Source organism: Streptomyces sp. NPDC007189, from assembly GCF_040703635.1.
Lineage (GTDB): Bacteria > Actinomycetota > Actinomycetes > Streptomycetales > Streptomycetaceae > Streptomyces.
The window spans coordinates 114,472-163,587 of sequence record NZ_JBEYEY010000005.1; the positions used below are offsets into that span (position 1 = coordinate 114,472).

Consider the following 49,116-nt stretch of genomic DNA (forward strand, 5'->3'; position numbering starts at 1 on the left):
CGCGAGCCCGCCACCGTGAACACCACCGCGTCGGCCGCCGGGTCGACGGCCGTGAAGGAGATGACCTTCGCGCCCTCGGTGAGCTTGATGCCCGCGATACCGCCGGCCGGGCGGCCCTGCGGGCGCACGATCGACGCCTGGAAGCGCAGCAGTTGCGCGTCGTCGGTGATGAAGACGAGGTCCTCCTCGCCGGTGCGCAGCTCCACCGCGCCGACGATCCGGTCGCCCTCCTTGAGCGTGATGACCTCCAACTCGTCCTTGTTGGAGGGGTAGTCGGGCACCACGCGCTTGACGACGCCCTGCTCGGTGCCGAGCGCGATGCCCGGCGACGACTCATCCAGCGTGGTCAGGCAGACCACCGTCTCGTCGTCCTCCAGGGAGACGAACTCCGCCAGCGGCGCCCCTCCGGAGAGGTTCGGCGCCGTCGCGGTCTCCGGCAGCTGCGGCAGGTCGACCACGTTGATCCGCAGCAGCCGGCCCGCCGAGGTCACCGCGCCGATCTCGCCGCGCGCGGTCGCCGGCACCGCCGAGACGATCACGTCGTGCTTGACCCGCTTGGCGTCCGCCTGCTCCGGGAACGGCTCGGCGGTCGACGTACGGGCCAGCAGACCCGTCGAGGACAGCAGCACCCGGCACGGGTCGTCGGCCACCTGCAGCGGCACCGTGGCCGCCGTGGCGCCCGCGGACTCCAGCAGGACCGTACGCCGGTCGGTGCCGAACTTCTTCGCCACGGCGGCCAGTTCGGTCGAGACCAGCTTGCGCAGCTCCGTGTCCGAGTCCAGGATCCGGGTCAGCTCCGCGATCTCCGCGGTGAGCTTGTCCCGCTCCGCCTCCAGCTCGATGCGGTCGTACTTGGTGAGCCGGCGCAGCGGCGTGTCGAGGATGTACTGCGTCTGCACCTCGCTCAGCGAGAACCGCCGCATCAGGCGCTCCTTGGCCTGAGCGGAGTTCTCACTGGACCGGATCAGCCGGATGACCTCGTCGATGTCGACCAGCGCGGTCAGCAGGCCCTCGACCAGGTGCAGCCGGTCCCGCTTCTTGCCGCGGCGGAACTCGCTGCGGCGCCGGACCACGTCGAAGCGGTGGTCGAGGTAGACCTCCAGCAGCTCCTTCAGGCCCAGGGTGAGCGGCTGGCCGTCCACCAGGGCGACGTTGTTGATGCCGAAGGACTCCTCCATCGGGGTCAGCTTGTACAGCTGCTCCAGGATCGCCTCCGGCACGAAGCCGTTCTTGATCTCGATGACCAGGCGCAGGCCGTGCTCGCGGTCGGTGAGGTCCTTGACGTCGGCGATGCCCTGGACCTTCTTGCCGTTGACCAGGTCCTTGATCTTCGCGATGACCTTCTCGGGGCCGACCGCGAACGGCAGTTCCGTGATCACCAGGCCCTTGCGGCGGGCCGTCACCGGCTCGATGGAGACCGTCGCGCGCATCTTGAAGGTGCCGCGGCCCGTCGCGTACGCGTCCCGGATGCCGTCCAGGCCGACGATCCGGCCGCCGGTGGGCAGGTCCGGGCCCGGGACGTACTTCATCAGCGCGTCCAGGTCCGCGTTCGGGTGCTTGATCAGATGGCGGGCGGCGGCGATGACCTCGCGCAGATTGTGCGGCGGCATGTTCGTCGCCATGCCCACCGCGATGCCCGAGGAGCCGTTGACCAGCAGGTTCGGGAAGGCGGCGGGCAGCGCCACCGGCTCCTGCTCCTGGCCGTCGTAGTTCGGGGTGAAGTCGACCGTGTCCTCGTCGATCGACTCGGTCATCAGGCTCGTCGCCTCGGCCATCCGGCACTCGGTGTACCGCATGGCGGCCGGCGGGTCGTCATTGCCCAGCGAGCCGAAGTTGCCGTGGCCGTCGACGAGCGGCACGCGCATGGAGAACGGCTGGGCCATGCGCACCAGGGCGTCGTAGATCGACGCGTCGCCGTGCGGGTGCAGCTTGCCCATGACCTCGCCGACGACACGCGCGCACTTCACGTAGCCGCGGTCGGGGCGCAGGCCCATCTCGTTCATCTGGTACACGATCCGCCGGTGCACCGGCTTGAGGCCGTCACGGGCGTCCGGCAGGGCGCGCGAGTAGATGACCGAGTACGCGTACTCGAGGTAGGAGCCACGCATCTCGTCCACGACGTCGATGTCGAGGATCTTCTCCTCGTACGAGTCGTCGGGCGGCGGGGTCTTCGTACTGCGGCGGGCCATCGCTGCCGGCTCCTTGCTGCAAAGGATTGACGGTTCTGACGCGGACCATTGTGGACCGAGGCACTGACAACCCGTGCCACGACCCGTCCCGGCGGGCTTCCCACGGCCTGCGGGCGGGTCCGCAGCAGGCTACGGGATCCGCTGTGGGCGTACGTCCCGCCGGAACGTCGCCGAGGTCCCGCGCGCTTTGCATACAGTGGCAGGAACGGCAGGAAAACCGCGGTTTTCACAACCGCCTCCGCTCGCGAAGGGACGCACATGCCCATGGGTCACACGACCACAGCCGAGGCAGGCTCCGGGGGCCTGACAGCGACCGAGCACCGCCTGGCCAACGGTCTGCGCGTGGTGCTCTCCGAGGACCACCTGACCCCGGTGGCGGCGGTCTGCCTCTGGTACGACGTCGGCTCCCGCCACGAGGTCAAGGGACGCACCGGCCTGGCTCACCTCTTCGAGCACCTGATGTTCCAGGGCTCGGGGCAGGTCAAGGGCAACGGCCACTTCGAGCTCGTGCAGGGGGCCGGCGGCTCGCTCAACGGCACCACCAGCTTCGAGCGCACCAACTACTTCGAGACCATGCCCGCCCACCAGCTCGAGCTCGCCCTGTGGCTGGAGGCCGACCGCATGGGCTCCCTGCTGGCCGCCCTGGACGATGAGTCCATGGAGAACCAGCGGGACGTGGTCAAGAACGAGCGCCGTCAGCGCTACGACAACGTGCCCTACGGCACCGCCTTCGAGAAGCTGACCGCCCTGTCGTACCCGCAGGGCCACCCCTACCACCACACGCCGATCGGCTCCATGGCGGACCTGGACGCGGCCACCCTGGAGGACGCCCGCGAGTTCTTCCGCACCTACTACGCGCCGAACAACGCGGTGCTCTCCGTGGTCGGCGACATCGACCCCCAGCAGACCCTCGCCTGGATCGAGAAGTACTTCGGGTCAATCCCGTCCCACGACGGCAAGCCGGCCCCCCGCGACGGCTCCCTGCCGGACGTCATCGGCGAGCAGAAGCGCGAGGTCGTCGTCGAGGAGGTCCCGGCGCGCGCCCTGATGGCCGCCTACCGCCTCCCGCACGACGGCACGCGCGCGTGCGACGCCGCCGACCTCGCCCTGACCGTCCTCGGCGGCGGCGAGTCCTCCCGCCTCTACAACCGGCTGGTCCGCCGCGACCGTACGGCCGTCACCGCCGGCTTCGGCCTGCTGCGCCTGGCCGGTGCGCCCTCCATGGGCTGGCTGGACGTGAAGACCTCCGGTGACGTCGAGGTGCCGGTCATCGAGGCCGCCATCGACGAGGAGCTGGCCCGGTTCGCCGAGGAGGGCCCCACGCCCGAGGAAATGGAGCGCGCCCAGGCCCAGTTGGAGCGCGAGTGGCTGGACCGGCTCGGCACGGTCGCCGGCCGCGCCGACGAACTGTGCCGCTTCGCCGTCCTGTTCGGCGACCCGCAGCTCGCCCTCACCGCCGTCAAGCGCGTCCTGGAGGTGACCCCCCAGGAGGTCCAGGAGATCGCCAAGGCCCGCCTGCGCCCGGACAACCGCGCCGTCCTGGTGTACGAGCCGAAGGCCCCGGAGGAGGTCCCGGACGCCGGCGTCCCCGAGGACCCGGAGCAGGAAGCGACCGTAGAGGCCGGTAACGAGAACGAGGAGACGGCCAAGTGACCGAGCTCGCCACCATGGAGTTCCACCCCCAGCCGCAGCCCGGCGAGGCCAGGCCGTGGGCGTTCCCGGCCCCCGAGCGCTCGGCTCTGGACAACGGCCTGACGGTGCTGCGCTGCCACCGACCCGGCCAGCAGGTCGTCGCCGTCGAGGTGCTGCTGGACGCGCCCCTGGACGCCGAGCCGGCCGGCCTGGACGGCGTCGCCACGATCATGGCGCGGGCCTTCTCCGAGGGCACCGACAAGCACTCCGCCGAGGAGTTCGCCGCCGAGCTGGAGCGCGCGGGCGCCACCCTGGACGCGCACGCCGACCACCCCGGCGTCCGGCTCAGCCTGGAGGTCCCGGCCTCCCGCCTGCCCAAGGGCCTCGGCCTGCTCGCCGACGCCCTGCGCGCGCCCGCCTTCGCCGAGAGCGAGGTCGAGCGGCTGGTCCGCAACCGCCTGGACGAGATCCCGCACGAGCTGGCCAACCCCTCCCGCCGGGCCGCCAAGGAGCTGTCCAAGGAGCTGTTCCCGGCGGCCTCGCGCATGTCGCGCCCCCGCCAGGGCACCGAGGAGACCGTCGAGAAGATCGACGCCGGCGCCGTACGCGCCTTCTACGACCGGCATGTACGCCCCGGCACGGCCACCGCGGTCGTGGTCGGCGACCTCACCGGCGTCGACCTGGACGCGCTGCTCGCCGACACCCTCGGCGCCTGGACCGGCACTCCGGGCGAGCCGCGGCCCGTGCCGCCGGTGACCGCCGACGACACCGGGCGCGTGGTCATCGTGGACCGGCCCGGCGCCGTCCAGACGCAGCTGCTCATCGGCCGGATCGGGCCCGACCGGCACGACCGGGTGTGGCCCGCCCAGGTGCTCGGCACGTACTGCCTCGGCGGGACCCTCACCTCCCGCCTGGACCGCGTCCTGCGCGAGGAGAAGGGCTACACCTACGGGGTGCGCGCCTTCGGCCAGGTCCTCCGGTCCGCGCCGGACGGCACGGGCGCGTCGATGCTCGCCATCAGCGGCTCCGTGGACACCCCCAACACCGGCCCGGCGCTGGACGACCTGTGGAAGGTGCTGCGCACCCTCGCGGCGCAGGGTCTGACGGACGCCGAGCGGGACGTGGCGGTGCAGAACCTGGTCGGGGTGGCGCCGCTGAAGTACGAGACCGCGGCGGCCGTCGCGAGCACGCTGGCCGACCAGGTCGAGCAGCACCTGCCCGACGACTTCCAGGCGACGCTGTATCAGCGGCTCGCGGCGACGGGCACGGTGGAGGCCACGGCCGCCGTCGTGAACGCCTTCCCGGTGGACCGCCTGGTGACCGTTCTGGTCGGTGACGCGTCGCAGATCAAGGCGCCGGTGGAGGCGCTCGGCATCGGCGAAGTGAGCGTCGTGGCGGCCGAGTAGCGGCCACGCGCGCGTGGGGCTCCGACGGCCTGTGGACCGTCGGAGCCCCACGCTGTTCCACTCGCTTCCTCAGATGCCCGATTTGGGGCGGAGGTTGCCTGTCTGCCCTGTGGGATGCGCTACAAAGACCCGGATCCGTTTGGGATTCGAAAGCGGGTTTTCGTAGCGTCGTCCGGGCTGTCCGCCGGCAGTGCGCCGCACCCGCGGCACCGGACAGCCATCGCCGAGTCCCCGTACGGCGCGAGCCAGGGGAGCCGGGGACCCACGTCCCTGGGGTGAATCGGGCGCCCGCGCGAGCCGCGAGGGAGCCCGTAGGAGACCTTCCTGCTCCGAACCCGTCAGCTAACCCGGTAGGCGAGAGGGAAGGAAAGGACCAGCCACTCCATGGCGTTCATGTGCGCCTCCGGGAAGCACCGCAAGCCCGGCCGGGTCAAGCGCACCACCGCTCAGGCGGCCGGCATCGCTGCCCTCACCACCACCGGTGTCATCGGCGCCCTCGCCGCCTCCCCGGCGCTCGCCGCCGAGAACACCGTGGAGCAGACCGGCCTCACCCCGGTCCTCGCCGTCAGCGACGACGTGGCCGAGCACATCGACGCGCAGGCCGCCGCGCAGAAGCGGGCCGCCGAGCAGAAGGCGGCCGAGGAGGCCGCGGCCAGGAAGGCCAAGCAGGAGCGCGAGGCCCGGGAGCGCGCGGCGCGCGAGGCCGAGCGCAAGCGCCTGCTGAACACCTTCGTCGCCCCGATCGCGGACTCCTACGTCTCCACCGGCTACAAGGCCAGCAGCTCCCTGTGGTCGTCCGGCTCGCACACCGGCATCGACTTCCACGCGGCAAGCGGCACGCCCGTCCACGCGGTCGGCGCCGGCACCGTCGTCTCCACCGGCTGGGGCGGCGCGTACGGCAACCAGATCGTGATCAGGATGGCCGACGGCATGTACACCCAGTACGGCCACCTGTCGTCCATCGGCGTCTCCGTGGGTCAGCGCGTGGTCCCCGGCCAGCAGATCGGCCTGTCCGGCGCGACCGGCAACACCACCGGCCCGCACCTGCACTTCGAGGCCCGTACGACCCCGGACTACGGCTCCGACGTCGACCCCGTCGCCTACCTCCGCAAGCACGGCGTGAACGTCTGACACCGCGACGCGCGACGGACGAGGCCCCGGCTCACCGAGCCGGGGCTTTCGCCGTTTTCCCACCGGCTCCGCCCGGTGGCGCTGACCAAAAAATATCCATTGCTTCCGGCCTGCCGTCGGAAATTCCGGCTCCTTGGAATAGAGTCACGGAACAGGCGTCCATCGTCGGCGTTTCACGGGGATTAAGGCGGAGGTCGGTCATGCGTATTCCGGCGCATTCGGTGTGCACGGCGATCCGGGACGACATCATCGCCGGCGTCCACGAGCGCGGCGGCCGCCTCACCGAGGAAGTCCTGGCCCGCCGCTACGGCGTCTCGCGCGTCCCCGTCCGGGAGGCCCTGCGCACCCTGGAGGCCGAGGGGTTCGTGGTGACGCGCCGGCACGCGGGCGCGTGCGTGGCCGAGCCGACCGAGCAGGAGGCCGCCGACCTGCTGGAGATGCGGACGCTCCTGGAGCCGCTCGGCGCCGGGCGGGCCGCCCAGCGGCGCACCGAGGCCCATCTGAAGGTGCTGCGCGGCCTGGTCAGACTGGGCCAGGAGCGGGCCAGGAGGGGCACCAGCGAGGATCTGCGCTCGCTGGGCGGCTGGTTCCACGAGACGCTCGCCCAGGCCTGCGGCAGCCCCTCGCTGACCGCGATGCTCACCCAGCTGCGGCACAAGATCGCCTGGATGTACGCCGTGGAGGCGCCGGCCAGCCCGGTGGACGCCTGGGCGGAGCACGGCGCCATCGTCGACGCGGTGGCGCGCGGCGACGGCGAACGCGCGCGGGCGCTCACGGCGCTGCACACCGAGCGCACGACGGCCGCGCACCGGCTGCGCATTCCCAGGGCCGCCGAGCGTGTGAGGACTTCGCAACACGCCGTAAACATCTCGGGTCTGCGGCATTAACACGGACGCCGTATACAAAGAAGAGGAATTCGGTGGCGGTGTATTTCCGCTGCCCGAATTCAAGTGTGAGCGCAATGAGCCCGGAAAAGGGCGGAGCCGCGCCGCCCCTGGAAAGGGCGACGCGGCTTCCGGTTATCGGCGCGCTGGTGTTCAGACCGTCTCGGGCAGTTCCTCGAGGCCCTCGGAGACCAGCTTGGCCAGGCGGTCCAGGGCGGCGTCCGCGCCCTCGGCGTCGGAGGCCAGGATGATCTCCTCGCCGCCCTGGGCGCCCAGGCCCAGGACACCCAGCATGGAGGCCGCGTTGACGGGGGTGCCGTCAGCCTTGGCGATCGTCACCGGGACGCCTGCGGCCGCGGCGGCTCGGACGAAGATGGAGGCGGGGCGGGCGTGGAGGCCCTCGGCCCAGCCGACGTTGACGCGGCGCTCAGCCATGTGTTGCTGCCCTTCAGTCTTCAGGGTTGTCTAGACCAGTTTCCCATATCGTGAAGCATGCCCGGATCGGACCTGTGTCCTTCCCGGGCACTGTCGGACCGCGGCCTCGATCCGACGTGTCGTCCTCCACAGCCTGCCCCGCGCCGTTGTCGGACGCGAGCCGTACTCTGGGGCCCATGCAGACCTCGGCGGACCGGAAGGACCGGCACCAGTATCCCGCCCACTGGGAGGCGGACGTGGTGCTGCGCGACGGTGGCACCGCACGCATCAGGCCCATCACCGTTGATGACGCCGACCGCCTGGTCAGCTTCTACGAGCAGGTCTCGGACGAGTCGAAGTACTACCGCTTCTTCGCGCCGTACCCCAGGCTCTCCGCCAAGGACGTCCACCGCTTCACGCACCACGACTTTGTGGACCGGGTGGGACTCGCGGCCACGGTCGGCGGCGAGTTCATCGCCACCGTACGCTATGACCGCGTCGGCGCGGACGGCATGCCCGCCACCGCACCCGCCGACGAGGCCGAGGTCGCCTTCCTGGTGCAGGACGCCCACCAGGGCCGCGGGGTCGCCTCCGCCCTGCTGGAGCACATCGCCGCGGTCGCCCGCGAGCGCGGCATCCGCCGCTTCACCGCGGAGGTGCTGCCCGCCAACACCAAGATGATCAAGGTGTTCACGGACGCCGGCTACACCCAGAAGCGCAGCTTCGAAGACGGCGTGGTCCGCCTGGAGTTCGATCTCGAACCCACCGACCGCTCCCTCGCCGTGCAGCGCGCGCGTGAACAGCGCGCCGAGGCCCGCTCGGTACGGCGGCTGCTCAGGCCCGGCTCCGTGGCCGTCGTCGGCGTCGGCCGCGCCACCGGCGGGGTCGGCCGCAGCGTCCTCGGCAACATCAGGGACGCCGGCTACGGCGGCCGGCTGTACGCCGTGAACAAGGCCTTCCCCGAGGACCTCACCGACGTGGACGGGGTGCCGGCGTACCGGTGCGTGCGCGACATCGGCGACCACGTGGACCTCGCCGTGGTCGCCGTACCCGCCGAGCACGTGCCCGCCGTGGTCGCCGAGTGCGGTGAACACGGGGTGCAGGGGCTCGTCGTCCTCTCCGCCGGATACGCCGAGAGCGGGTCCGAGGGGCGCGAGCGGCAGCGGGCGCTCGTGCGGCAGGCGCGCGCGTACGGCATGCGGATCATCGGGCCCAACGCCTTCGGGATCATCAACACCGCGGCGGACGTCCGGCTGAACGCCTCCCTCGCCCCTCAGCTGCCGCGCCCCGGCCGCATCGGGATGTTCGCCCAGTCCGGCGCCATCGGCATCGCCCTGCTCTCCCGGCTGCACCGGCGCGGCGGCGGGGTCACGGGGGTCACCGGCGTGTCTACCTTCGTGTCCGCCGGCAACCGTGCGGACGTCTCCGGCAACGACGTCCTCCAGTACTGGTACGACGACCCCGAGACCGACGTCGTCCTCATGTACCTGGAGTCCATCGGCAACCCGCGCAAGTTCACCCGCCTCGCGCGGCGGACGGCGGCGGCGAAACCGCTCGTCGTGGTGCAGGGGGTCGGCTCCGCGCCCCAGGGCCACGCGGTACGGGCCACCCGGCTGCCGCCCGCCACCGTCGCCGCGCTGCTGCGGCAGGCCGGCGTGATCCGGGTCGACACGATCACCGAGCTGGTCGACACGGGACTGCTGCTCGCCCGGCAGCCGCTGCCGGCCGGGCCCCGGGTGGCGATCCTCGGCAACTCCGAGTCGCTGGGCGTGCTGACGTACGACCGGTGCCTGGCCGAGGGACTGCGGCCGTCGCGTCCGCTGGACCTGACGACCGGGGCGACGGCGGAGGACTTCCACGGGGCGCTGGCGCGGGCCTTGGCGGACGACACGAACGACGCAGTCGTCGTCACGGCGATCCCGGCGATCGGGGAGGCGTCGCCGGGGGACGCGGAGCTGGCGGAGGCGCTGCGGTCGGCTGCGGCGGCGGTGCCGGACAAGCCGGTGCTGGTGGTGCACGTGGAGCTGGGCGGGCTCGCGGAAGCGCTGTCGGCAGCGGCCAGTACGGCACCGCAGGCCGCCGAGCCGGCACCCGGCGCGGAGGGCGGTGCCCGCCCTCCGCATCGCCCTGCGGGCCGGCCGCCCACCGCGGTGCCGGAGACCGGCGCGCCCACCGCACCCGGCACCCCTGCGGAGGGCGCCCGTCTCATCCCCGCCTACCCCGCCGCCGAACGCGCCGTGCGGGCGTTGGCCGAGGCCGTCAAGTACGGACAGTGGCGGCGGGAGGCCATGGACCCCGGCAAGGTGCCCGAGTACGACGACATCGATGAGAAGGGGGCCGCGCGGCTGATCGACGAGCTGCTCGCGCGGGGCGAAGGGCTCACCGTCTCCGACGCGGAGACCTGCGAACTGCTCGGCAAGTACGGCATCCGGGTGCGGCGCGCCCTGCCCGCACCCACCCCCGACGCCGCCGCCGAAGCTGCCCGCACCCTCGGCTACCCGGTGGCCCTCAAGGCCACCGCCCCGCACCTCAGGCACCGCGCCGACCTCGGCGGGGTGCGCCTGGACCTCGCGGACGAGGAGCAACTGCGCCGGGCGTACGCCGAGTTGACCGAGCTGTTCGGGAAGCCGGAGGAGCTGCGGCCGGTGGTGCAGAGCATGGCACCGCGCGGCGTCGACACCGTCGTACGGGCCGTGATCGACCCGGCGGCCGGGGCCGTGCTCTCCTTCGGGCTCGCCGGAGCCGCCTCCCAGCTGCTCGGCGACATGGCGCACCGGCTGGTCCCGGTCACCGACCGGGAGGCGACCTCGCTGGTGCGCTCGATCCGCACGGCGCCGCTGCTCTTCGGCTGGCGCGGCTCCACGCCCGTCGACACCCCGGCGCTGGAGGAACTGCTGCTGCGGGTGTCCCGGCTGGTCGACGATCACCCGGAGGTGGTCGCCGTCACCCTGGAGCCGGTCGTCGTCGCCCCGCACGGCGCCGGCGTCCTCGGCGCCACGCTGCGGCTCGCGCCGCCGCCCGCCCGCGACGACCTCGGCCCGCGCACGATGCCGGCCTACTGAGCGGCAGAGGGGGGACCGCATGGAGATCGCCGGCCGCGAGCTGCCCGAGGGCAGTTGGTGGGACTGGGAGGTGACCGGCTGGGACGCGGGGGAGCTGCGGCTCGCCGCCGGGTACGACCTCACGTACCACCACGGCCTGGAGGTCGGCTTCGTCGCCCCGCTCTACGTGTCCTGCCCGTTCGCCTTCCAGGACCCCGTCTTCCGTGCGCCGACGGCCGAGGAGACGGCACGGCTCGTGCGCGCCCTCGGCGAGGCGCCGGCCCTCGTGGTCGCCTTCGAAGCGGACGCCGGCGGTCCCGAGCCCCTCTCCTGCCTGATCGCCGCCGAGCGGCTGGAGGTCCGCCGGCGAGGCGTTCGCAGGCCTCCACGCGCGCGTGCGCAGGCCGCCCCCGGTCCGCGCGACTGGCCCGGACCGCCCTTGCCCACGGATTAGGATGGACGCCATGGCCAAGACCAGTACGACGACCCAGGGGCTGCGCGCGGCGATCGAGCGCAGCGGCTACTACCCGGCCCTCGTGGCCGAGGCGGTGGAGGCCGCTGTGGGCGGCGAGCCCATCCGGTCGTACCTGGTCCACCAGGAGACCACCTTCGACCAGAACGAGGTGCGCCGGCACGTGACCGTGCTGGTCCTCACCGGCAACCGCTTCATCGTCAGCCACACCGACGAGCAGGCCGCCGACAGCACCTCCCCGACGCCGTACGCCACCACCTCCACCGAGTCGGTGAAGCTCGGCCGGATCTCCTCCGTCGTGGTCAGCCGCGTCGTCGCGAACCCGGAGCAGTACGCCCCTGGCACGCTGCCCCGCGAGGTCGTGCTGACCATCGGCTGGGGCGCGGTCAGCCGCATCGACCTGGAGCCCGCCGCCTGCGGCGACCCCAACTGCGACGCCGACCACGGCTACACCGGCAACTCCACGGCCGACGACCTCAGCCTGCGCGTCAGCGAGGCCGGGGACGGCCCGGAGACGGTGCGCGAGGCGCTGGCCTTCGCCCAGGCCATCTCGGAGGCGACCGCGGACATCACCCGCTGATGTCCCAGCTCTCCGCCTGGGACCACCCGGAACCGCTCGCCCTGGACACCGCGCCGCTGCCCGAGTACGGCAGCGGTTCCCTCGCCGATCTGCTGCCCACCGTGGCCGCCGGCATGGGCGTCCCCGGCATGACCGCCACGATTCCCGAACTGACCGCGGCCGACCGGGTCTGCGTCCTGCTGATAGACGGCCTCGGCTGGGAGCAGCTGCGGGCGCACGCCGACGAGGCGCCGTTCCTGACCTCGCTGCTCGGCACCTCGCGCGGCGGCACCGGCCGTCCGCTCACCGCCGGCTACCCGGCCACCACCGCGGTCTCCCTCGCCTCCGTCGGCACCGGTCTGCCCCCCGGCCTGCACGGCCTGCCCGGCTACGCCGTGCGCAACCCGGCCACCGGCGAGCTGATGAACCAGCTCCGTTGGCAGCCGTACACCGATCCGCGCGCCTGGCAGCCGTACCCCACCGTCTTCGAGCTTGCCCACCGGGCCGGGGTGCACGCCGCCCAGGTGACCTCGCCCATCTTCGAGCACACCCCGCTCACCAGGATCGCGCTCAGCGGCGGCAGCTTCCACGGCCGGCTCAGCGGCGAGGAGCGGATGGACCTCGCGGCGGAGCAACTGGCCGCCGGGGACCGCTCGCTGGTCTACACGTACTACTCCGAGCTGGACGGCGCCGGGCACCGCTACGGCGTCGCCTCCGACACCTGGCGCGGCCAGCTCATGTACGTCGACCGGCTCGCCCAGCGCCTCGCCGAGCAACTGCCGCCGCGCAGCGCGCTGTACGTCACCGCCGACCACGGCATGGTCGACGTCCCCTTCGACGACGAGCACCGCATCGACGTCGACACCGACTGGGAGCTGCGCGCCGGGGTCGCCCTGCTGGGCGGCGAGGGCCGGGCACGGCACGTGTACGCGGTGCCGGGCGCCGAGGACGACGTGCTGACCGTCTGGCGCGAGGTGCTCGGCGAGCAGTTCTGGGTGGCCTCGCGGGACGAGGCGATCGCGGCGGGCTGGTTCGGGCCGCGCGTCGACGACCGGGTGTACGCCCGGCTCGGGGACGTGGTCGCGGCCGCGCACGACGACGTCCTGATCATCGCGTCGGAACGGGAGCCGAAGGAGTCGGCGCTGGTCGGAAACCACGGCTCGATGACGCCCGCCGAGCAGCTGGTCCCGCTGCTCGAAGTACGCTCCTGACGCTCCCCTTGTAACCCCTGTAACCCCCGCGGCCCCTCGCCGATACTCGCCGAAAGGTGCTCGACTTCTCATGCCCGAGCTGGTGTTCTTCTCCGGAACGATGGACTGCGGGAAGTCGACGCTGGCTCTGCAGATCGAGCACAACCGCTCCGCGCGCGGCCTCGTCGGCATGATCTTCACCCGCAACGACCGCGCGGGCGAGGGCAAGCTGTCCTCCCGGCTCGGCCTGGTCACCGACGCGGTGGAGGTCGCCGACGACCAGGACCTGTACGCCTCTCTCGTGGACCACCTCTCGCAGGGCCGCCGGGCCGACTACGTGATCGCGGACGAGGCCCAGTTCCTCGCGCCGCAGCAGATCGACCAGCTCGCGCGCGTGGTGGACGATCTCGGCCTGGACGTGTACGCCTTCGGGATCACCACCGACTTCCGCTCCAAGCTCTTCCCCGGCTCGCAGCGGCTGGTGGAGCTGGCCGACCGCATCGAGGTGCTCCAGGTGGAGGCGCTGTGCTGGTGCGGCGCCCGCGCCACGCACAACGCCCGCACGATAGGCGGCGAGATGGTGGTCGAGGGCGCGCAGGTCGTCGTGGGCGACGTGGACCAGTCGACGGGCGAGGTCGGCTACGAGGTGCTGTGCCGCCGCCACCACCGCCGCCGCATGACGGCGGCGACGGCCCGCGCGGCGGCCCTGTCCCCGGACGTCCTACCGGTCTCCCCACGCTGAGCCCGGTCCCGCCCCGGGCCACCCCGCACCCGTCCGGGGCCGACGCCGCCCGGTCCCGGTCGTCTCCTGGCGTGCCCTGGACCGTGCGCGTCCGTCCCCGGGCAGATGGTGCCTGGGCCCGGTCGTCTTCCGGCCGCCCTGGGCCGCGTGCGTCGTCCGGGGCAGCTGTCGCCTGGGCCGTGCGTCTGCCGGGCCGCCCTTGGGTCGCGCGCGTCCGTCCCGGGCCGACGCCGCCCGGGCCGGTATGAGCCCTGGGCCGATTCAACCCAGCCGTAAAACGGCCAGAACTCCCGGCCGTAAAACAGCCAGAACCCCCGGCCGTGGGAACCGCCAGAACCCCCGGGCTATGGGAACCGCCCGAACCCGGCTGGCCCCGCGGAGCGGTCAGTGGGGGTTTTCGACTAGCGAGAACTCCGCGCCCTCCGGGTCCGCGACCGTGGCCACGCGGCCGTGGGGGCTGTCGTGCGGCTGCCGGACGATCCGGCCGCCCAGGTCGGCGACCTGCCGTACCGCCGCGTCCACGCCGGCCACCTCGAAGTACGTCTGCCAGTGCGATCCGCGGTCGCGGGGCAGCGCGTGGCCGACGCCGTGGAGACCGGCGACCGGGCGGCCGTCGAGGTGGAGCGTCACGTAGTCGAAGTCGGCCGAGACCACCGGCTCCTGCGCGTAACCGAACACGGTCGCGTAGAACTTGGCGACGCTCTCGGTTTCGAAGGTCACCAGCTCGTTCCACGCGGGCGTGCCCGGCACGCCCGTGATCGAGGTGCCGAGGTGCGCGGCGCACTGCCAGATCCCGAACACCGCCCCGGAGGGGTCGGCGGCGATGGCCATCCGCCCGGCCTCCGCGGCGTCCAGCGGCCCGACCGCCACCGTGCCCCCGCACTCCCGCACCGTGTCGGCCGTCAGATCCACGTCGTCCGAGGCGAGATACGGCGTCCAGGCGATCGGCAGCCGGCGGTCCGGCGGCAGCTGCCCCATGCCCGCCACCTCGTGGTCGTCCAGCAGCGCCCGCACATACGGGCCGAGCTGCTGCGGGCCCGGCCGGAACTCCCAGCCGAACAGCTCTCCGTAGAACTCCTCGGTGGCGGCCAGCCCGTGCGCCATCAGGCTCACCCAGCAGGGCGTGCCGGGCGCACGCCCCGCGTTCGGGCCGGCCGGCTCCCGTGCCTCGGTCATCGATCACTCTCTCCCCGGCCCCTCGCGGTGGCCGTGTCGCTTCCGCCCCCGCAAGGGGGTCCACGCCGGCGTCGGTCACGCCCGTGCCGGTGCCCGCATCCTCCCCGCCGGGGCGGGCCGTGGCGCGCCGCCGCTCGGCGACACCCCCGGGAGGATGCCCGGTCTGCCGTCCTCGCCGCTTCCTGACGATGGCCGGCGGGTGTCCGCCGGCTGTACAGCACGTGCTCGATCCCGTACGCCACGTGATCGAGCGTGTCCGGCCGAGCAGAGTAGCCGGACCTGGACGCCGCGGCCACCCCTGGCGTATGCATGGCGCCATGACAGCCATCATCACCGCAACCGATCTCGCGCATGAGCTGGCCGGAGACCGCCCTCCGGTGCTGCTGGACGTGCGCTGGCAGCTGAGCGTGGCGAAGGCGGCGGGCGCGCCGGCCTTCGACGGGCGCGCCGAGTACGCCGCCGGGCACATCCCGGGCGCGGTCTTCGTCGACCTGGACCGGGAGTTGGCCGGCGAGCCCGGCGGGAACGGCCGGCATCCGCTGCCGGACCTCGAGGAGTTCGGTGCCGCGATGCGCCGCGCGGGCGTCTCGGCCGGCCGCCCGGTCGTCGTGTACGACGGCGGCCAGGGCTGGGCGGCGGCGCGCGCCTGGTGGCTGCTGCGCTGGACGGGTCACCCGGACGTGCGGGTTCTGGACGGCGGGTTGCCGTCCTGGCAGGGCGAACTGTCCACCGGGGCGCCGGAGCCGGCCGAGGGCGACTTCCGGCCCGAGCCGGCCGCCTCCGGGCTGCTGGACGCGGACGGCGCCGCCACCCTGGCCCGCTCGGGTGTGCTGCTGGACGCGCGCGCGGGGGAGCGCTACCGCGGCGAGGTGGAGCCGATCGACCGGGTCGGCGGGCACATCCCGGGTGCGGTGTCGGCGCCGACCACGGAGAACGTGGGCCCCGACGGCCGCTTCCTGCCGGCGGACGAACTGCGGGACCGCTTCAAGGCCCTGGGCGTGTCCGGGGACGCCGAGGTGGGCGTGTACTGCGGCTCGGGCGTCTCCGCCGCCCATGAGGTCCTGGCGCTCGCCGTGGCGGGCATTCCGGCGGCCCTGTACGTCGGTTCGTGGTCGGAGTGGTCCTCGGACCCCGGCCGCCCGGTGGCGGTGGGCGCGGATCCGAAGTAGCGGCGCTCCGGGCACACTCCACAACGCCCGAGCACACCGTGCAGCGCGGGCACGCACGCGTGCAGCCGGAAGTAGGGGCACGCGCGCGTGCAGCCGGAAGTGGGGGCACGCACGCGTGCCCCCACTTCCCTTTGCCGTACGGCCGGTTACTCCTGCTTCTTGCGGCGCGTGCCGAAGACGATCTCGTCCCAGCTCGGCACGGCGGCGCGGCGGCCGGGGCGGACGCCGTCGGCCTCGGCCTGGCGGTCGGTGGCGCCGATGAGCCGGTCCCGGTGGCTGCCCACGGAGCGGGGCATGAGGACGTCCGCGTAGGCCGAACCGGCCGAGGCGGCGGGGGCCGGCGGCTCCTCGGCGGCCGGTTCGGCGTCGGGCTCCTCCGGTGTCTCCGCCGGGCGCTCCGGGACGACCAGGTCGCCCCGGAAGCTCGGCACCGCCTCCAGCAGACTGGTCAGCGAATCGCGTTCGCCCGTGCCCTCCTCGGCGGGCTCGGACGACTGCGCGGGCAGGCTCGGCCGCTCCCGGTCGCTCCGGTCGAGCGCGCGGTCCATCGAGCGCTCGCGCGGCAGGCGGGCGATGCGCGGCACGAACGGGAAGCTCGGCTCGGGTGCGGCGAGGTCGTCGGACTCGCCGATGAGCGAGCGCGCCTCGTCGTCCACGGCCTGCACGAGCCGCCGGGGCGGGTCGTACGTCCAGCTCGCCGAGTGCGGTTCGCCCGCGACCCGGTAGACGAGGAGCACCTCCCAGGTGCCGTCGTCGCGGCGCCAGGAGTCCCACTGCACGGTGTCCTTCTCGGCGCCGCGCAGCAGCAGCCGCTCCTGCACGGCCTCGCCGAGCAGCGGTCCGGAGTTCTCACCGGGGCGGCGCACCGGGGTCTTGCGGGCGCGCTCGGCCATGAAGGCGCGCTCGGCGAGCACGGGGCCCTCGAAGCGCCGTACCCGGTCCACGGGGATGCCGGCGAGCTGCGCGACCTCTTCCGCGGTGGCACCCGCGCGTATACGCGCCTGGATGTCACGGGGGCGCAGATGGCTCTCGACCTCGATCTCGATCTGGCCGAGGCGGGGCCGGTCGCCGCGCACGGCGGCGCGCAGCCGTTCGTCGATCGGAAGGGTGTACTCCGTTGCGTCGGCAGCCTTCAGCACCAGCCGTGTGCCGTCATTCGAGACGGCCACGACACGCAGTTCGGGCATGGGGACCTCCCGGGTGGTGCCTGCCGACGTCACGTGCGTCGCTGCTTCCGCTAGTCGAGTGTGGCCTGCCCGGGTGCAGCCTGCCACAACCTTGCCGAGTTGCCCGGCGTGTCGGGCACGGGCCCTGGGCCGCCGTTATGGCACGGTTACCTGTTCGCAACGCTAAGTGACCAAATCCGTCACCCTGTGCAACTAGCCCCCCTCCCGGCGGTCCTGCAAGGCCGCGGACACCCTGGTGGGAGACCGGACCCAGGGCTCGCAACAGTACTCCATTTGGACCATGTGCGTGGATGGGCGCGCCGCCCAACTTCTGGCAACGCCTGCGACTTGGCCGTCGGCAACCGGTTTTGCGGATCGTGAACGTGGCGAACTTCACGCAATCCCCAGAAACGGACCTATGGTTTCCGGTGGGGGCGAGTTCCGGGTTTCGCGGGAAACGCCCGTTGCGGCGCCTACGACCCCAGAACCCTCCGCAAGTAGGCGTTGTGGAACAGCCGTTCCGGGTCGAGCCGGTCCCTCAGCGCCGTGAACTCGCCGAAGCGCGGGTAGACGCGCGCGAGGTACTCGGCGTCCCGGGTGTGCACCTTCCCCCAGTGCGGCCGGCCTTCATGGGCGGTGAAGATGCGCTCGGCGGCGGTGAAGTAGGCCTGGTACGGCGCGCCCCGGAACATGTGGACGGCGATGTAGGCGCTGTCCCGGCCGGAGGCGGTGGACAGGGTGATGTCGTCGGCCGGGGCGGTGCGCACCTCGACGGGGAAGCTGACCCGCAGCCCCGAGCGCTCGACCATGCCCTTCAGCTCGCGCAGCGTGTCCACGAGGGCCGCGCGCGGGACGGCGTACTCCATCTCCACGAAGCGTACCCGGCGCGGCGAGGTGAAGACCTTGTAGGGAATGTCCGTGTACGTCCGCGCGGACAGCGCCTTGCTGGAGATCCGGGCGATGGCCGGAATGGTGGCGGGAGCGGCGCGGCCCACCCACTGGGCCACCTGGAAGACGCCGTTGGAGAGGAACTCGTCCTCGAACCAGCCGGCCAGCTGCCCCACGGGCTGCTCGGGGCCGGCGCTGCGGTTGTTCCGCTTGGTGTTGGTGTTGCCGGTGTGCGGGAACCAGTAGAACTCGAAGTGCTCGTTCTCCGCCCACAGTTGATCGAACTCGGCGAGGACCCGGTCGAGGGGCATCGGCTCCTCGCGGGCGGTGAGCAGGAAGAGCGGCTCCACGGCGAAGGTGATCGCGGTGACGATCCCGAGGGCGCCGAGGCCTATTCGGGCCGCCGCGAAGACCTCCGGGTTCTCCTTCTCGGAGCAGGTGAGCACCGAGCCGTCCGCCGTGACGAGCTCAAGCCCCTTGATCTGGGCGGCGATCGAGGCCGACTCGCGGCCCGTGCCGTGCGTGCCGGTGCTGGTGGCGCCGGAGACGGTCTGCTCCATGATGTCGCCCATGTTGGTGAGCGACAGACCCTCGCGCGCCAGTGCCGCGTTGAGTCGCTTGAGCGGGGTGCCCGCCTCGACCGTGACGGTCATGGAGGCACGGTCAATGTTGCGGATGCCGGTCAACAGTTGAGGGCGGATCAACACACCGTCGGTCGCGGCGATCGACGTGAAGGAGTGGCCGGTGCCGACCGCCTTCACCTTCAGGCCGTCCTCGGCGGCCCGGCGCACCGCCGCCGCCAGCTCCGCCACCGACGCGGGCGCGACCTGCCGGGCGGGCCGGGCCGACACGGTGCCGCCCCAGTTACGCCAGGTGCCGTTCTTCCCGCTCGCCGTGCTGCTCAACGGTGCCTCCCCGACCCGAGGCCGGCCTGCGCAGCCGGCGGTACCCGAGGAAACCGACCGCGACCGCGACGGCCCCGGACACCGCCGGGACCCCGTACCCGGCCCGCGCCCCGGCCGCGTCGATCACCGAGCCGGCCACGGACGAGCCGAGCGCCACACCGACCGCGAGGCCGGTGCTCACCCAGGTCATGCCCTCGGTGAGCTGCGCGCGAGGTACGTGCTCTTCGATGAGGGACATCGTCGTGATCATCGTCGGCGCGATGGACAGGCCCGCAACGAACAGCGCCACGGCCAGAAGCGGCAGGTTTCCGACCAGTAGGAGGGGGATCATACTCACGGCCATCGCCGCCACGCCCAGCAGCCAGCGACGTTCCGGCGCCCCGGCGAGCCGCAGCAGCCCGAAGACCACCCCGGCGACGCAGGAACCGGCCGCGTACAGGGCGAGGACCACGCTCGCGGCGCCCTTGTGGCCGCGCTCGTCGGCGAAGGCGACGGTGACCACGTCCACCGACCCGAAGATCGCGCCGGTCGCCGCGAAGGTCGCCACCAGCACCTGGAGCCCGGCCGAGCGCAGGGCCGTACCGCTGCCGAAGGGTTCGCGCGGGTGCGGCTGGGGCTCGGTGGCGCGCTGGGCGGTGAGCCAGAAGACGCCGGCGGCCAGGAAGCAGGCGGCGAGCAGCGGCCCGGCCTCCGGGAACCAGGCCGTCGACAGCCCGATCGAGACGATCGGCCCGAAGATGAAACAGACCTCGTCGACGACCGACTCGAACGAGTACGCGGTGTGCAGCTTCTCGGTGCCCCGGTACAGCGCCGCCCAGCGGGCCCGGATCATCGCGCCAAGGCTCGGCACCGAGCCGATCCCGGCGGCGCACGCGAACAGCACCCAGTCCGGCCACGTCAGATGCGCGGCGAGCAGCAGGCCGGCCGCCGCGGCGAGGGCCACCAGGGTCGCGGGGCGCAGCACCCGGCGCTGCCCGTGCCGGTCGACCAGCCGGGAGATCTGCGGGCCGATCACCGCGGCGGACAGCGCGATGGTGGCGGACAGCGCGCCCGCGAGCCCGTACCGCCCGGTCAGCTGGGAGACCATCGTGACCACGCCGATGCCCATCATCGACAGCGGCATCCGGCCGAGGAATCCCGCGGCGGAGAACGCCTTGGTGCCGGGTTCGGCGAACAGGGCTCTGTAGGGGCTGGGCACGGGGTCTCCGAAGCGGCTCGGTAAGGCGCGAATGCGGCTGATACAGCTTACGAGTAAGGGAACCCTAATCGCACCCGGTTTATCCGCCGGCCATCCGCCGGGAAAACCGCCATGAACCGGCTGGAACCCGACTCGTCACCCCAGCGTTCCCCGGCTGTCGGTACCGGGTGGCAGGATCGAGCCATGCCAGACGCGCTCGATGCCACCCCGTACGACGCCCTGCTCCTGCTCTCCTTCGGCGGCCCCGAAGGCCCGGACGACGTGGTCCCGTTCCTGGAGAACGTCACGCGCGGGCGCGGCATCCCGAAGGAACGCCTGAAGGAAGTCGGGCAGCACTACTTCCTGTTCGGCGGGGTCAGCCCCATCAACGCCCAGAACCGCGCCCTGCTGGACGTCCTGCGCAAGGACTTCGCCGAGCACGGCCTGGACCTGCCGGTCTACTGGGGCAACCGCAACTGGGCGCCGTATCTGACGGACACCCTGCGCGAGATGGTGGCCGACGGCCGCCGCCGCATCCTCGTGCTCGCCACCAGCGCCTACGCCTCCTACTCCGGCTGCCGCCAGTACCGCGAGAACCTCGCCGACGCGCTGGCCGCGCTCGAGGCCGAGGGCCTTGAGCTGCCGAAGATCGACAAACTGCGGCACTACTTCAACCACCCCGGCTTCGTCGAGCCCATGACCGACGGCGTGCTGCGCGCCCTGGCCGACCTCCCCGAGGACGTCCGCGCGGGCGCCCACATCGCCTTCACCACCCACTCCATCCCGACCTCAGCCGCCGACGCCTCCGGCCCCGTCGAGGCCCACGGCGAGGGCGGCGCCTACGTCGAGCAGCACCTGGACGTGGCCCAGCTGATCGCCGACGCCGTCCGCGAGCGCACCGGAATCGACCACCCCTGGCGGCTGGTCTACCAGTCCCGCTCCGGCGCCCCGCACATCCCGTGGCTGGAGCCGGACATCTGCGACCACCTGGAGGAGCAGCACGCGGCGGGCGTCCCGGCCGTGGTGATGGCGCCCATCGGCTTCGTCTCCGACCACATGGAGGTCCTCTACGACCTGGACACCGAGGCCAAGGCCAAGGCGGAGGAACTGGGCCTGCCGGTGCGCCGCTCGGCCACCGTCGGCGCCGACCCGCGGTTCGCCGCCGCCGTCCGCGACCTGGTCATGGAGCGCGCCGCCGTCGAGCGCGGCCGGCAGGTCACGCCCTGCGCCCTGGGCGCCCTCGGCCCCAGCCACCACGTCTGCCCGGTCGGCTGCTGCCCCGCCCGCGCCCCGCGCCCGGCCGCCGCCGGCGCCGACAGCCCCTACGCGTGAGGAGACCCGTGACCGACCCCCTGCACCGGGAACTGCTGGAACTGGCCCAGGAGGCCGCCCGCCGCGCCGGTGACCTGCTGCGGGACGGCAGACCGGCCGACCTCGCCGTGGCGAAGACCAAGTCCAGCCCGATCGACGTGGTCACCGAGATGGACATCGCGGCGGAGAAGCTGATCACCGATCTGATCTCCGGCCACCGCCCCGACGACGGCTTCCTCGGCGAGGAGGGCGCGTCCGTGGCGGGCACCAGCGGCGTGCGCTGGGTGATCGACCCGCTCGACGGCACGGTGAACTACCTGTACGGCCTGCCGACCTGGGCGGTGTCCGTCGCCGCCGAACAGGACGGGGAGACGGTCGTCGGGGTGGTCGTGGCTCCGATGCGCGGCGAGACGTACCACGCCGTGCGCGGGGGCGGGGCGTGGGCCACCGGCGCGTGGGAGGGCGAGCGGGCGCTCGTCTGCCGTCCCGCGCCCCCGCTGGAGCAGGCCCTGGTCTCCACCGGCTTCAACTACGTCACCGAGGTCCGCACCCACCAGGCCCAGGTCGCCGCCCGGCTGATCCCGCTGCTGCGGGACATCCGGCGCGGCGGCTCGGCGGCGGTCGACCTGTGCGACGTGGCCTGCGGCCGGCTCGACGGGTACTACGAGCGCGGGCTCAACGCGTGGGACTTCGCCGCGGGCGACCTGATCGCCCGGGAGGCGGGCGCGCTGGTCGGTGGGCGGCCCGGAGAGGGGCCGTCGCGGGAGCTGACCGTCGCCGGGTCGCCGGGGGTGTTCGAGCCCCTCCAGCGGCTGCTGGAGGACTTCGGCGCCTGGCACGACTGAGCGCGAACGGTCGACGACCGCTGGAACGCAAAGGGACCCCGGCGCTGGATTCGCCGGGGTCCCTTCTTGCGCTTTCGGGCCGATCAGACGCGTGACGCGCCGACCTCCACACCGTGTTCGGCGGCGAGGCGTCGCAGGTCGTCGAGCTCTGCCTGCTCCACCTCGACGAGGAAGTCGTCACCCTCGTCACGAGCCCGCGACAGGTCGGACTCGGTCGCCCTTATGCGCTGCAGAAGTCCTGCGGTGAAAGCGTCCATGCTGCGCCCCCTCGTCCTGGGTCGTGGGTCGGTGGCACGGGGGTGTGCCGGTTGGGAAAGGGGCGATCACGGCTCTCGCGGGTGCCCAGCGCTGCCCTGCTGGGCGGCGACGGTGCCGGACACCCACGCCCGCTCTGCGAAAGCGGATTGCGGAGTACCGCATGGTGCTGCGTTACATGCAGAGCGTGATCGCGGGGTGTAAAGCCGTCCTCCCCCCGCTCCCTCGTCCGGAAACCTCAACCGGAGGAGAAATTCTCGTATTCCCGGCCCGCGGCGCCGATCCGTGCGGTCCGCAACCCGCCTTACAGCCGACTTACGGCCGAAAAGGGCAGGATGGAGGTCACACCCCACGAACACCCCTGCCCGCACGCGCCCACGGCGCGGCTACGCGGGTGGACATGAGGAAGGACAAGCGACGTGCGCGTACTCGTCGTCGAGGACGAGCAGCTGCTCGCCGATGCGGTGGCCACCGGACTGCGCCGGCAGGCCATGGCCGTCGACGTCGTGTACGACGGTGCGGCCGCCCTGGAGCGCATCGGCGTCAACGACTACGACGTGGTCGTCCTCGACCGCGACCTCCCGCTGGTGCACGGCGACGACGTCTGCCGCAAGGTCGTCGAGCTGGGCATGCCCACGCGCGTGCTGATGCTCACCGCCTCCGGCGACGTCAGCGACCGGGTCGAGGGCCTGGAGATCGGCGCCGACGACTATCTGCCCAAGCCCTTCGCGTTCAGCGAGCTGATCGCGCGCGTGCGCGCCCTCGGCCGCCGTACGAGCGTTCCCCTGCCGCCGGTCCTGGAGCGCGCCGGCATCAAGCTGGACCCGAACCGCCGGGAGGTCTTCCGGGACGGCAAGGAGATCCAGCTCGCACCCAAGGAGTTCGCGGTGCTGGAGGTGCTCATGCGCAGCGAGGGCGCGGTCGTCTCGGCCGAGCAGCTGCTGGAGAAGGCCTGGGACGAGAACACCGACCCGTTCACCAACGTCGTGCGCGTCACCGTGATGACCCTGCGGCGCAAGCTGGGCGAGCCGCCGGTGATCGTCACCGTCCCCGGCTCCGGCTACCGGATCTGATCCGCCATGGCCGCCACACCCGCGCCGCCCCAGGCGCCCCCGAAGCCCACCTGGGACCCCAGAAGGCCGCAGCCGCCCTTCCCGTGGCTGCGCCCCACCATCCGCATACGGCTCACGCTGCTGTACGGCGGCATGTTCCTGATCGCCGGCATCCTGCTGCTGTCGATCATCTACCTGCTGGCCGCGCAGGCGATCAGCACGGGCAACCAGCCGCTGTTCAAGATCGTGAGCGGCACGGCGATCCGGGTCTCCAGCGACAACTGCCCGGCGATCAACACCACCAGCCTGCCGCTGTCGGAGTTCAACGACGCGATCGCGCACTGCGTCGACCAGCAGCGCCAGGCCGCCCTGGACGATCTGCTCAGCCGCTCGCTGCTGGCCCTGCTGGGCCTCGCCGTGATCGCCTTCGCGTTCGGTTACGCGATGGCGGGCCGTGTGCTGTCCCCGCTCGGCCGGATCACCCGCACCGCCCGCCAGGTGGCCGGTTCCGACCTGTCCCGCCGGATCGAGCTGGACGGCCCGGACGACGAGCTGAAGGAGCTCGCGGACACCTTCGACGACATGCTGGAGCGGCTCCAGCGGGCCTTCACCGCCCAGCAGCGCTTCGTCGGCAACGCCTCGCACGAGCTGCGCACCCCGCTGGCGATCAACCGAACGCTCCTCGAGGTGCACCTGTCCGATCCGAACGCGCCGGTGGAACTGCAGCAACTCGGCAAGACCCTGCTCGCCACCAACGAGCGCAGCGAGCAGCTGGTCGAGGGCCTGCTGCTGCTCGCCCGCAGCGACAACCAGATCGTCGAGCGCAAGCCCGTCGACCTGGCGGAGGTCGCCGGCCAGGCCATCGACCAGGTGCGCGCCGAGGCCGACGCCAAGGGCGTGAAGATCCGCGGCGAGCGCAAGCCCGTCGTGGTGCAGGGCAACGGCGTCCTGCTGGAGCGGATCGCGCTGAACCTGGTGCAGAACGCGGTGCGGTACAACGTGCCGGAGGACGGCTGGGTGGAGGTGGACACGGAGGTGCAGCACGGGCAGGCGGTGCTGACCGTCACCAACTCCGGGCCGGTGGTGCCGGCGTACGAGATCGACAACCTCTTCGAGCCCTTCAGGCGCCTCCGTACGGAGCGCACGGGCAGCGACAAGGGTGTGGGCCTCGGCCTGTCCATCGCCCGGTCCGTGGCCCGTGCGCACGGCGGCCACATCGGGGCGCAGCCCCGCGAGGGCGGGGGGCTGGTGATGCGGGTCACCCTCCCGCTGTGATCCTCGACGGGGCCGCCGGACCGGGCCTCTCACGCCGTGGGCCGACACACGCGGAGGATGTTCGCTTCACGCGGAATTTTTCAGCCGCCGAATGAGCTTGCTCCTGTGTGATCGATCACATGGACGGATTTTCAGCCATGTACGCTCTGTGATCACGAAACATGGCGGAAAGCCGGGAAAGTCCTGGTTTTCAGGGCTCTTGATCACGGGAAGTACACGGTGAGGCGCCTTTGAGGTGCGACATTCGGACCGTGTACGGTCCTCACCGCCATCCAAGCCGATCACTCTTGAGGGGTCGGGTTGGGTGTCGATTGAGTAACAGACCTTGATGTGAGGCAAAATCTCCGCCTCAGGTCGGGCACAAGTCCGGCCTCTCACGCGTTACGTGCGCTGGAGACACCGCAGACACCCAGAGGGGGAGAGCGACTATGGCAACCGACTACGACACTCCACGCAAGACCGACGACGACGTCGACTCGGACAGCCTTGAAGAACTGAAGGCCCGGCGGAACGACAAGACCACCTCGTCGGTCGACGTCGACGAGTTCGAGGCCGCCGAGGGCCTCGAGCTGCCCGGCGCCGACCTCTCGAACGAGGAACTGGCCGTCCGGGTGCTGCCCAAGCAGCAGGACGAGTTCACCTGCATGAGCTGCTTCCTGGTGCACCACCGCAGCCAGCTGGCCAGGGAGAAGAACGGCCAGCCCATCTGCCGCGACTGCGACTGAGGCCGGGTCGGCCGTGTCTGGCTCGACCCCTCCTCGGAAGCGCCGCTTCTCCCTGGGGAAAGCGGACGAAGGGCCGTCCGACGGCCCGCACGGCACGCGTGACGACGAGCGGGGCGCACCCGGAGTGGTGGCCCCGCTCGAACCGGCCGGCGACCGGGTGGACCACCCGGCGCGGGTGCGCACCGTCGCGCCCGTCGCCCGGCGCAGGGCCGCGGTGATGGGCGGCAAGGCCCGGGACATGGCCCGGGAAGGGGTCCGCAGGGGCGGCAGCAGCGCCCGCGCGGGCCTGGCGTACCTCGCCGACCGGATCATCGAGATCGCCCCGCGCGTCCCCGTACGCGACCTCGCGACCCTGCGCCGGCAGTTCCCCGGCCTCGGCCCCGAGGAACTCGCCGACAAGCTGGTGGCGGGCGCCACGGCCGGGACCGCGACGGTCGGGGCCGGCATCGGAGCGGCGGCCATGCTGCCCGTGCCGCCGGCCATGCCGACCGAACTGGCCGCGGAGATCACCGGGGTCGCCGCGATCGAGCTGAAGCTCATCGCCGAACTGCACGAGGTCTACGGCGTCAGACCGCCGGGGAACCTCAAAATCCGCAGCACCGCGTATCTGTCCTCCTGGTCGGGGGAGCGCGGGGTCGACGTGCTCAAGCCGTCGACGTACGACTCGGCCCTCGGCGGCCAGATGAAGCGCCGGCTGCGCCAGCAGATCATGAAGCGCATGGTCCGGGACCTGCCCAGCCTCATGCCGTTCATGGTGGGCGCCGCGGTCGGTGCGCTCGTCAACCGACGGGACACCAAGCGGCTCGCCGCCCGTATCCGGGCCGACCTGCGCACCATCCAGGTCCCCTGGGAGGAGCTGGAGCAGCTGCCGCCGCTGGAGAAGCCGGCCGAGCCCCTGGACCTGGGCCACCTGCCGGAAGAGCCCTAGACGCCGAGCGGGCCGCTCAGGCGTCCGCCGTGCGCGCCGCCTCGATCGCCGCCGCCAGCTTCTCCGGCTCCCGAGTCGACAGATACAGGTACGGCGTCGGGTCCTCGGGGTCCGTGACCTCCACCCGCAGCGCCGTGGGGATGTAGCCGCGCAGCAGCAGGAACGCCCGGGTGTCGGCCTTGTACGTCCGCCAGGCGCGGGCCTCCTCCGCGTCCAGCACCTCCGCCTCGCCCAGCGCCGACACCGGGATCTTCGCCTCGCCCGCGATCAGCGAGCCGCCCACGACACGGATGCGCGGCGAGCCGTACGCGCTGGCCACGACCGCCGCCGCGGCCGTACCGCCGACCAGGCCGCCGAGCAGCGGCAGGGTGCCGAACGGAAGCAGGATCAGGGCGAAGGAGACGCCCACGAGAAAGCTGATCAGCCACCACGAGCGGGGGGCGGTGAGGCGTTCTTCGTAGGGGGTGGCGGAGAGCTGCATGAAGCCAAGCTTGGCACGGGATCCGGATCGCCCCGGAGTCAGGGGGAGTCAGTGCGAAGCGCTGTCGAGCAGGGCGGTGGTGGGTGAGGGGCGGCCGGGTAAGGTCTGCGCCTGTGAGTGGTAGTTCCGCAAGCCTTCAGCCTCCCGCCGACGCGGTGAAACCGGTACGGCACCCCGACGCGCCCGCGCCCGGAGACCTCCTCGGCGCCCATTACGAACACTGTTTCGGCTGTGGCCCCGGGCAGCCGCACGGACTGCACCTGGAGGCGCGGGCCGGCGACGGCGTCTCGCTGACCGCCGAGTTCACCGTCCAGCCCGCCCACCAGGGCGCCCCGGGCCTCGCGCACGGCGGTGTGCTGGCCACGGCCCTGGACGAGACCCTCGGCTCGCTGAACTGGCTGCTGCGGACCATCGCCGTCACCGGCCGGCTGGAGACCGACTTCGTGCGCCCCGTCCCGGTGGGCACCACCCTGTATCTGGAGGCGGAGGTCACCGCGGTCGCCGGACGGAAGATCTACTCCACGGCCACCGGACGCATCGGCGGCCCCGACGGGCCGGTCGCCGTCCGCGCCGACGCCCTGTTCATCGAGGTCAAGGTCGACCACTTCATCGACCACGGCCGCCGGGAGGAGATCCAGGCCGCCATGAGCGACCCGGACCAGATCCGGCGCGCCCGCGCCTTCGAGGTGAACCCGTGAGCCGTAACCCCCTCGACGTACTGATCCGGCGCGTCGACCCCGACGTACCGCTGCCCGCGTACGAGCATCCGGGGGACGCCGGAGCGGATCTGCGCACCACCGAGGCGTGCGAGCTGAAGCCCGGTGAACGGGCCGTGCTGCCCACGGGTGTGTCGATCGCCCTGCCCGACGGGTACGCGGCCTTCGTGCATCCGCGTTCCGGTCTCGCCGCCCGCTGCGGTGTCGCCCTCGTGAATGCCCCGGGGACGGTTGATGCCGGGTACCGTGGGGAGATCAAGGTGATCGTGGTGAACCTCGACCCGCGCGAGTCGGTGCGGTTCGAGCGCTTCGACCGGATCGCCCAACTGGTCGTCCAGCAGGTCGAGAGGGTCCGCTTCCGCGAGGTGGCGGAACTTCCCGGCTCGGCGCGGGCCGAGGGGGGCTTCGGGTCCACCGGCGGTCATGCCGCGGTGGGCGGCGAGAGCGGCGCAAGCGGTCAGGCCGCCAAGGGCGGTCCGACGGGTGGGAATCGATACGCTTCGGTCGTATCCGACCGGGAAGGACAGTGACGTGTTCGGACGTCGCAAGAAGAAGGGTGCCGCCGAGGACGCGGCCGGCGAGGCCGAGCAGGTCGTCGACAGCGTCGACACCGAGGCGGACGAGGTGGAAGAGGTCGGGCGCGAGCGCGTCCGGCTGGAGCCCGGGCCCCGGCCCGACGGGCCGTGGGACAGCAGCGAGGTGCGCGACCCGGGCGAGGGCCGCGTCGACCTCGGCGGTCTGTTGGTGCCGGGTGTCGACGGCATGGAGCTTCGGGTGGAGGTCGCCGGTGACGCGATCGTCGCCGCGACCGTCGTGCTGCGCGACAGCGCCATCCAGCTCCAGGCCTTCGCCGCCCCCAAGCGCGAGGGCATCTGGGGTGAGGTCCGCGAGGAGATCGCCTCCGGCATCACCCAGCAGGGTGGCATCGTCGACGAGGTCGAGGGCCCGCTCGGCTGGGAGCTGCGCGCCCAGGTGCCGGTGCAGCTGCCCGACGGCACCGGCGGCTTCCAGGTCGTGCGGTTCGTCGGTGTGGACGGCCCGCGCTGGTTCCTGCGCGGCGTGATCTCCGGGCAGGGTGCGGTGCAGCCGCAGGCGGCCGGGCTGCTGGAGCAGATCTTCCGCGACACGGTCGTGGTCCGCGGCGAGGGTCCGATGGCCCCGCGCGACCCGATCGTCCTGAAGCTGCCCAACGACGCGCAGATGGTCCCCGAGGGGGTCCAGCAGGAGGAGGGCTCGCGCTTCTCCGGCGGGATGGGGCAGCTGCAGCGGGGGCCTGAGATCACCGAGGTGCGCTAGGCGCTCCGCTGGGTTCAGCAGGAATGACACGGGCCGTGCCTTTTTGGGGTGCGGCCCGTTTTTGCGGGGGCGCGCCGTTGGGGAAGTGTTTCGACGCCGGGTGCGGGTGCCTGGGGGTTGTTCGCGCAGTTCCCCGCGCCCCTTAAGGGCGCCATACTTGCCGTTCGTTGGCGGGGGGAGGCGTGCCATGACTCAGGTGGTCACCGGGACCATGGTCCGAGTCGAGGACGTGCACAAGTCGTACGGGGCGGGCGCGGGGGCCGTGCACGCGTTGCGCGGGGTTTCGCTGGAGGTGGGGCGCGGGGAGCTCGTCGCGCTCAAGGGGCGGTCGGGGTCCGGGAAGACGACCCTGCTGAACATCGTCGGGGGGCTCGACACGCCCGATCGCGGGCAGGTCGAGGTCGACGGGCTGCGGCTGGGGGAGCTGGGCGAGAGCGAGCTGCTGCGGCTGCGCCGGGACCGGATCGGGTTCGTCTTCCAGTCCTTCGGGCTCATCCCGATCCTCACCGCGGCCGAGAATGTCGGTGTACCGCTGCGGCTGCGCCGCGCCGACCCGCGCGAGCGCGAGGAGCGCGTGGAGCTGCTGCTGTCCCTGGTGGGCCTCGCCGGGCACGCGGCCCAGCGGCCCGGCGAGCTGTCCGGCGGCCAGCAGCAGCGGGTCGCCATCGCCCGCGCCCTCGCCAACCGGCCGGCACTGATCGTCGCCGACGAACCGACCGGCCAGCTCGACGCCGAGACCGGGCACGCCGTCATGGAGCTGCTGCGGGCCGTCGTCCGCAGCGAGCAGGTCACCGCGCTGGTCGCCACCCACGACGCGACCCTGCTGGACCTGGCCGACCGGGTGCTGGAACTGCACGACGGTGAGATCGTCGAGCACTGAACCGGCCGGTCCGGCGCGGCGCTCGTCAGGGTTGCGTCAAAGTTGCCCGTCAGTGATCCCCCCTGTCCTGTTTGCCGTGATTGCGGGCCGTAGGGTCGACGCTGCGCAGGCAGGAGTCACGGGAAGACAATGGAGCCATGGCACGCGGCAAGCTGCGGATCTACCTCGGTGCGGCACCGGGCGTCGGCAAGACCTACGCCATGCTCTCCGAGGCGCACCGCCGTGTGGAGCGGGGCACCGACTGCGTCGTGGGCTTCGTCGAGCACTACGGCCGGCCGCGCACCGAGGTGATGCTGCACGGCCTGGAGCAGGTGCCGCGCAGGCAGCTGGAGTACCGGGGGACCGTCTTCGGCGAGATGGACGTCGACGCCGTGCTGCGCCGGGCGCCCGCCGTCGCCCTGGTGGACGAACTCGCCCACACGAACGTCCCCGGCTCCCGCAACGCCAAGCGCTGGCAGGACGTGGAGGACCTGCTCGCCGCCGGGATCGACGTGATCTCCACCGTCAACATCCAGCACCTGGAGTCACTCGGCGACGTCGTCGATTCGATCACCGGGGTGCGGCAGCGCGAAACCGTCCCGGACGAGGTGGTACGGCGGGCCGACCAGATCGAGCTGGTCGACATGTCGCCCGAGGCCCTGCGCCGCCGCATGGCGCACGGCAACATCTACCAGCCGGACAAGGTCGACGCGGCCTTGTCCAACTACTTCCGGCCCGGAAACCTGACGGCCCTGCGCGAGCTGGCCCTGCTGTGGGTGGCCGACCGGGTCGACGAGTACCTGACCGCCTACCGCAGCGAGCACCGGGTCTCGAAGATCTGGGGCTCCCGCGAGCGGATCGTCGTCGGGCTGACCGGCGGCCCCGAGGGGCGCACCCTGATCCGCCGGGCCGCGCGGCTCGCCGAGAAGGGTGCGGGCGGCGAGGTGCTCGCCGTGTACATAGCCCGCAGCGACGGGCTGACCGCCGCCTCCCCGAAGGAACTGGCCGTCCAGCGCACCCTCGTGGAGGACCTGGGCGGAACGTTCCACCATGTGGTCGGCGACGACATACCGGCCGCGCTGCTGGACTTCGCGCGCGGCGTCAACGCCACCCAGATCGTGCTGGGCTCCTCGCGCCGCAAGGCCTGGCAGTACGTCTTCGGGCCCGGCGTGGGCGCCACGGTAGCCCGGGACTCCGGCCCCGACCTCGACGTCCACATCGTCACCCACGAGGAGGTCGCCAAGGGCCGCGGACTGCCCGTGGCCCGGGGCGGACGGCTCGGGCGGGCCCGGATCATCTGGGGCTGGGCGGTGGGCCTGGTGGGCCCCGCCGTCCTCGCGGTGCTGCTGAACACCGCCGGTCTCGGCCTCGCCAACGACATGCTGCTGTTCCTCGCCGTCACCGTCGCGGCGGCGCTGCTCGGCGGCCTGCTGCCCGCGCTCGCCTCGGCGGCCTTCGGCTCGCTGCTGCTGAACTACTTCTACACTCCGCCGCTGCACCGCCTGACCATCGCCGACCCCAAGAACATGGTCGCCATCGCGATCTTCTTCGGCGTCGGCATGTCGGTCGCCTCGGTGGTGGACCTCGCCGCCCGGCGCACCCACCAGGCCGCCCGGCTGCGTGCCGAGTCGGAGATCCTCTCCTTCCTCGCCGGGAACGTGCTGCGCGGCGAGACCAGCCTGGAGGAACTGCTGGAGCGGGTGCGGGAGACCTTCGCCATGGAGTCGGCCGCGCTGCTGGAGCGGGCGAGCGACGTCGAGCCGTGGACCTGCGCCGGGCGGGCCGGCTACGGGCGGCCCCTGGAACGGCCCGAGGACGCCGACGTGGACATGCCCGTCGGCGACCACCTGGCGCTCGCGCTCACCGGCCGGGTGCTGCCGGCCGAGGACCGCCGGGTGCTCGCCGCGTTCGCCGCGCAGGCCGCCGTCGCCCTGGACCGCCGGCGCCTTCAGGAGGAGGCCGACCAGGCCCGCGCGCTCGCCGAGGGCAACCGCATCCGCACCGCCCTGCTCGCCGCCGTCAGCCACGACCTGCGCACCCCGCTGGCCGGCATCAAGGCCTCCGTGACCTCGCTCCGGTCGGACGACGTCGAGTGGTCGGACGAGGACCGGGCGGAGCTGCTGGAGGCCATCGAGGAGGGCGCCGACCGGCTGGACCACCTCGTCGGCAACCTCCTCGACATGTCCCGGCTGCAGACCGGCACGGTCACCCCGCTGATCCGGGAGATCGACGTGGACGAGGTCGTGCCGATGGCGCTCGGCGGCGTGCCCGAGGACAGCGTCGAGCTGGACGTGCCCGAGACCCTGCCGATGGTCGGGGCCGACCCCGGGCTGCTGGAGCGGTCCGTGGCCAACCTGGTGGAGAACGCCGTCAAGTACAGCCCGCGCGGCCGGGCCGTGCTGGTCTCGGCGAGCGCGATGGCCGACCGGGTCGAGGTGCGGGTGGTGGACCGCGGGCCGGGCGTGCCGGACGAGGCCAAGGACCGGATATTCGAGCCCTTCCAGCGGTACGGTGACGCCCCGCGCGGCGCCGGGGTCGGGCTCGGGCTCGCGGTCGCCCGGGGCTTCGCGGAGGCCATGGGCGGCACCCTCCACGCCGAGGACACGCCGGGCGGCGGACTCACCATGGTCCTGAGCCTGCGGGCGGCAGGATCGCATCCCGCGCCCCTGGACGGGGGCGGGGACATCGCGGAACCAGAAAGGCAGACGACTCCATGACCCGGGTGCTCGTGGTCGACGACGAGCCGCAGATCGTGCGCGCCCTCGTGATCAACCTCAAGGCGCGCAAGTACGACGTCGACGCGGCGCCCGACGGCCGTACCGCCCTGGAACTCGCCGCCTCCCGGCACCCCGACGTGGTCGTGCTCGACCTGGGCCTGCCCGACATGGACGGCGTCGAGGTGATCAGGGGCCTGCGCGGCTGGACCCGGGTGCCCATCCTGGTGCTGTCCGCCCGGCACTCCTCGGACGAGAAGGTCGAGGCGCTGGACGCGGGCGCGGACGACTACGTCACCAAGCCGTTCGGGATGGACGAGCTGCTGGCCCGGCTCCGGGCCGCCGTGCGGCGCGCGGAGCCGGCCGGGCCCGGCGAGGACGACCTGACGTCCGTCGAGACCGAGGGCTTCACCGTCGACCTGGCCGCGAAGAAGGTCAACCGGGCCGGCAAGGACGTCCGGCTCACCCCGACCGAGTGGCACCTGCTGGAGGTCCTCGTCCGCAACACCGGCCGCCTGGTCAGCCAGAAGCAGCTGCTGCAGGAGGTGTGGGGGCCGTCGTACGGCACCGAGACCAACTACCTGCGCGTGTACATGGCCCAGCTGCGCCGGAAGCTGGAGACGGACCCGTCGCATCCGAAGCACTTCATCACCGAGCCCGGCATGGGGTACCGGTTCGAGAAGTGAGGTCCGGCGCGAAGTGAGCTGGGCTACGGTGCTGTCGGTGGGCCCCGGTACGCTTCATGTATGAGTGCTGTTCCTCGATCCGAAAAGCCGGCCGGCCGGTTCCGGCGCATGCTCGACCGGCTCTCCTCGTCGCAGGAGGACCTGGAGTCCGAGGAGCTGCGCGAGGACGCCGAGACCGCGGGCTGCACGAAGATCGGCGACTGCCACGACCGGCAGATCGTCACCGTAACTGGTACCTTGCGCACGGTCACCCTGCGTCCGCGGGCCGGGGTCCCGGCGCTGGAGGCCGAGCTGTTCGACGGCTCCGCCGCGCTGGACGTGGTGTGGCTCGGCAGGCGTTCCATCGTGGGCATAGAGCCGGGACGCAGGCTGATCGCATCGGGCCGGATCTCGATGAGCCGGGGCCGCCGGGTGCTGTTCAACCCCAAATACGAACTGCGACCCCTCGGACGGGAGTAGCCGGTGACGTCCCTCGACAAGCCGACCGAAGGCACCGACCAGACCACGTCGGACGACGCTCGCGCGGTGACCGAGGCAGCGCTTTTCGAGGCGTTCGGCGGTGTCCGCGGCATGGTGGAGACGGTCGTGCCGGGTCTGCTGTTCGTCGCGATCTTCACGGTGAACAAGAACCTGCACGTGTCGGCGCTCGCCGCGCTGGCCGTCTCCCTGATCCTCGTCGTGGTCCGGCTCGCGATGAAGGACACCGTCAAGCACGCCTTCAGCGGGGTGTTCGGCGTGGCCTTCGGCGTCGTGTTCGCGATGTTCACCGGAAACGCCAAGAACTTCTACCTCCCCGGCATGCTCTACACGCTGGGCCTGGCGCTGGCGTACATCGTCACCACCCTCGCCGGGGTGCCCCTGATCGGCCTGATCCTCGGCCCGGTCTTCAAGGAGAACCTCTCCTGGCGCACCCGCAACCCCGGCCGCAAGAAGGCCTACGCCAAGGCCAGTTGGGCCTGGGGCCTGATCCTGCTCGCCAAGTGCGCGATCCTCTTCCCGCTCTACTGGTGGTCGGACACCACCAGGCTCGGCTGGGTCCTGGTCGCCCTGAAGATCCCGCCGTTCCTGCTGGCGGTGTGGCTCACCTGGGTCTTCCTGGCCAAGGCGCCGGCCCCCATCGACGTCTTCGCCGAGATGGAGGCGGAGGAGAAGGCCGAGGAGGAGCGCAAGGCCGCGCTGTCCGACAGCGGCGAGGCGCCCGGCGGCCGGCACCGCCGCGAGGCGTAGCCGGCAGCCGTACGACGACGAAGGGCGCCCTTTGGTGAAAGGGCGCCCTTTCTCGATGCGGGTCAGGCTTCGTCGTCGCGCCGCACCGACAGCAGCTCCTCCAGCTGCTCCTCGCGGGCCTGCGCGGCCACGAACAGCAGCTCGTCGCCCGGCTCCAGGGAGTCCTCCTTGGACGGGGTCAGCACGCGGGTGCCGCGGATGATGGTCACCAGGGAGGTGTCCTCGGGCCAGCGGACGTCGCCCACCTGGGTCCCGGCCAGCGCCGACTCCTCGGGGAGGGTCAGCTCGACGAGGTTGGCGTCGCCGTGGCTGAAGCGGAGCAGGCGCACCAGGTCGCCGACGCTCACCGCCTCCTCGACCAGGGCCGACATCAGACGCGGGGTGGAGACGGCCACGTCCACGCCCCAGGACTCGTTGAACAGCCACTCGTTCTTCGGGTTGTTGACGCGGGCGACGACGCGCGGGACGCCGTACTCCGTCTTCGCGAGCAGCGAGACGACCAGGTTGACCTTGTCGTCGCCGGTCGCGGCGATGACGACGTTGCAGCGCTGCAGCGCCGCCTCGTCCAGGGACGTGATCTCACAGGCGTCGGCCAGCAGCCACTCCGCCTGCGGCACCCGCTCCACCGAGATGGCGGTCGGGGCCTTGTCGACGAGCAGGACCTCGTGCCCGTTCTCCAGCAGCTCGCCCGCGATCGAGCGGCCGACGGCGCCGGCTCCGGCAATGGCGACCCTCATCAGTGACCGCTCTCCTCTTCCGGGCCCTGGGCGAACGCCGCCTCGACCTTGTCCACGTCGTCCGACCGCATCATCACATGCACGAGGTCGCCCTCCTGCAGCACCGTCTGCGAGGTCGGCAGGATCGCCTCGCCCAGGCGGGTCAGGAACGCCACGCGGACGCCCGTCTCTTCCTGCAGCGTGCTGATCTTGTGCCCGACCCACTTCGTGGAGGCGTGCACCTCGGCGAGCTGCACCCCGCCGGTGGGGTCGCGCCACAGCGGCTCGGCGCCGGAGGGCAGCAGCCGGCGCAGCATCTGGTCGGCGGTCCAGCGGACCGTGGCCACCGTGGGGATGCCCAGGCGCTGGTAGACCTCGGCGCGGCGCGGATCGTAGATACGGGCGGCCACGTTCTCCACGCCGAACATCTCGCGGGCCACGCGGGCGGAGATGATGTTGGAGTTGTCGCCGCTGGAGACGGCGGCGAAGGCGCCGGCCTCCTCGATGCCCGCCTCGCGCAGGGTGTCCTGGTCGAAGCCGACCCCGGTGACCCGGCGGCCCCCGAAGCCCGGGCCCAGCCGGCGGAAGGCGGTGGGGTCCTGGTCGATCACGGCGACCGTGTGGCCCTGTTGCTCCAGGGTCTGGGCAAGAGCGGAACCCACTCTTCCGCAGCCCATGATGACGATGTGCACGACCGTCCTTCCGGTGTCCAAAAGTTACTGCTCAGCATCAGGGTCTCAGACCGAGGCCCAAAGCTACACAGGGCGCGTGGCGGTGGGCACCCCCGTGCGGGGCTCTCAGTGATCACCGTCCGCGATCATGCGCGTGAGCAGCGTCGGCGATCGGCTCGGGGATCATCGGGGACGGGCTCCGGCGCGTGATGCTGCGCACGCTGCACAGGGTCAGGATTCCGAGGCCGAGGAGGGCGACGGTCGCCCCGATCAGCTCCGCGGTGGCGGGCATGGGTCCTCCGAGGTGCGATGACGTACGGGGTTTGACATCTAGGCACGTGGAGTGCGCGGACCACGGAATCCGCAGTTCACCGCGCCTTCGATTTCACTCGTGAGGCAGATCCGCGATGCCGGGTGGGCGGGCGCCCGTTCGAAGGCCTACGATCCTCTCTCGTGTCCAAACTGACCGACGTGCCCAAACGGATTCTGATCGGGCGCGCACTGCGCAGTGACCGGCTGGGCGAAACGCTCCTGCCGAAGCGCATCGCACTCCCCGTCTTCGCTTCCGACCCGCTGTCCTCCGTCGCCTACGCACCGGGCGAGGTCCTGCTGGTCCTGTCCATCGCGGGCGTGTCGGCGTACCACTTCAGCCCGTGGATCGCCGTCGCGGTCGTGGTCCTGATGTTCACCGTGGTCGCCTCCTACCGGCAGAACGTCCACGCCTACCCGAGCGGCGGCGGCGACTACGAGGTCGCCACCACCAACCTCGGTGACAGGGCCGGTCTGACGGTCGCCAGCGCCCTGCTGGTGGACTACGTCATGACGGTGGCCGTCTCCATCGCCTCCGGCATCGAGAACCTCGGCTCGGCCGTCCCCTTCGTGGTCCAGCACAAGGTGCTGTGCGCGGTCGCCGTGATCGTCCTGCTGACGCTGATGAACCTGCGCGGTGTGAGGGAGTCCGGCAAGCTCTTCGCGATCCCGACGTACGTGTTCGTCGGCGGCGTCTTCGTCATGATCGCGTGGGGCCTGGTCCGCGGCCTGGTCCTCGGGGACACCATGCGGGCACCGAGCGCCGACTACCACATCAGGGCAGAGCACCAGGGCCTCGCGGGCTTCGCGCTGGTCTTCCTGCTGCTGCGGGCCTTCTCCTCCGGCTGTGCCGCGCTCACCGGCGTCGAGGCGATCTCCAACGGCGTCCCGGCCTTCCGCAAGCCCAAGTCGAAGAACGCGGCGACCACGCTGGCCCTCATGGGCCTGCTGGCCGTCACCATGTTCTGCGGCATCATCGGCTTCGCCATGTCGACCAAGGTCCGCATGGCCGAGAACCCGGCCACCGACCTGATCAACCACGGCCACGCGCTGGGCTCCGGCTATGTCCAGAACCCGGTGATCTCCCAGGTCGCCGAGGCCGTCTTCGGCAAGGGCAGCTTCCTGTTCGTCGTCCTCGCGGCGGCGACGGCGCTGGTGCTGTTCCTCGCGGCCAACACGGCGTACAACGGCTTCCCGCTGCTCGGCTCGATCCTCGCCCAGGACCGCTACCTGCCGCGCCAGCTGCACACCCGCGGCGACCGGCTCGCCTTCTCCAACGGCATCGTGCTGCTCGCCGGCGCCGCGGCCCTGCTGACCGTCCTGTACGGCGCCGACTCCACGCGGCTGATCCAGCTGTACATCGTCGGCGTGTTCGTGTCCTTCACGCTCAGCCAGACCGGCATGGTCCGGCACTGGAACCGCCACCTCGCGGTCGAGAAGGACCAGGCCAAGCGCCGCCACATGATCCGCTCCCGCGCGATCAACGCGTTCGGCGCCTGCCTGACCGGCCTGGTGCTGGTCGTCGTGCTGGTCACCAAGTTCACGCACGGCGCCTGGGTCGCCGTCCTCGGCATGTGCATCTTCTACGCGACGATGACCGGTATCCGTAAGCACTACGACCGGGTCGCCGAGGAACTCACCGCTCCGGACGACCCGGCCGACGACATGGTCCGCCCCTCGCGGGTGCACTCGGTGGTGCTGATCTCCAAGATCCACCGCCCGACCCTGCGCGCCCTGGCCTACGCCAAGCTGATGCGCTCCGACACCCTGGAGGCGCTCACGGTCAACGTCGACCCGGCCGAGACCAAGGCGCTGCGCGAGGAGTGGGAGCGGCGCGGCATCGACGTACCGCTGAAGGTCCTGGACTCTCCGTACCGCGAGATCACCCGCCCGGTGATCGAGTACGTCAAGAGCCTGCGCAAGGAGTCGCCGCGCGACGCGGTCTCGGTGATCATCCCCGAGTACGTCGTCGGCCACTGGTACGAGCACCTGCTGCACAACCAGAGCGCCCTGCGCCTGAAGGGCCGGCTGCTGTTCACGCCCGGCGTGATGGTCACCTCCGTGCCGTACCAGCTGGCGTCCTCCGAGGCCGCCAAGGTGCGGGCCCGCAGGCGCCAGGAGTGGAGCGCACCGGGCGCCGTACGGCGCGGTCCGGCGGGGGAGCGGCCGAAGGAGGCGTCGGCGGCGAAGGAGTGAGGCCTGGGGTGAGCCCGGGGTGCTGAGCCCCGGGCCCGGCCTGTGGTCGGCGGCCGGACGGCAGCCACGTAGACTGGTGGGCTGTTGTCCGGCCGTTCCCCGTTTTGCGATCTGGAGTCACCCCGCCATGCAGGCAGAAGAGAAGAAGTCGCTGGTCGGGGCGGAGTACGAGGTCGAGATCGGCCCGGTCGCCCACGGTGGCCACTGCATCGCGCGCACGGCCGAGGGCCAGGTGCTGTTCGTCCGGCACGCACTGCCCGGTGAGCGGGTGGTGGCCCGGGTGACCGAGGGTGAGGAGGGCGCCCGCTTCCTGCGCGCGGACGCCGTACGGATCCTGGAGGCCTCCAAGGACCGCATCGAGGCCCCCTGCCCCTTCGCCGGGCCGGGCCGCTGCGGCGGCTGCGACTGGCAGCACGCCAAGCCGGGCGCGCAGCGCCGCCTGAAGGCGGAGGTGATCGCCGAACAGCTCGGGCGGCTGGCCGGCCTCACGCCCGAGGAGGCCGGCTGGGACGGCACGGTGGTCCCGGCCGAGGGCGACAAGCTGCCCGCCGGGCAGGTGCCGCAGTGGCGCACCCGCGTCCAGTACGCCGTCGACGCCGAGGGCCACGCGGGCCTGCGCCGTCACCGCTCGCACGAGATCGAGCGCATCGACCACTGCATGATCGCGGCGCAGGGCGTCAGCGAGCTGGGCATCGAGCGGCGGGACTGGACCGGTATGGAGTCGGTCGAGGCCATCGCGGCCACCGGCTCCCAGGACCGCCAGGTGGTCCTGACCCCGCGCCCCGGCGCCCGCCTTCCCCTGGTGGAGCTGGACAAGCCGGTCTCGGTCCTCCGCGTCGACGAGAAGACCGGCGGGGTGCACCGCGTCCACGGCCGCCCCTTCGTCCGCGAACGCGCCGACGGCCGTACGCACCGGGTCGGCGGCGGCGGCTTCTGGCAGGTCCACCCGAAGGCGGCGGACACCCTGGTGACGGCGGTCATGCAGGGCCTGCTGCCGCGCAAGGGCGAGATGGCACTGGACCTGTACTGCGGAGTGGGCCTGTTCGCGGGCGCGCTGGCCGACCGGCTCGGCGAGAAGGGCGCGGTCCTCGGCATCGAGTCCGGCAAGCGGGCGGTGGAGGACGCGCGGCACAACCTCGCCGACTTCCCGCGGGTCCGCATCGAGCAGGGCAAGGTCGAATCGGTCCTCCCGCGCACCGGCATCACCGAGGTCGACCTGATCGTCCTCGACCCGCCCCGCGCCGGCGCCGGCCGCACCACGGTCGCCCACCTCGCCTCCCTCGGCGCCCGCCGCATCGCCTACGTGGCCTGCGACCCCGCCGCCCTGGCCCGCGACCTGGCGTACTTCCGCGAGGGCGGGTACCGGGTGCGGACGCTGCGGGCGTTCGATCTCTTTCCGATGACGCATCACGTGGAGTGCGTGGCGATTCTGGAGCCTGCCGCCAGGGAGTCGTGACCCGGCGGTGCTTGCGCGGAACTGGGGGTCGTGTCGGCTCTTGCGTCTCCGGCGTGGCCAGAAAGGCTCGTTCGCGTGTTCCGCATGCTTAGAGTCGCTCTTCCTGACACAGGCATGACGAAGGTCTGGTCGTAGCCGACGGGGGCGGGATTGAGCGAGGGAACGGCGCTGCCGTATCCGGTGAAGGAACTGCTGACGGCAGCGCGCCTGGAAGTCGCCGCGGAGCTGCGCAGCGACGGCAAGGACGGCACCAAGGTCTCCCTGTCGGCGGGCCGCAGGACAGGCGGCGGGGACGGCAGGCACGAGTACGTGTTCGACTGCAAGAAGTGGTCCGACGCGCTCGATGGCAAGCCGGCGCTCATACGGCCCTCCCGATCGACCGGCCCGTGGTCACCTGCCGAGGTCTCACGCATGCCCGAGGGCAAAGTGCGCGTCGTCACCGGGGCGGACCTCGGTGCAGCACCGGCCCATGTGCAGATACGGGAGGACGACGCGGCCACCTGGCGGGTGCTCGCGGAGCGGTTGGAAACCGTGGGCCAGCCGAACCACCCCGTCCGCCCGGCCAGCGCGGGGTGGGCCCTGGGGCAGGGCGCCCCGCGCCTGGGCAGCAGCGGCAACGCCACCGTCCAGTGGGTCGCCGGCTGGAACTCGCTCAAGCTCAACCCACGGCAGCGCCAGGCCGTCGAGCAGGCCCTCGCCAGCGATGTGCTGTTCCTCTGGGGACCGCCCGGCACGGGCAAGACCGACGTGGTCGGACACATCGTCGAAGGGTGTTACCGCCAGGGCCATTCGGTGCTCTTCCTCGCCCCGACCAAGGTGGCCGTGGATCAGGCTCTGGAACGGATCTGCGAGCTGCTGTCGGCCGAGCAGGGCTTCGAAGAGGGCCTTGTGCAGCGCGCCGGTGACATCACCGTGGCCTCGCTGCGGGACAAGTACGGCGACCAGGTCGACACGGAACGGATCGCCGCGCGACTGGGCGCCCGTATCGACGGATCCCTCAGCCAGCTCGCCACGGCACTGCGAGAGACCCATGCGGGCATCGCCCTCCACGACAAGGTGGACGGTCTGCGCGCGGACCTCGCCAAGGCCCAGCGGACCCGCGGTGCCGCGAGCAAAGAGCGGGCAGCGCACGTCGACGCGCAGAATCACGCCCTTTCCACGATCCGGGATCAGGAAGATCTCATCAGGAAGATCGGGATGCCGAGCGGCATGTTCGCGGGCCGCAAGCAGGCGAAGCTCGACGAGGCGCAGGACCGTCTGCGAGGCGCCCGTGCCGCCGCTCAGCAGGCGACCGGCCAACGGGCGGACGCGGAACTCCGGCTGCGCCTGGCCGACAAGGAGATCGAGGTCATCGAGCGGGAACTGGCGGCGCAGCAGCCGAGGCTCACCGCACTACCCGCCCGCCCGGCCCTCCTCTCCCAGGCCGAACACATCCGCCGGCAGATCGGCGAGCTCGAGGAGCAGCGCAGGACGATCGCGGACACCGTGCGTTCGACGTGCCGTGTGCTCGGCGCCACGGTCACCAAGGCCGTGCAGACCCGCAAGCTCCTGGACCGGATCGACGTCGTGGTCGTCGACGAAGCGGGGATGGTCGATCTGCCGTCCGCCTGGTACGTGGCTGGTCTGGCGGGCAAGCGGCTCGTGTTCGCCGGTGACTTCCGCCAGCTCCCTGCGGTGACCAAGGGTGATGGTGATCGAAAGGCCACACCGCACGACCGGGAGCACGCGCGTCGGTGGACGGCCCGGGACGTCTTCCACACTGCCGGGCTCGTCAGCGCGGGCGGTTCCGTGGTGCCGGACGCCCGCCTCGTCGCACTCGACACCCAGTACCGCATGCGTAGTGCCATCTGCGACCTCGTGAACACGGTGGCGTACCCCGACGCGCCTCTGAAAACCGGCCGTGGTGACGACTCCCGTATCCCGTTCAACGGGCTGGTCGACGCGCCGCTCCTCCTCATCGACACCTCCGCTCAGCGCATCCCGGGCCGCGACCACCAGACCAACACCGTCCACGAAGCCGCCGTACACGAACTCGTCCGAGGGCTCCAGTACGAGGGTGTGCTGCCCGGCCGCAAGTGGCAGGACGTGCCGGCCGGGGAACGAGCGACCGACCGGCTCGCTGTGATCGCCCCGTACCGCAAGCAGGTTCAGGCTCTCAACGCCAGCCTCGCCTACCGCTTCGGCGAGCAGTACGACGGCCTGGTCGACACCGTGCACCGTTTCCAGGGCAGCCAGCGCCCCATCGTCATCCTCGACACCACGGCGGGAGCCGGCAGGCAGCCCGGCTACTTCTACCAGGGGACCGGGCTGTCCTCCCGCACCTGCCGCCTGCTCAACGTCGCCCTCAGCCGGGCCCAGGACCATCTCATCGTCATCGCGGACGTCGAGCACCTGCGGGAGCACCTGCCCGAGACGAGCGAGGCCCGCCGGATGCTCGACCACCTGGAGGCGCACGCCCAGTGCATCTCCGTGGACCAGCTCATCCCCGTGCGCGAGGCCGCTCAGCTCGCCGCCCTGAGCGAGGAGGAGCTCGCCCGCCCGGCCTTCTTCCCTGCGGACGAAGTGCCCAGGGCTGTGAGCTGGGACATCGACCGGGCCCGACGCAGCATCGAGGTCTACTGTCCCTTCCTCGACACACGGCCCGTCCGCACCTGGTCGACGCAGCTGGCGAAGCGCGTGGCCGACGGCGTCAGGGTGACCGTACGCACCCGCCCGCCGGAGGAACAGACCACGGACGCGGCAGTGGAACGCGTCCGTGGCCTGGTCGAGGAACTGCGAGGGGCCGGTTGCCAGGTGGAGTTCCGCGAGCGCATGCACGAGAAGGTGCTGATCCTGGACGCCACCGTGCTGTGGCACGGGTCGCTCAACCTGCTGGCCAACTCGGGTCCGACGGATCTCATGATGCGCCTCACCGACCCGTCCGCGTGCGAGCGTGTCGGCCGCGTGATCGAACGGGCCCGCAAGGAACGGGCCGCCTGGAACCCCCGGCCCTCCAAGCGGCCAGATGCTTCGACGCAGGCCCCAGGCGGGAGACGGTTGTACCTGAACGTGCCGTACGCGGAGAAGGACGAGGCGAAACGGCTGCTCGGTGCGCGCTGGGACAGTCAGCGACGTCAGTGGTACGTCGACGCCGACCGAGTCAGCCGTGAACAGGCAGCACGATGGCTGCCGCCTCAGTCCTGAGCGGTCAGCAGTACGACTGTCACCACCGCCAGGTAATCTCAGCTATGTCATCAACGCGGCCCGACGGGCTTCCGCTCCATCCCGGTGGAGTCTCGAAGGACATGCCCCCACCCGCACGAGTCTCTTCGTGCTGCCTGGGGGAAGTCCTTGCTGTTCCGCGCGTCCGCGAAAACGGTCGCCGTCATGGCACTCGACGGTTCGCTGTTCCTGCACCTGACCGATCAGTTCGCCCACATGCACGGCTACCGCCCCGGCGCCTCGGAGGTCCGCTCCTGGGAGCGCAGCATCCCTGTCCTGGCCGCCGCTCTCAACGATGCGGGCCTGGGCGACGTGGAAGTCATGCTGGAGTACGCGCTCCCGTTGAACAGCAAGCGTGCGGATGTGGTGCTCGCCGGTGTACACCCGAGGACGGGCGAGCCGTCGTACGTCGTGGTGGAGCTCAAACAGTGGAGCCAGGCAGTGCCCCACGAGGACGACTCCACCCTGTGTCACGTCGACGCCTACGCGCATCCCGTACTGAACCCGATCGAGCAGGTGCGCCGTTACTGCGACTACCTGGTCAACTTCAACGGTGCCGTGGCCGAGCACCGGGACCGCGTCAACGGCGTGGCATTTCTGCACAACGCCACCGAGTTCGGGGTCGCAGGCCTGCGCGACATAGAACAGGACGGTCACGGACTGCTCTTCACCGGGGAACGGCGCGGCGCCTTCCTGGAACATCTCCGTTCGAAGCTGAGCGACGAGCATCCCGGGGCACGAACGGCGGATGAACTTCTCGCCGGTGCCACCGTGCCGTCGAAGCAGCTGATGGCCGTGGCCGCCCAGGAGGTGCGAGAACGCCAGCAGTTCGTGCTCCTCGACGAGCAGCAGGTCGCCTACCGCATGGTGCTCAACGCCGTGGAAAAGGCCAAGTACGCCGACCGCAAGGAAGTCGTGATCGTCACCGGCGGCCCCGGTACCGGAAAGAGTGTGATCGCCCTCCAACTGCTCGGTGAGCTGTACCGACGCGGAGTTCCGGCGCTCCACGCCACCGGATCGCAGTCGTTCACGAAGACGATGCGCAAGGTCGCCGGTTCCCGTAAGCGGGACGTACAGGACCTGTTCAAGTACTTCAACAGCTTCATGACCGCCGAGAAGAACAGCCTGGGCGCCCTGATCTGCGACGAGGCGCACCGCATCCGGGAGACTTCGGCCAACCGCTACACGCGCGCGGCGCTCCGGACCGGCAGGGCGCAGATCGATGAGCTCATCGACGTCGCGTACGTGCCCGTCTTCTTCCTCGACGAGCACCAGGTCGTACGCCCCGGAGAGATGGGCACCGTGGCCGAGATCAAGGCGGCGGCGGCCAGACGAGGCATCGCTTGTCATGTCGTCCCGCTGGACAGTCAGTTTCGCTGCGGAGGCAGTGACGCCTATCTGCGCTGGGTGGTCCGGCTCCTCGGACTCGAGCCCGGCGGGCCGGTGGTCTGGGAACCCGACGACCGTATGCAGCTGCTGGTCGCCGACAGCCCGCAGGAGATGGAAGCATTCCTTGAAGCCCGACGGGCCCAGGGGTACGGCGCCCGCATGTCCGCCGGCTACTGCTGGCGCTGGTCCCCGGAGCCCAAGCCCGGACAGCCGCTGCCTCCCGACGTCGTCATCGGCGACTGGGCCCGCCCGTGGAACCTGCGGGGCGACCGCTCGGTTTCGGGCGCGCCCCCGGCCGCGCTGTGGGCTACCGACCCCGCAGGTTTCGGGCAGGTCGGCTGCGTCTACACCGCCCAGGGCTTCGAGTACGACTGGTCCGGCGTCATCATCGGCCCCGATCTGGTCTGGCGTGGTGACCGCTGGGTCACGGATCGCACGGCGTCAAAGGACCCGGTGTTCAAGACGTCCACCCCGGACACCGATGTGGACCGGCTGATCAGGAACACGTACAAGGTGCTGCTGACCAGGGGCATGGTCGGCACGATCGTGTATTCCACGGACCCCGAGACACGGGGGAAGCTGCGGGAACTGGTGGGCGGCCGACCGGAAGTGAGGACTTCCGCGGTGGCCAAGTCCGCTGTTCGCCCCTGAGCATGCGATCCCGCCATCATGCCTGCAGCGAAAGGCGACAAGGCTTCGGTCTCGAAAGTCCTTCCTGACCCTCGGCGGCCGGCCCTCGTGCCGCGGCAGGCGCGCTCATGGTTCTGAGGCTTAGCCGTCGCCGTGGCTCCCGTTGTCACCCTTCCAGTTATCGGCGCTCTGTCGCACGAGAGGTTGACAGGACGGGTGCCGCCCCCATGACGCCCATTTGATGCCCCGAGTGTGGTGCGCAGTCGCCCTGTCGGCTTTCCAGCCGCTACAGCCGGCCGAGGATGGAGGTCAGTGTTTCGATCTCCTGGGCGGAGAGCTTGTCGGTGAAGTGGCGGCGTACGGCGGCGTCCAGGCCGGGGTGGACGGTGGTGATGGCCTGGCGTCCGGTGTCGGTGAGGGTGACGGTGACGCCGCCGGCGCGCTCGCGGGTGACGAGTTGGCGTTTGCCCATGCGGGTGAGCTGGTGGGAGATGCGTGTGCGGTCCCAGCCGAGCGACGCCGCCAGCTCGCTCTGGCGCAGGGAGCCCCCCGCCTTGTTCAGGTTGACGAGGATCGTCAGGTCCGGCTCGGACAGGCCCGCGGCCTCGGCGGCGTCCGCGATCACACGGGCTCGGACGATCTCGTGGGCGCGCTTGAAGGCGGACCAGAGGTCTACGGGATCCAGGGCAGGGTCGCCCGTGGGCTCGTTCGGGTCGAGAGCCGCACTCCCTGGCGTTGACATATCAACATGCCCTTTCTGGTGTTGAGATATCAACATTAGCAGGAGGGGCGCCTCGTCGGCCCTTGGCTGCCGTGCCCACCTTCTTCGCCCCGCGGAAGGATCCATGCAGACCCGAACCCTTGGAACCGGCGGCCCGCAGGTCGGCCCTCTCGGGTTGGGCTGCGCCGGTATGTCCGACCACACCACCCCCGCCGACGAGGCTGACGCCGTCGCCACCATCCACGCCGCCCTCGCTGCCGGGGTCACCCTCCTGGATACCGCCGACTTCTACGGCATGGGCCACAACGAGCACCTCATCCGCCGCGCACTGCGCGACGGCGATCGCGAAAAGGCGGTCCTGAGCGTCAAGTTCGGCGGGCTGCGCGGTCCCGACGGGACGTTCGTCGGCATCGAGGGCCGGCCCGCCCACGTGAAGAACGCGCTCGCCTACTCGCTGCGCCGCCTCGGCACCGACCACGTCGACATCTACCGCCCCTCCCGCCTGGACCCCGACACCCCGATCGAGGACACCGTCGGCGCCCTCTCCGAACTGGTCCAGGCCGGATACGTGCGCCACGTCGGGCTGTCCGAGGTAGGGCCAAAGACCATCCGCCGCGCCCACGCCGTGCACCCGATCTGCGACGTGCAGATCGAATACTCCCTGTTCAGCCGTGGCCCGAGACCAACGGCATCCTGGACACCTGCCGTGAGCTGGGCATCGGCGTCACCGTGTACGGCGTCCTCGCACACGGCCTGCTCACCGGCGCCTACCGGCAACCCGCCGGAGGCGACCCGCGCGCCCACTGGCTGCCCCGCTTCCACCCCGGCAACCTCGCCACGAACCTCGCCCTGGTCGACCGGCTGCGGCCGCTCGCCGGCGCACACGGCATCGGCGTCGCCCAACTCGCCACCGCCTGGGTCATGGCCCAGAGCGGCGAGCGCGGCACCATCGTGGCCGTCCTGGGCGCCCGCCGACCGCACCGCGTCGAGGAGGCCCTGGCCGCGGCCGACGTCGCCCTGAGCGACGCGGACCTGCGTGCGATCGACGAGGCCGTTCCCGTCGGCGCGGTGGCCGGAACCCGGTACGCCGCACCCCTCATGGCCTTGCTGGACAGCGAGCGCGGCCCGAAGCCGCCCGCCACGCCGGCGTCTGCCGAAGAAACAGGAGCACATCATGAACACGTCTGAGTCGCCGCTTGCCGGGACGGCCCGGTCCGGCAAGCCGATCGGTGTGGGGATCATCGGGCTCGGGGCGCACGGCAGTTGGGCCGAGCGCTCGCATCTGCCGGCCGTGCGCGCTGTACCGGGGTACGAGCTGAGGGCTCTCAGCGCGAGTTCGCGACAGTCGGCGGAGCGCTCCGGGCAGCAGCACGTTGTGGCCCGCGCCTTCGGGACGGCGGCCGAACTGGTCGCCTGCGACGAGGTGGACCTCGTGGTCGTGGCGGTGAAGGTGCCGTACCACCGGGAACTGGTGCGGACGGCTCTGGACGCCGGCAAGAGCGTGCTGTGCGAGTGGCCGCTGGGCAACGGGCTCGCGGAGGCCGAGGACATGGCGCGGCGGACTCGCGTTCGTCCTCGCGGCGGAGCAGAGGTAGACGCCGGGCACGCCGGTGGCATACGGGTCGAGGGCCGGGCGGGGCCGGAAGACCAGCTGCCAGGGGTCGTTGGCGCCGGTCACGATGTCGCCGGCGACGTAGTTCTCGTTGTACCGGCTCAGCTCGGTGGTGGAGCGCACGTGCGTCGCCCGGATCCGGTCGCGGAAGCCGGGGGCGAACTGCTCGATCCGCGCGGTGATCGCCTCGGTGGCGTCGCCGGTGAAGCCGACCGGCACGTGCGCGTAGGCGTAAAGCGGGTGCACGTCGCCGGCCGACCGGGTCTTGTCGGCGAGGTACTGCTGGCCGACGAGCACGAACGGCCGCTGTGGCATCCGGCCCGCTGCCACGTCCTTCTCGGCCGCCGCCGTCTCCGCCGCGCTGCCCCCGAGGTGCACCGTGCCGGCCCCGCGCGATCCCTCGTGCGCCCACGGCACCCCGCCCTCGACGGCGAAGTCGACCTTGAACGCGCCGGGACCATGGCGGTAGCGCAGGTACGCGCGGCGCACATGGCGCGGCATCCGCGCGCCCGCGATCCGGGCGGCGGCCGCCGGCGAGGTGTCCAGCATGACCAGGTCCGGGCCGCCCAGCTCGTCGAGCGAGGTCACCCGGCGGCCGGTCTCGAACCGTACGCCGTGCTCGGCCGCGCGGCGGACGATCGCGTCCCGGATCGCGGCCGTACCCCCCTCGGCGACCGGCCAGCCGACCGCGTGCGCGGCCGTGGTCAGCGCGACTCCCATGGCCGAGGAGAGGAGCGTGTCCAGGGGCCGGAAGGCGTGCGCGGCGGCTCCCGTGAAGAGGGCCTCGGCCTCCGGCGTACGGAAGCGGTGCGCGAGCAGCGTGGCCGGCAGAGCGGCGTACGCGCCGAAGCGGGCCAGGTGGAGCGGGTGGCGCGGCACGTGCAGCACCGGCTGCAGGAACTCCTCGCTGATCGTGTCGAACCGTTCGGTGAGCGGCCCGAAGGTGCGCTGCCACCCGCGGCCGCCCGCCCCGAGCCCGGCGGCGGTCTCGGCCACCGACCGGACCGCGACCGCGCCGCGCCCGCCGTCGAGCGGGTGCGCGAACTCGGCCGGGGCCCAGCGCCAGGTCAGTCCGGCCCCGGCCAGGTCGAACCGCTGGGCGAAGGCCGAGTCCGGCGTCATGGGGTGTATGCCGGAGCACTCGTCGTGGATCAGGCCGGGCAGCGTCAGCTCACTGGACCGGGCGCCGCCGCCGAGGGTGTCCGCCGCCTCGATCACCCGGACCTGTACGCCCGCGGCGGCGAGGGTGAGGGCGGCGGCGAGCCCGTTGGGTCCACTGCCGACCACTACGGCGGTCGTCATGCGAGGGCCCCTTCCCCGCTCGCCGGTTCGGTACACCGGTGGTGCTCCGGGGGCCGCCAGGTGACCTCCGGCGGGACGGGACGCGGACGCGGCGCCGACGATCGCCGCCCGCCGTGGCGGCCCTCGCCGGTCCGGCGGCCACGGCTGCCGGACGACGAGGTCGCACACCGGCGGAGCGCCGGCACCGGCCGCGGGCTGGCCGACGTGGGCTGGCCGACGTGGATCGGCTGCTGTGGGTCGGGCGCTGTGGGTCGGTTGCTGTGGGCTGGCTGCCGCGGGCCGGGCGCCGTGGGTTGGCTGCTGTGGGTTGGTTGCTGTGGGCTGGCTGTCGCGGGCCGGGCGCTGTGGGTCGGTTGCTGTGGGCTGGCTGTCGCGGGCCGGGCGCTGTGGGTCGGTTGCTGT

Annotated in this window: 40 protein-coding genes, 3 pseudogenes and 1 riboswitch (1 of these 44 only partly in view); of the genes and pseudogenes, 30 read left to right on the forward strand and 13 right to left on the reverse strand. The window is 71.9% G+C overall.

The annotated features are described in order from the left end of the window. On the reverse strand, nt 1-2,189 hold the 5' portion of the coding sequence (locus AB0950_RS12520) for a DNA topoisomerase IV subunit A (RefSeq protein ID WP_360148246.1). The gene continues 271 nt to the left of window position 1, outside the view; 2,189 of the gene's 2,460 nt are visible here — the first part of the coding sequence; it begins with the start codon at nt 2,187-2,189; its stop codon lies beyond the left edge, outside the window. A gap of 258 nt (nt 2,190-2,447) precedes the next feature. Between AB0950_RS12520 and AB0950_RS12525 the strand changes: the two genes are divergently transcribed. The 4 genes from AB0950_RS12525 to AB0950_RS12540 all read left to right on the forward strand — a co-directional run bounded on the left by AB0950_RS12525 (nt 2,448) and on the right by AB0950_RS12540 (nt 7,245). Then, nucleotides 2,448-3,842 carry a pitrilysin family protein gene (locus AB0950_RS12525; protein ID WP_360148243.1) on the forward strand — a complete coding sequence of 465 codons (1,395 nt, stop codon included), beginning with the start codon at nt 2,448-2,450 and terminating at the stop codon, nt 3,840-3,842. Then, nucleotides 3,839-5,227, forward strand: a complete 1,389-nt coding sequence (locus AB0950_RS12530; protein ID WP_360148240.1) for a pitrilysin family protein — start codon at nt 3,839-3,841, stop codon at nt 5,225-5,227. The genes AB0950_RS12525 and AB0950_RS12530 overlap by 4 nt, the downstream gene beginning before the upstream one ends. A gap of 211 nt (nt 5,228-5,438) precedes the next feature. Then, a riboswitch (cyclic di-AMP (ydaO/yuaA leader) is annotated at nt 5,439-5,599 on the forward strand. 12 nt (nt 5,600-5,611) lie between these two features. Next, complete coding sequence (locus AB0950_RS12535; RefSeq protein ID WP_360148237.1) at nt 5,612-6,358, forward strand: M23 family metallopeptidase; 747 nt, start codon at nt 5,612-5,614, stop codon at nt 6,356-6,358. 200 nt (nt 6,359-6,558) lie between these two features. Then, the gene (locus AB0950_RS12540) at nt 6,559-7,245 is read left to right on the forward strand and encodes a GntR family transcriptional regulator (protein ID WP_366778479.1); all 687 of its coding nucleotides are present in this window, start codon (nt 6,559-6,561) and stop codon (nt 7,243-7,245) included. A 150-nt stretch (nt 7,246-7,395) separates the two neighbouring features. Here the strand turns inward: AB0950_RS12540 and AB0950_RS12545 are convergent, their stop codons facing one another. Beyond that, on the reverse strand, nt 7,396-7,677 hold the full coding sequence (locus tag AB0950_RS12545) for an HPr family phosphocarrier protein (RefSeq protein WP_330337368.1): 282 nt from the start codon (nt 7,675-7,677) through the stop codon (nt 7,396-7,398). A 176-nt stretch (nt 7,678-7,853) separates the two neighbouring features. On the opposite strand from AB0950_RS12545, the gene AB0950_RS12550 reads away from it, so the two are divergent. The 5 genes from AB0950_RS12550 to AB0950_RS12570 all read left to right on the forward strand — a co-directional run bounded on the left by AB0950_RS12550 (nt 7,854) and on the right by AB0950_RS12570 (nt 13,660). Further along, entirely contained in the window at nt 7,854-10,718 is a 2,865-nt protein-coding gene (locus tag AB0950_RS12550; protein ID WP_366778480.1) for a GNAT family N-acetyltransferase, read from the forward strand. A 19-nt stretch (nt 10,719-10,737) separates the two neighbouring features. Beyond that, entirely contained in the window at nt 10,738-11,151 is a 414-nt protein-coding gene (locus AB0950_RS12555; RefSeq protein WP_360148228.1) for a hypothetical protein, read from the forward strand. 10 nt (nt 11,152-11,161) lie between these two features. After that, complete coding sequence (locus AB0950_RS12560) at nt 11,162-11,749, forward strand: DUF5998 family protein (RefSeq protein WP_360148225.1); 588 nt, start codon at nt 11,162-11,164, stop codon at nt 11,747-11,749. Beyond that, the gene (locus tag AB0950_RS12565) at nt 11,749-12,939 is read left to right on the forward strand and encodes a nucleotide pyrophosphatase/phosphodiesterase family protein (RefSeq protein ID WP_360570145.1); all 1,191 of its coding nucleotides are present in this window, start codon (nt 11,749-11,751) and stop codon (nt 12,937-12,939) included. Before AB0950_RS12560 ends, AB0950_RS12565 begins: the two co-directional genes overlap by 1 nt. Before the next feature lie 70 nt (nt 12,940-13,009). Continuing rightward, on the forward strand, nt 13,010-13,660 hold the full coding sequence (locus AB0950_RS12570) for a thymidine kinase (protein ID WP_360148219.1): 651 nt from the start codon (nt 13,010-13,012) through the stop codon (nt 13,658-13,660). A 384-nt stretch (nt 13,661-14,044) separates the two neighbouring features. Here the strand turns inward: AB0950_RS12570 and AB0950_RS12575 are convergent, their stop codons facing one another. Further along, nucleotides 14,045-14,836 carry a VOC family protein gene (locus AB0950_RS12575; RefSeq protein WP_360148216.1) on the reverse strand — a complete coding sequence of 264 codons (792 nt, stop codon included), beginning with the start codon at nt 14,834-14,836 and terminating at the stop codon, nt 14,045-14,047. 317 nt (nt 14,837-15,153) lie between these two features. Between AB0950_RS12575 and AB0950_RS12580 the strand changes: the two genes are divergently transcribed. Next, the gene (locus tag AB0950_RS12580) at nt 15,154-16,005 is read left to right on the forward strand and encodes a sulfurtransferase (RefSeq protein WP_366778481.1); all 852 of its coding nucleotides are present in this window, start codon (nt 15,154-15,156) and stop codon (nt 16,003-16,005) included. Nucleotides 16,006-16,151: 146 nt separating this feature from the next. Here the strand turns inward: AB0950_RS12580 and sepH are convergent, their stop codons facing one another. The 3 genes from sepH to AB0950_RS12595 all read right to left on the reverse strand — a co-directional run bounded on the left by sepH (nt 16,152) and on the right by AB0950_RS12595 (nt 20,162). Then, nucleotides 16,152-17,192 carry a septation protein SepH gene (gene sepH, locus AB0950_RS12585; protein ID WP_366778482.1) on the reverse strand — a complete coding sequence of 347 codons (1,041 nt, stop codon included), beginning with the start codon at nt 17,190-17,192 and terminating at the stop codon, nt 16,152-16,154. Nucleotides 17,193-17,644: 452 nt separating this feature from the next. Continuing rightward, nucleotides 17,645-18,964: a D-arabinono-1,4-lactone oxidase gene (locus tag AB0950_RS12590; protein ID WP_366778483.1), complete on the reverse strand. Its 1,320-nt coding sequence runs from the start codon at nt 18,962-18,964 to the stop codon at nt 17,645-17,647. After that, complete coding sequence (locus tag AB0950_RS12595) at nt 18,924-20,162, reverse strand: MFS transporter (protein ID WP_360148204.1); 1,239 nt, start codon at nt 20,160-20,162, stop codon at nt 18,924-18,926. The genes AB0950_RS12590 and AB0950_RS12595 overlap by 41 nt, the downstream gene beginning before the upstream one ends. A gap of 183 nt (nt 20,163-20,345) precedes the next feature. On the opposite strand from AB0950_RS12595, the gene AB0950_RS12600 reads away from it, so the two are divergent. Together AB0950_RS12600 and AB0950_RS12605 are read left to right on the forward strand one after the other, a co-directional pair. Continuing rightward, the gene (locus tag AB0950_RS12600) at nt 20,346-21,473 is read left to right on the forward strand and encodes a ferrochelatase (RefSeq protein ID WP_366778484.1); all 1,128 of its coding nucleotides are present in this window, start codon (nt 20,346-20,348) and stop codon (nt 21,471-21,473) included. Between the two features lie 8 nt (nt 21,474-21,481). Further along, the gene (locus tag AB0950_RS12605) at nt 21,482-22,297 is read left to right on the forward strand and encodes an inositol monophosphatase family protein (RefSeq protein ID WP_360148198.1); all 816 of its coding nucleotides are present in this window, start codon (nt 21,482-21,484) and stop codon (nt 22,295-22,297) included. A gap of 83 nt (nt 22,298-22,380) precedes the next feature. Here AB0950_RS12605 and AB0950_RS12610 read toward each other — a convergent pair whose 3' ends face one another. After that, entirely contained in the window at nt 22,381-22,554 is a 174-nt protein-coding gene (locus AB0950_RS12610; protein ID WP_023546087.1) for a hypothetical protein, read from the reverse strand. Between the two features lie 417 nt (nt 22,555-22,971). Between AB0950_RS12610 and AB0950_RS12615 the strand changes: the two genes are divergently transcribed. From AB0950_RS12615 to AB0950_RS12630, 4 genes are all read left to right on the forward strand, one after another. Beyond that, complete coding sequence (locus tag AB0950_RS12615) at nt 22,972-23,625, forward strand: response regulator transcription factor (protein WP_366778486.1); 654 nt, start codon at nt 22,972-22,974, stop codon at nt 23,623-23,625. 6 nt (nt 23,626-23,631) lie between these two features. After that, the gene (locus AB0950_RS12620) at nt 23,632-24,879 is read left to right on the forward strand and encodes a HAMP domain-containing sensor histidine kinase (RefSeq protein WP_360148192.1); all 1,248 of its coding nucleotides are present in this window, start codon (nt 23,632-23,634) and stop codon (nt 24,877-24,879) included. Nucleotides 24,880-25,307: 428 nt separating this feature from the next. Continuing rightward, the gene (locus AB0950_RS12625; RefSeq protein ID WP_053655247.1) at nt 25,308-25,604 is read left to right on the forward strand and encodes a DUF4193 domain-containing protein; all 297 of its coding nucleotides are present in this window, start codon (nt 25,308-25,310) and stop codon (nt 25,602-25,604) included. A gap of 13 nt (nt 25,605-25,617) precedes the next feature. Then, entirely contained in the window at nt 25,618-26,532 is a 915-nt protein-coding gene (locus AB0950_RS12630; protein WP_360148189.1) for a hypothetical protein, read from the forward strand. 16 nt (nt 26,533-26,548) lie between these two features. Here the strand turns inward: AB0950_RS12630 and AB0950_RS12635 are convergent, their stop codons facing one another. Then, nucleotides 26,549-27,013 (reverse strand): DUF3093 domain-containing protein, encoded by a 465-nt coding sequence (locus tag AB0950_RS12635; protein WP_330337353.1) that lies wholly within the window; start codon nt 27,011-27,013, stop codon nt 26,549-26,551. Between the two features lie 113 nt (nt 27,014-27,126). Between AB0950_RS12635 and AB0950_RS12640 the strand changes: the two genes are divergently transcribed. From AB0950_RS12640 to AB0950_RS12675, 8 genes are all read left to right on the forward strand, one after another. Continuing rightward, nucleotides 27,127-27,711: a PaaI family thioesterase gene (locus AB0950_RS12640; protein ID WP_360148185.1), complete on the forward strand. Its 585-nt coding sequence runs from the start codon at nt 27,127-27,129 to the stop codon at nt 27,709-27,711. Continuing rightward, nucleotides 27,708-28,259 (forward strand): dUTP diphosphatase, encoded by a 552-nt coding sequence (gene dut, locus AB0950_RS12645; RefSeq protein ID WP_360148182.1) that lies wholly within the window; start codon nt 27,708-27,710, stop codon nt 28,257-28,259. Before AB0950_RS12640 ends, dut begins: the two co-directional genes overlap by 4 nt. Before the next feature lies 1 nt (nt 28,260). After that, nucleotides 28,261-29,025, forward strand: a complete 765-nt coding sequence (locus AB0950_RS12650; protein ID WP_360148179.1) for a DUF3710 domain-containing protein — start codon at nt 28,261-28,263, stop codon at nt 29,023-29,025. A gap of 187 nt (nt 29,026-29,212) precedes the next feature. Next, the gene (locus tag AB0950_RS12655; RefSeq protein WP_360148176.1) at nt 29,213-29,905 is read left to right on the forward strand and encodes an ABC transporter ATP-binding protein; all 693 of its coding nucleotides are present in this window, start codon (nt 29,213-29,215) and stop codon (nt 29,903-29,905) included. Between the two features lie 137 nt (nt 29,906-30,042). Continuing rightward, the gene (locus AB0950_RS12660; protein ID WP_360570149.1) at nt 30,043-32,601 is read left to right on the forward strand and encodes a sensor histidine kinase KdpD; all 2,559 of its coding nucleotides are present in this window, start codon (nt 30,043-30,045) and stop codon (nt 32,599-32,601) included. After that, nucleotides 32,598-33,284 (forward strand): response regulator, encoded by a 687-nt coding sequence (locus tag AB0950_RS12665; RefSeq protein WP_360570151.1) that lies wholly within the window; start codon nt 32,598-32,600, stop codon nt 33,282-33,284. The genes AB0950_RS12660 and AB0950_RS12665 overlap by 4 nt, the downstream gene beginning before the upstream one ends. Before the next feature lie 60 nt (nt 33,285-33,344). Continuing rightward, nucleotides 33,345-33,743, forward strand: coding sequence for an OB-fold nucleic acid binding domain-containing protein (locus tag AB0950_RS12670; protein WP_360148167.1), 399 nt, complete (start codon nt 33,345-33,347; stop codon nt 33,741-33,743). A gap of 3 nt (nt 33,744-33,746) precedes the next feature. Further along, on the forward strand, nt 33,747-34,511 hold the full coding sequence (locus AB0950_RS12675) for a DUF3159 domain-containing protein (RefSeq protein WP_360148164.1): 765 nt from the start codon (nt 33,747-33,749) through the stop codon (nt 34,509-34,511). A 62-nt stretch (nt 34,512-34,573) separates the two neighbouring features. Here the strand turns inward: AB0950_RS12675 and AB0950_RS12680 are convergent, their stop codons facing one another. The 3 genes from AB0950_RS12680 to AB0950_RS12690 form a co-directional block, all read right to left on the reverse strand. Then, the gene (locus tag AB0950_RS12680; protein WP_360148161.1) at nt 34,574-35,248 is read right to left on the reverse strand and encodes a TrkA family potassium uptake protein; all 675 of its coding nucleotides are present in this window, start codon (nt 35,246-35,248) and stop codon (nt 34,574-34,576) included. Continuing rightward, a complete protein-coding gene (locus tag AB0950_RS12685; RefSeq protein WP_360148158.1) occupies nt 35,248-35,919 on the reverse strand; it encodes a TrkA family potassium uptake protein in 672 nt (223 codons plus the stop codon). The genes AB0950_RS12680 and AB0950_RS12685 overlap by 1 nt, the downstream gene beginning before the upstream one ends. A gap of 112 nt (nt 35,920-36,031) precedes the next feature. Next, nucleotides 36,032-36,190, reverse strand: coding sequence for a hypothetical protein (locus tag AB0950_RS12690; protein WP_360148571.1), 159 nt, complete (start codon nt 36,188-36,190; stop codon nt 36,032-36,034). Nucleotides 36,191-36,351: 161 nt separating this feature from the next. Between AB0950_RS12690 and AB0950_RS12695 the strand changes: the two genes are divergently transcribed. The 4 genes from AB0950_RS12695 (at nt 36,352) to AB0950_RS12710 (ending at nt 45,100) form a co-directional block, all read left to right on the forward strand. Further along, nucleotides 36,352-38,403, forward strand: coding sequence for an APC family permease (locus AB0950_RS12695; RefSeq protein ID WP_360148155.1), 2,052 nt, complete (start codon nt 36,352-36,354; stop codon nt 38,401-38,403). Between the two features lie 127 nt (nt 38,404-38,530). Then, nucleotides 38,531-39,859, forward strand: coding sequence for a TRAM domain-containing protein (locus tag AB0950_RS12700; RefSeq protein WP_366778487.1), 1,329 nt, complete (start codon nt 38,531-38,533; stop codon nt 39,857-39,859). A 150-nt stretch (nt 39,860-40,009) separates the two neighbouring features. Then, on the forward strand, nt 40,010-43,042 hold the full coding sequence (locus AB0950_RS12705; protein WP_366778488.1) for an AAA domain-containing protein: 3,033 nt from the start codon (nt 40,010-40,012) through the stop codon (nt 43,040-43,042). A 147-nt stretch (nt 43,043-43,189) separates the two neighbouring features. Beyond that, complete coding sequence (locus AB0950_RS12710) at nt 43,190-45,100, forward strand: DUF2075 domain-containing protein (protein WP_366778489.1); 1,911 nt, start codon at nt 43,190-43,192, stop codon at nt 45,098-45,100. Nucleotides 45,101-45,365: 265 nt separating this feature from the next. Here AB0950_RS12710 and AB0950_RS12715 read toward each other — a convergent pair whose 3' ends face one another. Further along, complete coding sequence (locus AB0950_RS12715; RefSeq protein ID WP_366778490.1) at nt 45,366-45,821, reverse strand: MarR family winged helix-turn-helix transcriptional regulator; 456 nt, start codon at nt 45,819-45,821, stop codon at nt 45,366-45,368. A gap of 103 nt (nt 45,822-45,924) precedes the next feature. Here AB0950_RS12715 and AB0950_RS12720 point away from each other — a divergent pair. Together AB0950_RS12720 and AB0950_RS12725 are read left to right on the forward strand one after the other, a co-directional pair. Continuing rightward, nucleotides 45,925-46,988 (forward strand): annotated as a pseudogene (locus tag AB0950_RS12720) (aldo/keto reductase). Then, nucleotides 46,975-47,301 (forward strand): annotated as a pseudogene (locus AB0950_RS12725) (Gfo/Idh/MocA family oxidoreductase); the annotation flags it as partial. The pseudogenes AB0950_RS12720 and AB0950_RS12725, both read left to right, overlap by 14 nt. Before the next feature lie 684 nt (nt 47,302-47,985). Here the strand turns inward: AB0950_RS12725 and AB0950_RS12730 are convergent. After that, a pseudogene (locus AB0950_RS12730) lies at nt 47,986-48,714 on the reverse strand (NAD(P)-binding protein); the annotation flags it as partial. Nucleotides 48,715-49,116 lie beyond the last annotated feature (402 nt).

What these genes read in the sequence shown, in the direction of transcription:
- AB0950_RS12680 (WP_360148161.1), bottom strand. Translation starts at nt 35,248, where the DNA reads ATGAGGGTCGCCATTGCCGGAGCCGGCGCCGTCGGCCGCTCGATCGCG.
- AB0950_RS12625 (WP_053655247.1), top strand. Translation starts at nt 25,308, where the DNA reads ATGGCAACCGACTACGACACTCCACGCAAGACCGACGACGACGTCGAC.
- AB0950_RS12575 (WP_360148216.1), bottom strand. Translation starts at nt 14,836, where the DNA reads ATGACCGAGGCACGGGAGCCGGCCGGCCCGAACGCGGGGCGTGCGCCC.
- AB0950_RS12700 (WP_366778487.1), top strand. Translation starts at nt 38,531, where the DNA reads ATGCAGGCAGAAGAGAAGAAGTCGCTGGTCGGGGCGGAGTACGAGGTC.
- AB0950_RS12540 (WP_366778479.1), top strand. Translation starts at nt 6,559, where the DNA reads ATGCGTATTCCGGCGCATTCGGTGTGCACGGCGATCCGGGACGACATC.
- AB0950_RS12690 (WP_360148571.1), bottom strand. Translation starts at nt 36,190, where the DNA reads ATGCCCGCCACCGCGGAGCTGATCGGGGCGACCGTCGCCCTCCTCGGC.
- AB0950_RS12525 (WP_360148243.1), top strand. Translation starts at nt 2,448, where the DNA reads ATGCCCATGGGTCACACGACCACAGCCGAGGCAGGCTCCGGGGGCCTG.
- AB0950_RS12550 (WP_366778480.1), top strand. Translation starts at nt 7,854, where the DNA reads ATGCAGACCTCGGCGGACCGGAAGGACCGGCACCAGTATCCCGCCCAC.
- AB0950_RS12555 (WP_360148228.1), top strand. Translation starts at nt 10,738, where the DNA reads ATGGAGATCGCCGGCCGCGAGCTGCCCGAGGGCAGTTGGTGGGACTGG.
- AB0950_RS12660 (WP_360570149.1), top strand. Translation starts at nt 30,043, where the DNA reads ATGGCACGCGGCAAGCTGCGGATCTACCTCGGTGCGGCACCGGGCGTC.
- AB0950_RS12665 (WP_360570151.1), top strand. Translation starts at nt 32,598, where the DNA reads ATGACCCGGGTGCTCGTGGTCGACGACGAGCCGCAGATCGTGCGCGCC.
- AB0950_RS12570 (WP_360148219.1), top strand. Translation starts at nt 13,010, where the DNA reads ATGCCCGAGCTGGTGTTCTTCTCCGGAACGATGGACTGCGGGAAGTCG.
- AB0950_RS12600 (WP_366778484.1), top strand. Translation starts at nt 20,346, where the DNA reads ATGCCAGACGCGCTCGATGCCACCCCGTACGACGCCCTGCTCCTGCTC.
- AB0950_RS12655 (WP_360148176.1), top strand. Translation starts at nt 29,213, where the DNA reads ATGACTCAGGTGGTCACCGGGACCATGGTCCGAGTCGAGGACGTGCAC.
- AB0950_RS12635 (WP_330337353.1), bottom strand. Translation starts at nt 27,013, where the DNA reads ATGCAGCTCTCCGCCACCCCCTACGAAGAACGCCTCACCGCCCCCCGC.
- AB0950_RS12535 (WP_360148237.1), top strand. Translation starts at nt 5,612, where the DNA reads ATGGCGTTCATGTGCGCCTCCGGGAAGCACCGCAAGCCCGGCCGGGTC.
- AB0950_RS12715 (WP_366778490.1), bottom strand. Translation starts at nt 45,821, where the DNA reads ATGTCAACGCCAGGGAGTGCGGCTCTCGACCCGAACGAGCCCACGGGC.
- AB0950_RS12610 (WP_023546087.1), bottom strand. Translation starts at nt 22,554, where the DNA reads ATGGACGCTTTCACCGCAGGACTTCTGCAGCGCATAAGGGCGACCGAG.
- AB0950_RS12545 (WP_330337368.1), bottom strand. Translation starts at nt 7,677, where the DNA reads ATGGCTGAGCGCCGCGTCAACGTCGGCTGGGCCGAGGGCCTCCACGCC.
- AB0950_RS12620 (WP_360148192.1), top strand. Translation starts at nt 23,632, where the DNA reads ATGGCCGCCACACCCGCGCCGCCCCAGGCGCCCCCGAAGCCCACCTGG.
- AB0950_RS12670 (WP_360148167.1), top strand. Translation starts at nt 33,345, where the DNA reads ATGAGTGCTGTTCCTCGATCCGAAAAGCCGGCCGGCCGGTTCCGGCGC.
- sepH (WP_366778482.1), bottom strand. Translation starts at nt 17,192, where the DNA reads ATGCCCGAACTGCGTGTCGTGGCCGTCTCGAATGACGGCACACGGCTG.
- AB0950_RS12565 (WP_360570145.1), top strand. Translation starts at nt 11,749, where the DNA reads ATGTCCCAGCTCTCCGCCTGGGACCACCCGGAACCGCTCGCCCTGGAC.
- AB0950_RS12560 (WP_360148225.1), top strand. Translation starts at nt 11,162, where the DNA reads ATGGCCAAGACCAGTACGACGACCCAGGGGCTGCGCGCGGCGATCGAG.
- AB0950_RS12580 (WP_366778481.1), top strand. Translation starts at nt 15,154, where the DNA reads ATGACAGCCATCATCACCGCAACCGATCTCGCGCATGAGCTGGCCGGA.